This is a genomic window from Cryobacterium sp. TMS1-13-1, from assembly GCF_004403125.1.
In the GTDB taxonomy this organism is placed as follows: Bacteria; Actinomycetota; Actinomycetes; order Actinomycetales; family Microbacteriaceae; genus Cryobacterium; species Cryobacterium levicorallinum.
Genome location: NZ_SOGX01000006.1, coordinates 1 through 57671 on the forward strand (window position 1 = coordinate 1; position 57671 = coordinate 57671).

47 protein-coding genes and 1 pseudogene are annotated in these 57671 nt (G+C 65.4%); 24 read left to right on the forward strand and 24 right to left on the reverse strand.

Annotation, left to right across the window (positions count from 1 at the left end; translation table 11 throughout):
• Nucleotides 1-2297, reverse strand: a 2297-nt coding sequence (locus E3T31_RS04685; RefSeq protein ID WP_134467707.1) for a transglycosylase domain-containing protein, incomplete at its 3' end; no start/stop codon positions are given.
• Nucleotides 2298-2472: 175 nt separating this feature from the next.
• Between E3T31_RS04685 and E3T31_RS04690 the strand changes: the two genes are divergently transcribed.
• From E3T31_RS04690 to E3T31_RS04700, 3 genes are all read left to right on the forward strand, one after another.
• Nucleotides 2473-3567, forward strand: coding sequence for a YbdK family carboxylate-amine ligase (locus tag E3T31_RS04690; RefSeq protein ID WP_134467708.1), 1095 nt, complete (start codon nt 2473-2475; stop codon nt 3565-3567).
• An 85-nt stretch (nt 3568-3652) separates the two neighbouring features.
• Nucleotides 3653-4249, forward strand: coding sequence for a hypothetical protein (locus E3T31_RS04695; RefSeq protein ID WP_134467709.1), 597 nt, complete (start codon nt 3653-3655; stop codon nt 4247-4249).
• A 251-nt stretch (nt 4250-4500) separates the two neighbouring features.
• Nucleotides 4501-5127 carry a PKD domain-containing protein gene (locus tag E3T31_RS04700; protein ID WP_134467710.1) on the forward strand — a complete coding sequence of 209 codons (627 nt, stop codon included), beginning with the start codon at nt 4501-4503 and terminating at the stop codon, nt 5125-5127.
• 126 nt (nt 5128-5253) lie between these two features.
• Here E3T31_RS04700 and E3T31_RS04705 read toward each other — a convergent pair whose 3' ends face one another.
• Both E3T31_RS04705 and E3T31_RS04710 read right to left on the reverse strand, forming a co-directional pair.
• Nucleotides 5254-6930: a flotillin family protein gene (locus E3T31_RS04705; protein ID WP_166788384.1), complete on the reverse strand. Its 1677-nt coding sequence runs from the start codon at nt 6928-6930 to the stop codon at nt 5254-5256.
• A gap of 184 nt (nt 6931-7114) precedes the next feature.
• Nucleotides 7115-9298, reverse strand: coding sequence for a caspase family protein (locus tag E3T31_RS04710; RefSeq protein ID WP_206750306.1), 2184 nt, complete (start codon nt 9296-9298; stop codon nt 7115-7117).
• Between the two features lie 182 nt (nt 9299-9480).
• Here E3T31_RS04710 and E3T31_RS04715 point away from each other — a divergent pair, with 182 nt between their 5' ends.
• Entirely contained in the window at nt 9481-11241 is a 1761-nt protein-coding gene (locus E3T31_RS04715; protein WP_134467713.1) for a hypothetical protein, read from the forward strand.
• Nucleotides 11242-11268: 27 nt separating this feature from the next.
• Here E3T31_RS04715 and E3T31_RS04720 read toward each other — a convergent pair whose 3' ends face one another.
• Nucleotides 11269-12126 carry a caspase family protein gene (locus tag E3T31_RS04720; protein WP_134467714.1) on the reverse strand — a complete coding sequence of 286 codons (858 nt, stop codon included), beginning with the start codon at nt 12124-12126 and terminating at the stop codon, nt 11269-11271.
• Between the two features lie 273 nt (nt 12127-12399).
• Here E3T31_RS04720 and E3T31_RS04725 point away from each other — a divergent pair, with 273 nt between their 5' ends.
• Entirely contained in the window at nt 12400-13131 is a 732-nt protein-coding gene (locus E3T31_RS04725; RefSeq protein ID WP_166788385.1) for a BTAD domain-containing putative transcriptional regulator, read from the forward strand.
• Between the two features lie 153 nt (nt 13132-13284).
• Nucleotides 13285-14139 carry a TIGR00645 family protein gene (locus E3T31_RS04730; protein WP_166788386.1) on the forward strand — a complete coding sequence of 285 codons (855 nt, stop codon included), beginning with the start codon at nt 13285-13287 and terminating at the stop codon, nt 14137-14139.
• On the opposite strand, the gene E3T31_RS18625 is transcribed toward E3T31_RS04730, so the two are convergent.
• On the reverse strand, nt 14136-14561 hold the full coding sequence (locus E3T31_RS18625) for a pyruvate formate lyase family protein (RefSeq protein ID WP_370304291.1): 426 nt from the start codon (nt 14559-14561) through the stop codon (nt 14136-14138). The two genes, E3T31_RS04730 and E3T31_RS18625, sit on opposite strands and share 4 nt — an antisense overlap.
• 168 nt (nt 14562-14729) lie before the next feature.
• Nucleotides 14730-16454: an AMP-binding protein gene (locus tag E3T31_RS04740; protein WP_134467716.1), complete on the reverse strand. Its 1725-nt coding sequence runs from the start codon at nt 16452-16454 to the stop codon at nt 14730-14732.
• A 105-nt stretch (nt 16455-16559) separates the two neighbouring features.
• Here E3T31_RS04740 and E3T31_RS04745 point away from each other — a divergent pair, with 105 nt between their 5' ends.
• The 3 genes from E3T31_RS04745 (at nt 16560) to E3T31_RS17655 (ending at nt 18361) form a co-directional block, all read left to right on the forward strand.
• Nucleotides 16560-17498, forward strand: a complete 939-nt coding sequence (locus E3T31_RS04745) for an ornithine cyclodeaminase family protein (RefSeq protein WP_134467717.1) — start codon at nt 16560-16562, stop codon at nt 17496-17498.
• Between the two features lie 45 nt (nt 17499-17543).
• Complete coding sequence (locus E3T31_RS04750) at nt 17544-18047, forward strand: GNAT family N-acetyltransferase (RefSeq protein ID WP_241977654.1); 504 nt, start codon at nt 17544-17546, stop codon at nt 18045-18047.
• A 173-nt stretch (nt 18048-18220) separates the two neighbouring features.
• Entirely contained in the window at nt 18221-18361 is a 141-nt protein-coding gene (locus E3T31_RS17655) for a hypothetical protein (RefSeq protein WP_166788387.1), read from the forward strand.
• A gap of 87 nt (nt 18362-18448) precedes the next feature.
• On the opposite strand, the gene E3T31_RS04755 is transcribed toward E3T31_RS17655, so the two are convergent.
• Nucleotides 18449-19126 (reverse strand): GntR family transcriptional regulator, encoded by a 678-nt coding sequence (locus tag E3T31_RS04755; protein ID WP_134467718.1) that lies wholly within the window; start codon nt 19124-19126, stop codon nt 18449-18451.
• 213 nt (nt 19127-19339) lie between these two features.
• Here E3T31_RS04755 and E3T31_RS04760 point away from each other — a divergent pair, with 213 nt between their 5' ends.
• The gene (locus E3T31_RS04760; RefSeq protein WP_134467719.1) at nt 19340-20908 is read left to right on the forward strand and encodes a phosphotransferase; all 1569 of its coding nucleotides are present in this window, start codon (nt 19340-19342) and stop codon (nt 20906-20908) included.
• A gap of 147 nt (nt 20909-21055) precedes the next feature.
• On the forward strand, nt 21056-22966 hold the full coding sequence (locus tag E3T31_RS04765) for a M12 family metallopeptidase (RefSeq protein WP_134467720.1): 1911 nt from the start codon (nt 21056-21058) through the stop codon (nt 22964-22966).
• Here the strand turns inward: E3T31_RS04765 and E3T31_RS04770 are convergent.
• Nucleotides 22937-23392 carry a hypothetical protein gene (locus E3T31_RS04770; RefSeq protein WP_134467721.1) on the reverse strand — a complete coding sequence of 152 codons (456 nt, stop codon included), beginning with the start codon at nt 23390-23392 and terminating at the stop codon, nt 22937-22939. The two genes, E3T31_RS04765 and E3T31_RS04770, sit on opposite strands and share 30 nt — an antisense overlap.
• Nucleotides 23393-23458: 66 nt before the next feature.
• A complete protein-coding gene (locus tag E3T31_RS04775) occupies nt 23459-24235 on the reverse strand; it encodes a FadR/GntR family transcriptional regulator (protein ID WP_241977673.1) in 777 nt (258 codons plus the stop codon).
• Nucleotides 24236-24362: 127 nt separating this feature from the next.
• On the opposite strand from E3T31_RS04775, the gene E3T31_RS04780 reads away from it, so the two are divergent.
• The 3 genes from E3T31_RS04780 (at nt 24363) to E3T31_RS04790 (ending at nt 27539) form a co-directional block, all read left to right on the forward strand.
• Complete coding sequence (locus tag E3T31_RS04780; protein ID WP_174844847.1) at nt 24363-25262, forward strand: carbon-nitrogen hydrolase family protein; 900 nt, start codon at nt 24363-24365, stop codon at nt 25260-25262.
• A gap of 1 nt (nt 25263) precedes the next feature.
• Nucleotides 25264-26628, forward strand: coding sequence for an APC family permease (locus E3T31_RS04785; RefSeq protein ID WP_134467722.1), 1365 nt, complete (start codon nt 25264-25266; stop codon nt 26626-26628).
• Nucleotides 26629-26726: 98 nt separating this feature from the next.
• Nucleotides 26727-27539: a carbon-nitrogen hydrolase family protein gene (locus E3T31_RS04790; RefSeq protein WP_134467723.1), complete on the forward strand. Its 813-nt coding sequence runs from the start codon at nt 26727-26729 to the stop codon at nt 27537-27539.
• 113 nt (nt 27540-27652) lie between these two features.
• On the opposite strand, the gene E3T31_RS04795 is transcribed toward E3T31_RS04790, so the two are convergent.
• Nucleotides 27653-28480, reverse strand: coding sequence for a Ku protein (locus E3T31_RS04795; protein WP_134467724.1), 828 nt, complete (start codon nt 28478-28480; stop codon nt 27653-27655).
• 128 nt (nt 28481-28608) lie between these two features.
• Here E3T31_RS04795 and E3T31_RS04800 point away from each other — a divergent pair, with 128 nt between their 5' ends.
• The 3 genes and pseudogenes from E3T31_RS04800 to E3T31_RS18490 all read left to right on the forward strand — a co-directional run.
• Nucleotides 28609-31071, forward strand: a complete 2463-nt coding sequence (locus tag E3T31_RS04800) for an ATP-dependent DNA ligase (protein ID WP_134467725.1) — start codon at nt 28609-28611, stop codon at nt 31069-31071.
• 25 nt (nt 31072-31096) lie between these two features.
• Nucleotides 31097-31804, forward strand: a complete 708-nt coding sequence (locus E3T31_RS18185) for a phosphatase PAP2 family protein (protein WP_241977655.1) — start codon at nt 31097-31099, stop codon at nt 31802-31804.
• 272 nt (nt 31805-32076) lie between these two features.
• Nucleotides 32077-32523: pseudogene (locus E3T31_RS18490) on the forward strand (phosphatase PAP2 family protein); the annotation flags it as partial.
• 27 nt (nt 32524-32550) lie between these two features.
• Here the strand turns inward: E3T31_RS18490 and E3T31_RS04815 are convergent.
• A complete protein-coding gene (locus E3T31_RS04815) occupies nt 32551-33354 on the reverse strand; it encodes a DUF1206 domain-containing protein (protein WP_134467873.1) in 804 nt (267 codons plus the stop codon).
• Nucleotides 33355-33423: 69 nt separating this feature from the next.
• Entirely contained in the window at nt 33424-33897 is a 474-nt protein-coding gene (locus E3T31_RS04820) for a VOC family protein (RefSeq protein WP_134467726.1), read from the reverse strand.
• 94 nt (nt 33898-33991) lie between these two features.
• On the opposite strand from E3T31_RS04820, the gene E3T31_RS04825 reads away from it, so the two are divergent.
• Together E3T31_RS04825 and E3T31_RS04830 are read left to right on the forward strand one after the other, a co-directional pair.
• Nucleotides 33992-34306: a hypothetical protein gene (locus tag E3T31_RS04825; RefSeq protein WP_134467727.1), complete on the forward strand. Its 315-nt coding sequence runs from the start codon at nt 33992-33994 to the stop codon at nt 34304-34306.
• Between the two features lie 29 nt (nt 34307-34335).
• Nucleotides 34336-35337, forward strand: a complete 1002-nt coding sequence (locus tag E3T31_RS04830; RefSeq protein WP_134467728.1) for a glutathione S-transferase family protein — start codon at nt 34336-34338, stop codon at nt 35335-35337.
• A 10-nt stretch (nt 35338-35347) separates the two neighbouring features.
• Here the strand turns inward: E3T31_RS04830 and ligD are convergent, their stop codons facing one another.
• Together ligD and E3T31_RS04840 are read right to left on the reverse strand one after the other, a co-directional pair.
• Nucleotides 35348-36373, reverse strand: coding sequence for a non-homologous end-joining DNA ligase (ligD, locus tag E3T31_RS04835; protein WP_370304294.1), 1026 nt, complete (start codon nt 36371-36373; stop codon nt 35348-35350).
• A gap of 59 nt (nt 36374-36432) precedes the next feature.
• Nucleotides 36433-37266: an aldo/keto reductase gene (locus tag E3T31_RS04840; protein WP_134467729.1), complete on the reverse strand. Its 834-nt coding sequence runs from the start codon at nt 37264-37266 to the stop codon at nt 36433-36435.
• A gap of 272 nt (nt 37267-37538) precedes the next feature.
• Here E3T31_RS04840 and E3T31_RS04845 point away from each other — a divergent pair, with 272 nt between their 5' ends.
• Nucleotides 37539-38027: a DUF427 domain-containing protein gene (locus E3T31_RS04845; RefSeq protein WP_134467730.1), complete on the forward strand. Its 489-nt coding sequence runs from the start codon at nt 37539-37541 to the stop codon at nt 38025-38027.
• Between the two features lie 99 nt (nt 38028-38126).
• Nucleotides 38127-38444 carry a DUF6457 domain-containing protein gene (locus E3T31_RS04850; protein ID WP_134467731.1) on the forward strand — a complete coding sequence of 106 codons (318 nt, stop codon included), beginning with the start codon at nt 38127-38129 and terminating at the stop codon, nt 38442-38444.
• A gap of 49 nt (nt 38445-38493) precedes the next feature.
• Here E3T31_RS04850 and E3T31_RS04855 read toward each other — a convergent pair whose 3' ends face one another.
• Nucleotides 38494-40788, reverse strand: a complete 2295-nt coding sequence (locus E3T31_RS04855; protein WP_134467732.1) for an FdhF/YdeP family oxidoreductase — start codon at nt 40786-40788, stop codon at nt 38494-38496.
• Between the two features lie 71 nt (nt 40789-40859).
• Between E3T31_RS04855 and E3T31_RS17660 the strand changes: the two genes are divergently transcribed.
• From E3T31_RS17660 to E3T31_RS04865, 3 genes are all read left to right on the forward strand, one after another.
• Entirely contained in the window at nt 40860-41027 is a 168-nt protein-coding gene (locus E3T31_RS17660; RefSeq protein ID WP_166788388.1) for a hypothetical protein, read from the forward strand.
• Nucleotides 41028-41060: 33 nt separating this feature from the next.
• Entirely contained in the window at nt 41061-41594 is a 534-nt protein-coding gene (locus E3T31_RS04860) for a GNAT family N-acetyltransferase (protein WP_134467733.1), read from the forward strand.
• A gap of 132 nt (nt 41595-41726) precedes the next feature.
• Nucleotides 41727-42248 carry a UPF0158 family protein gene (locus E3T31_RS04865; RefSeq protein WP_134467734.1) on the forward strand — a complete coding sequence of 174 codons (522 nt, stop codon included), beginning with the start codon at nt 41727-41729 and terminating at the stop codon, nt 42246-42248.
• A gap of 15 nt (nt 42249-42263) precedes the next feature.
• On the opposite strand, the gene E3T31_RS04870 is transcribed toward E3T31_RS04865, so the two are convergent.
• From E3T31_RS04870 to E3T31_RS04910, 9 genes are all read right to left on the reverse strand, one after another.
• Nucleotides 42264-43601, reverse strand: a complete 1338-nt coding sequence (locus E3T31_RS04870) for a DUF3100 domain-containing protein (RefSeq protein WP_134467735.1) — start codon at nt 43599-43601, stop codon at nt 42264-42266.
• A complete protein-coding gene (locus E3T31_RS04875; protein WP_241977657.1) occupies nt 43591-44826 on the reverse strand; it encodes an amidohydrolase in 1236 nt (411 codons plus the stop codon). The genes E3T31_RS04870 and E3T31_RS04875 overlap by 11 nt, the downstream gene beginning before the upstream one ends.
• A 133-nt stretch (nt 44827-44959) precedes the next feature.
• The gene (locus E3T31_RS04880; protein ID WP_134467736.1) at nt 44960-45613 is read right to left on the reverse strand and encodes a hypothetical protein; all 654 of its coding nucleotides are present in this window, start codon (nt 45611-45613) and stop codon (nt 44960-44962) included.
• 87 nt (nt 45614-45700) lie between these two features.
• Nucleotides 45701-49069, reverse strand: coding sequence for an ATP-binding protein (locus E3T31_RS04885; RefSeq protein WP_134467737.1), 3369 nt, complete (start codon nt 49067-49069; stop codon nt 45701-45703).
• Nucleotides 49066-49725, reverse strand: coding sequence for a DUF4194 domain-containing protein (locus E3T31_RS04890; protein ID WP_134467738.1), 660 nt, complete (start codon nt 49723-49725; stop codon nt 49066-49068). The genes E3T31_RS04885 and E3T31_RS04890 overlap by 4 nt, the downstream gene beginning before the upstream one ends.
• Nucleotides 49718-51214 carry a DUF3375 domain-containing protein gene (locus E3T31_RS04895; protein WP_166788389.1) on the reverse strand — a complete coding sequence of 499 codons (1497 nt, stop codon included), beginning with the start codon at nt 51212-51214 and terminating at the stop codon, nt 49718-49720. Before E3T31_RS04895 ends, E3T31_RS04890 begins: the two co-directional genes overlap by 8 nt.
• A gap of 58 nt (nt 51215-51272) precedes the next feature.
• Nucleotides 51273-53384, reverse strand: coding sequence for an alpha/beta fold hydrolase (locus tag E3T31_RS04900; protein WP_134467876.1), 2112 nt, complete (start codon nt 53382-53384; stop codon nt 51273-51275).
• A gap of 62 nt (nt 53385-53446) precedes the next feature.
• Nucleotides 53447-55036, reverse strand: a complete 1590-nt coding sequence (locus tag E3T31_RS04905; RefSeq protein ID WP_134467740.1) for an HNH endonuclease signature motif containing protein — start codon at nt 55034-55036, stop codon at nt 53447-53449.
• 221 nt (nt 55037-55257) lie between these two features.
• Entirely contained in the window at nt 55258-57489 is a 2232-nt protein-coding gene (locus tag E3T31_RS04910) for a UvrD-helicase domain-containing protein (RefSeq protein WP_134467741.1), read from the reverse strand.
• Nucleotides 57490-57671: the final 182 nt, after the last annotated feature.

A 57671-nucleotide genomic window follows, 5' to 3' on the forward strand; every position in this document is an offset into this window, starting at 1 on the left:
GGCGGGGCCGGCTCCACGGGCGGGGCCGGCTCCACGGGCGGGGCCGGCGGAGCAGGCTCCACGGGCGGGGTCTGCGGGGCGGGGCGGGCGGGCGCGCCCCGCGGAGCCACGACCACGGGCGGCGGAATGTACTTGGGCGCGAGCTCCTCGAAGGCGTCACCACCATACTTGGCGTTGACGACCGACATTACGACCGGCCACATGCGGTGCCGTGCCGTTGCAATCTGGTCTCTCCCGAAGAATTGCCGCCGCTGACTGAGCGTCCCGGTGAGGCTGACCACCGCGACCACGGTCGCTACCTTGGTACTCGCACCGCTCATCCAGGTATCTTTAGCGCCATCCGTCGTTCCGGTCTTGCCGATCATCGGCACATTCGGTTTCGTATTCGAGTTGGATTGTTGTCCGGTACCCCCGGTCATGACCCGCCGCATGGCGTAGGCCATGCCGGCGGCGACCGTTGAATCCACCGATTGCGTGCAGACCGACGGCGGCACCGGAATCTCGACCCCGCCAGGCCCGACGATGCGGTCAATGGCGATCGGCGAGCAGGTCACTCCCTTGTTGGCGATGCCGGCGAAGGCCACGGCCATGGTTAGCGGCGCGATCTCATTGGTTCCGATAACGGATGCCGCAGACTGAGACAGCGGGTTGCCGTCGGCTCGGTGTACCCCGAATGCCTCAGCCGTCTGACGAATGCCGCAGAGGTCGAGCCGCTTGGCCATTCCGATGAAGCCGGTGTTGATCGAGCCGACGGTGGCCTGCAGCGCACTGTAGTTGGCGCCGGATTCGTTGGCATCATTGCGCGGGTTCCAGGGTGGTTTCTCCTTGTCGTAATTCTGCGGGCCGAAGCAGCTGTCCTGGAAGGTGCCCCAGTTGGATTTGCGCCGGGAGTCGACCCGTTCGTTGAGGGAGTGGCCTTCCTTGAGCCACTCGGCCAGGGTGAAGACCTTGTAGGTCGATCCGGGTTGGAACCCGCTCGAGCCGCCTTCGGCATAGTCGGTGGCGTAGTTGATGCCGGTGTAGTTGGCCCCGGTCGCCTGCACGGCCGGGTCCTGGCTGTAGTCCTTGTTCTGCGTCATGGCGAGCACCCGCCCGGTGCCGACCTGCACGCTCGTGATGATCGCGCCGACATCGCCACCGGCATAGACCTTGGGAACCTGCTGGTTCATGGTGGTCACGGCCGCGTTCTGCACGTCGAGGTCTAGGGTCGTGTAGACGTCGTAGCCGCCCCGGCGAAAGTTGAGCATGCGCGTGGCCGCATCGGCGCCGAAGGTGGGGTCGGTCTGAAGAATCTTGGTCACATAATCGCAGAAGAAGGCATTGCCCACTGCGGTCTGGCAGCCGGTACTTGGTTCGGTGATGATCGGTTCGACCGGCGCGGCGATCGCGGTGTCGAAATCGGCCCGACTGAGCTTCTTGTAGCGCAGCATTTCACGCAAGATGTAGTCGCGACGTTGTTTGTTCGCGGCATATCCGTTGGCAGCACCGTTGGTCTCGCTCGCGGGCTGGTCGAGCTGAAACTTGACCGGGTTGTTCACGATTGCCACCAGGCTGGCCGCCTGCGGCAGGGTGAGTAAGGCAGCCGTCGTGTTGAAATAGTAGTTGGCGGCGGCCTCGATTCCATAAACGGTGCCGCCGAATCCGGTGATGTTGAAATACTGGCGCAGAATGTCGTGCTTGCTGTACTTCTTCTCCACCCCGATGGCCAGCCGCATCTCCTTGAGTTTGCGGTCGGGGGTGGTCTCGGTCGCTGCGGTGTAGCAGGCGTCGTGCGCGCGCTGGTCGGTGAGAAGCTCACACTTCTGCACCAGCACGTTCTTCACGTATTGCTGCGTAATGGATGACCCGCCCTGCGTGTCTCCGCCGGCCACCGTCGTCGCTGTGGCCCGCAACGTGCCCTGCAGGTCGACCCCGCCATGCTCATAGAACCGGGGATCCTCCCCCGACACCGCAGCGTCCTTGGCGAATTGGCTGATCGCATCCCAACTCACCTCGATGCGATTTTGGTCATAGAAGGAGGCGAGGAGTTCGACGGTTCCGTCGCTGCGCGTCGCCAGGATGTCGCTCTTCTGGGACAGCGGCTCGATATTCACGTAGTCGGGCAGGTTCTCGAACACCGAGATCGTGTTCGTCGCGGCCAGGCCCGAGAGCGCAACCACCGGGGTCACCGATGCGGTGACGAGCACACCGGCCGCGACGCTCATGGCCACGAAACCGAACAGGCCACCGAGCGCGCCGTGCAGTGTGCGCCGACGGGACAGAGCTGAATTGCTTGGAACCTGAGTGACCTGCACCACGTTTACTCCCAGCTGATGCCATCCAGTGCGAGAGCCAACGCCTGCGCATTGGATCGCGAGTCAAGGTCATGCTAGTCAAATGCGGGTGATCAGATGGTCAACAGTCCGTTACGAAAATGTATCGGCTTGATTCCGGTTTGCCGGTACTATCCGGTAAAGGTGCTGGAGGTGATGCATGCGAACGTTCGGCATTGAAGAGGAATTCATCTTTCTCAAACCGGCGACGCTTCAGCCAGCAAACGTGGGCGACGCGGTGCACGCGGAACTTCTCGGCCGCGCTCCGATTTCCCGGTTCGTCAGCCACGAGTTTTTGGCCTCGCAGATCGAGCGGTCGACGCCGGTCTTTGAACGCTTCGAAGAGGCATCCGCTGATCTGCTGGCATTTCGGTCGCGGCTGGCGCGGGCCGCCCTCAGCCGTGGGGTCCTGGCCGCCGGTGTCGGAGCGCCGTTCCAGACCGAGGGCTGGCCGGAAGTGACCGATGTCGAGCGGTACCACACGGTCGAGAGCGAATTTCGGGGGCTCGTACCCGATCACCTCATCAACGGGCTGCACGTGCACGTCGGCATTCCGAACCGCGAGGCCGGTGTACAGGCACTCAATCGGGTGCGCGTCTGGCTGCCCACGCTGCTCGCCCTTGCGGTGAATTCGCCGTTCTGGCGCGGCGCGGACACCGGGTTTTCGAGCTGGCGCAGCGTGCACATGCGCCGCTGGTCCACCATCGGCTGCCCGCCGCTCTTCACGGATGCCGCCGATTACGACCGCCGGATTCGCCAGCTCGTCGGCGTCGGCGGTACCTACGACCTGCGCACGATCTGGTGGAATGCGCGGCTGCCCCTGGAACATCCGACCATGGAGATTCGCGTCTGCGACGCCCAGCTCGATGCGCCGTCGACCCTGCTGCTCGCCGCCCTGACCCGTGCGCTCGTCACGACCGCCCTGCGCGACAGCGAAACGGATGTCGCCCCCATCGACATCGCGCCGGAACTGCTCGATGCCGGGCTCTGGCACGCTGCCCGCGAAGGCGTGGAGTCGAACCTGTTGAATCCCGTGTCTGGCACCCTGGAGGGTTCGACCGCCGTGACGGATGCCCTGCTGCACTACTGCGGCGACGCCATCGATGAGGTCGGCAATCGCGACCGCATCCAGACCCTGCTGGCCCGCACGCGGCGACTGGGAACCGGGGCAGAGCGTCAGCGCGCCGCCATGCGCGCCGGAGGCCAGCCGGCCCTCGCCGCTTTGCTCGAGCACGCGCTGACCGCGCACGACTGACCAAAGCTCTACCGTTATTTGAGGCCTGAAACCAGCCTGTGGAGAACTTAAACGGGATTGTAGCAATCCGGTCTACTGTGACCCCATGCGAAACCCGTTACGTCGCCGTCCCCTGCACGCCGTCGTGCCGAGCGCTGTCCTGCTGGTCTCCATCGGTCTGCTGAGCGGATGCATGGCCACTCCCGCCCCGACCGACAGCTCCGCGCCGTCTGCGGCAGCCGAACCCACCGCGACACCCCCGGTCTTCGCCTCGGACGAGGAAGCTCTCGCTGCCGCCGAGGCAACGTACTCGGCTTACCTGTCGGCGGGCGATGTCGCTGGCGAAATTGGGTCCGACTCCTGGAACAAGTACCTGGCCATGACAACAGGGACCGAGCGAGACGGAGAGGTTTCTTCACAGACAAGACTGGAGGAAAGGGGCCGTTCAATTACAGGCAGTACGACTTTCGACTCCATGACTGTCCAGACATCGTCGGCCCTCGACGACGGGACTTGGGAGGTTCGCACTTACGTCTGCTTCGACATCACGAACAGTTCGATGATCGAAGCGGATGGACAGCAAGTGGCTGATACCGGCCCCCAGCGATGGCCGATGGTGGTCCGGTTTGTCACACCACAGAAAGATTCCCAACAACTACAGATTTCGGAGTCGACAGTATGGTCCGGTTCAAATTTCTGCTAGCTTTCGGAATTTTATCCATTCTGGCTCTCAGTACTATTCCAATTTCTCCCTCGTTTGCGGATGTCGTGACTTGCTCCAGGCGCGAGATTCAAACGAGAAAATGTCCCCCCGAGCTGGTCTCGGGCGGACTCAACAATGGCCACGGCGTCGATGTATTCGCCGAAGGGTCTGCAACTTCGGACGGCACGGGGAAGGCCACTGGGTCCGGCGGCGGCGGCTCGGCGGGCAGCCTGGTACGACCGGCCATGTGCGTGAGCCACAAATCGACGACGGAACCCAGCCAATGGGTTCCCTGCAACACCGGCGGCCTCAGCGACATGGTGGAACGACACCCCCAGTTCCTACCCACCATCGCCGCACCCACTGCAGCCTGCCCACTCTGCTCCACCGCGACCATCGTCCGCATCTCCGACCTGCGGAACTTCCCCGCGCCGATCGCTCCAACAGGCATGGAACCCAACGGCTGGGCCATCGTCGGACTCGCCGCCAACTTCTGGACCGGCGCATCCACTCAAATCAGCGAAGGTCTCCTCCTCGGCCAACCCGCGCAGGTCAAGTTCACCCCGATCGGCTACCACTGGGACTTCGGCGACGGAAACACCGCCACCTCCCCGATCGGCGGCGCCAGCTGGGAAGCCCTCGGACTTCCTGAATTCACCACCACCGACACCAGCCATAAGTACACGGCCAAGGGCACCTACTCCGTCGTCCTCACCATCGAATACCACGCCGACTACAGCTTCGGCGACCAAGGCTGGCGCCCCGTCGACGGCACCATCACCATACCCTCAGCCCCATTCACCGTCATGGCCGCAAACGAAACCACCGTACTCGTCGCCGAAGACTGCCTCGCCAACCCCCACGGCCCCGGCTGCTGACGAGGTCGGGGGTCGCACTTCGGTGCCGGAGAATACGGGGCAGGTGACCCCGCGCCCCCGGGCGCTGTCCAGACACTGTTACAGTCTTCGGGAGCCAGCTGCACCGGGGTTGCGGCGATCGGTGCACTAGGGCAGCAGACGATCCCCAGCTTTCTTGGGCAACCGGGCCGCCGCCGCACGGGCAATTGCGGCAGCAGCTTCGTCGGCGACAGCATCGAAATCAACGCCGTCGATCGACTGCGAAACGGATGTTTGGGCTGCGGATCGCGCCGCTGCGGCAGCCGTCGCTGCGGACGAGGCCACCGACGTTGACGAAGGCGCAGCGGCGGCCGACGCCGACGTTGGCGCCGCCCCGGACTGCTGTGACGCAGCGCCGGTTGCGCTCGAGTGAGTCGGCGCAGCACCAGCGGTCGACGCGGATGCGCCGCTGTGGCTGGGCGTCGCCTTCCGCAAAGCGGCTCCCGCAGTGCCGCCAAGGAGCCCACCGAGCAGGTCCTTGATGCCGATTCCCATGGTGGAGCCGAGCACGGCGTCGACCTCGCTGAAGCCGGACGCGACGTTCTTGGAGAGTTGGCTGGCGCCATCCGTTGAGATGACAGTGAGCTGGTCGATGTTACCCATCGGTGCGGCCAGTTCGTGCGCGATCTGCGGGAGCATTTCGATCAGGCGCAGCTGAATAAGCGCCTCGGACTGCTGGGCGACGGCCTCGGCGGAGAGGCGCGTGGCCGTCGCTTCTGCGGTTCCTCGGGCGAGAATGGCGTCGGCCTCGGCCTGGCCCTCCGCGCGGGTAGCGTCGGCGTTGGCGACACGGCTGTCGCGATCGGCGGTGGCCTTGGCAACGGATGCCTCGGCGGCCGCGATCGCGGTGACCCGGATGCGGTAGGCGTCGGCGTCGGCGATCGCGTTGACCTCGGACTCGAGCTCGGCCTTGCGCAGGCTGGCCCGGCGCTGGGCGGTCAGTTCCTGCTCCTGCACGATGGCCTGCTGCGCCTTCGCCTCGGCGAGCGGCTTCGACGCGGCGGCCTCGGCGGACGCCTTGTCGGTGTCAAGCTGCAGCGCGGCCTTACGCAGCGCGAGCGTATTCTGCGCTTCCGCGATGGCCTGCTCGGCGGTAATCAGGGCTTCCTGCGACTCGCGGTTCGCAACGTGCTCGGCCACCTCGGCCTGGCGACGCACCTTCGCCTGCTCGGCACGACCGATGTCGCGAATGTAGTCGTTCTCATCGGTGATGCCCTTGATCTCGAAGGAGTCAACGTCGAGGCCCTGGTTGGCGAGTGATTCGCGAGCCGTGGCGAGCACCGAGGAACCGAGCTCATCGCGCTTCTGAATAACGGTCATGACGTCGGTCGCACCGATCGACGAACGCAGCGAACCGCTCAGCACCTCCTGCGCGAAGCCGTCGATGTTCTTGTCCTGCCCAAGAAATCGCTGGGCGGCGGCGCGAATCGCAGCGGGGTCGTCGCCGACCTTGACGATGGCGACGGCCTCGACGGAGAGCGTGATGCCGTTGCGGTCCTGCGCGACGGCCGTGATCTCAATCGCCCGGCTGCGCAGGCTGATCTTGAACGCCTTCTGGAAGAACGGTGTAATGAACACACCCTGGCCATGCACGACCCGCTGGCCGGATTCCTCGAGCGTGGCGCCATCGACGATGGTCTTTCGGCTCTTCTTGCCGGTGATGATCAGGGCTTCGTCGGGCCCCGCGTTCTTATAGATCGTCTTGGCGTAAATCAGGCCGATAAGCAGAACCACGACAATCGTGAAAATGATCCCGGGGATCGGGCTGAACAGAAAATCGAGCATGGGGTCCTTCCGAGGAGCCGGCGCGTACATCGTTTCCGCGATTCGGTCCGACGACCTCGGCGCAGAGCTGTTCCTCCAGTGTCGCAGGCCACAGCGATGGATGCGAAAGATGTCGACAATAAGCGGATGCCGTCGGTCACGTCGTCAACGGCACCCACCGTCTTTCGGAGTCACCGACAGGCCGCTACCCGTCGATGAAGTCGGCGGCAGCGCGCAGGAACGCGGCGGCCGCGCGGGCGCGATCCAAAGCATCCGCTTCGCGACTGGCAGCGACGCTAGCCGAGCCGGCGGTACCAGCGGATGCCGCGAGCGCGTCGGTCCCGCCCCCGGGGCTTGCGGCCGGGTCGAGCAGCGCCGTTATCGCGGCGGGGATCGTGCCAGATGCGGTGCCGGGCGGCCGATCAGTCGGTTCCGCTGCGGCAGCCACCAGCGGCGCCAGGAAGACCCGTGATTTCGCGGCCCGCGGCCCGTTGAAGTCGGGGTTCTGTCGCGGCTGACTCGAAAATGCCTCCCGGATCTTCGCCAGGAACTCGCCGTTGGTCAGCCGATTTGCACTCGGCACCACGAGCAGGCTGGCTGCCACGGTGAAATCGCCGTGACCGCCCGTCTCGTACGCCACCTCGGTCGGTTTACAGGCGCTGAACAGCACTTCCCGCGCCAAGGCCCGCTTGCCGGCCCGGGCGGGAGCCCCGCGCTTGGCCCGGTATTTCTCGCTGGTCTCCTTGTCAGGAATGACGTACCGCGCCCGACGCCCATGGGGAGCGGATGCCGTACTCAGGTCCTCCACATCGACCGGCAGCAGTTGCAACCGGCGTTGGCCGTCCCCCGAGTGACAGGAATCGAAGAAGGCGGTGAGGCTCACGCCGTCGGGCAGCTGGTCGAAGATCTCTCCGAGGTCGTCGTCGATGATCAAATTGCCCTCGCGAAAGTCAATCGGGCAGAGCGCTTCGTCGTACTTCTTCTCCTCGTTGCCGGACTCCGCCTCGTCACCGTCAAGGTCGTCCACGTAGGTGCCGTGCCCGGCGTACTGAAAGACCAGCACATCGCCCGCGACGCTGCTCGCCACCAGGTCGAGCAGTTCCAGCAGGATATTCTGCCGGGTCGCCTCCGCGTCGAGCAGTGTGCGTACCGCGAAACCAGCCGCGGTGAGCTGCGCTGCCCAGGCCTCGGCATCCGCTACGCAGCCGTAGAGGGCATCGCCGCCGGGATACGCGTTGATACCGACACAGAGTGCGTGGTGGGTTCCGGCCCGCCGGGGCGTGGCCGGGCCCGGTACCGGCCAGAGCTCGTCGCCACGGGAGCGGGTGATCGGGAATGACTGGATGCGCGAGCTGCCGGTGACCCGGCGCGCGACGCTGTCCATGGTCGGGATGTCGGTGTCGAACCCGCCATGGCTGGTCGAGGTGCTGCGGTTGGTCAAGGGGCCGCCCGTTGCTTTCGACCAGATGATGTCAGCGATGCCTCCGCTCGCGCCGGACAGCCCGAACAGTCGGCTGAGCACCGGGTCGGCGCGGAGGCACTCCTCGAGGCCCAGAACGGGCGAAAATTCTTCGGGCTCAAACGACGCCCGCACCAGGTAGAGCAGGGACTTTCCGTAGGCGCCGAGGCAAGTGTCAGCGCGCTCGAGCTTTTCGGTCATGGTGAACAGCGCGAGCAACTTCACCTCCTGGCCGCACAGAGGCACGAGTTGCTTCTCGAACACATCGGTGCGCACGGCCGGAGCCAGCAGGCTGAGCGTGTCGAAGGCCGGCACCCCGGCCTTCAAAGCGGCGGGAATAAAGAAGGAATGAAAGATTGATCCGGCACTGTGCCCAACGGCGTGCACGCTGATCGTGTCGGGGTGGGCGGTGCAGTACGCGCCGAGTGCTTCAGCGACGTAGCGGGCGCCGCCGTCCCCGGCCGATGCAGCCTCGGCCGCGCGCTTCATCTGCCCCCAGATCGCCTGCCCCTGGCCGAATCGGGCCGCGAGTTCAAGCACGCGGTCCTTGGCTTCGTCGAGCCAGCCGCGACGACCCTGCGCCCAGTCCCCCACCGCACCAGCGATGGCCCCGGCCAGGCCGGTCTCCCAGACGAAGTGAATGGGATACACGCCGTTGGACTTCCACCACTCCACCTGGGTGGCAGCGATCCGCAGCCCGGACTGCTCGCCGACCAGCCCGCCGTGGGCGTAGAACACAACGGGTACGACGCCGCCATGCTCGGCCACAAAGGCCGGCAGATGCGTCGCAAAGACGGCGTTGACATCCTTTTTACTGGTCTGGAACACTCCACTCGATGAGAATTTGCCGCCGCTGAGGTTGACCACGTGCGGGCGAAGGCGGTCGAGCTCACTTGGAGACAGCGGCGGCTGCCGTGTGGTGGGGGGCATCGGTTCGGGCATGGCACCGTTCCTCTCATTCAGTTCATGTCATCTAATTCATGCTGGAACAGGGGTGGGGCGTTGCGATTATGTCGCTCCAGCGTTACTGCTGCGTTACTTCGCCCGAAGCCTTGACAAACCACGCCGGCGGTTGCATATTGCACTCAGAAACGGATGCTGTGGGGGCCGCCATGACAACTGGTACCGACCCCGAGTCTGCTGACGCGTCGCTCGCGCAACCGAGCGATCCAGGGCTGAGCGATCCCGGGCTGAGCGACGCCGGGCAGGGTGGTCTGCAGGTCAGCCTGACCGTTCTGGCCGAGGGGCCGTTCACCACGGTCCCACCGAATCCGCCCCCGGGCGAACCCGCGCCGCTGCTCACGACCACGCTGCGGGTTCCGGTCGAACGCATCGGCCCGGGGCCGCGCAGCGCCCGGTTCGACGTGATCGTGCGAAAGCCTCGTCAGAAGCCGTTCAGTCTCGACATCGGCTCCCCGACCCCGCCGTGGATGATCGTCGACGAGAAACCGCCCGATGATCTGGCGGCCCTGCTGGAGGACAGCCGATTCCTGGCGCAGCAGGTGTACGCGGTGGCGGCATCCACTCTCGCTCTGTTTGAGTCAACACTCGGCCGGAGGATGGGCTGGGTCGGTGGCGGACGGTTGACCATCAGCGCTTACGATCCGGTGTCGTACCGACAATCCGGCTACTACCGCGACCTGGGTCTAATTCGATTCGGGCATAAACGTGACAGTCGTACGAGCAAAGCCGTGCCGCTGGCCCTCTTTCGCGATCTGGTGGCCCACGAGGTGACCCACGCCATCGTCGATGGCTACCGGCCGAAATGGGCGGATGCCAAGGCCGAGCCCGACCAACTCGCCCTGCATGAAACGTTCGCCGACCTCGTGGCGCTGCTGTCCGTGTTTTCCACCCGCACCCTGGTCGAACAAATGTTGACGTCGTCCGGCGGTGACACCCTCAACCTCGATACCCTCAGCGAGGATGTGCTTCGGAGCGACCTGTTCAGTTTGGGCGATGAGCTCTTCAAACGCGGAACCGTTCGATCGTCCCTGAGCGAGGACAGTCCGCCCGACTGGCGCACCCTGCGCGACCCGCACGCTCGCGGCGGCGCGATCGTGCAGGTACTGCTGCGCGTGGTGGTGCGACTCTGGCTGAAGCGGCTCGACTTGCCCGGAGGCCGCTCGAGCCTGTACCAGATCGCCCGCGCCGGCGCAGACGTTGGCCGTCAGGTCTTGGGCATGCTCATCCGCAGCCTGGGCTACATGGCACCGGTGGATGTGACCTGGGAAGACCTGCTGGGCGGAATCCTCGCCGCCGACATGGCGGTCGTGCCCGACGACGACCTGGAGTATCGTCCCGTCGTCACCGAAGCATTCGCCGAGCTCGGCATCAAATTGCCCCCGAACCACGACCTTTCGGGCGTTGCGACCTTCACCGGACTGCGTTACCCGATTCGGCTGGCCGCCCTCAGCTCCGACCCGGAAGAGATCGTACGTTTTCTCTGGGAGAACCCGAAATTGCTGGAGGCGGCGAAGATCGACCCCACTCGCCCCATTTCAGTGGAACGGGTGCGGCCGACACTTCGGGTTGGGCCCGACGGCTTCGTGGTGTCGGAGATCGGTGCCACCTTCACCCAGGAATTCACGTTCACCGTCGCTGAAGCGCGCAGATTCGGGCTGACCACCCAGGCGAATGTTTTCATTCGCGGTGGCGGGCAACTGCGCTTCGACGAGGGTGGTCGTCTGAGCTTCGCCGCACTCAAGCCGATTCTCGACCTGGATCGGCAGCGGGCTAAACTCGCCGCGCACGCCCTCGCTCGCCCGGCGCTGAAAGCGGCTGCCGCGCCGCCGCCCGCACCGCCACCCGCCGCCGCGCCCGCTACCCCGGCACCAGGCGTAGCCGAACTGCGTCGGCCGACCTTTCACCCCTGACCGGTCTTCTGCGCACGAGCGCGGCGTTCAGAACGCGCTGCCCCACGCCGTTGTTTTGCCGAGGTCGGGTGCCTCGAGCTGCGCGATCTGTTCGAACTTACGGGCGCGCAACTTCTTGTTGACGCGCTTGACGACGTCGGCGCGACTGGCGCCGGCCTCGCTGCGCAGCTCCTCGAGCAGAAAATGCGTGAACGCGCCGTTGTACCGACCGTCAAAGTTCGCGTCGGTCGCTTCCTGGTCGGCCTGGCATGCGGCCAGCAACACGGGCTTCGCAACGGCCGACGAGGTACGCACCAGATCGCGCAGCGTGCGGGTGTTCGCGCCCGCGACCGCTGTGCCGTCCCGGCCTAGCGGTGTCGGTGGGGGCACGAAGCGTGGACGACGGTCATCCGATAGGAGGAGTTGGTCCATCGCCCGCAGGCCGCTGCCGCTATGGCAGCTGTCGAAAATCACGTCGAGCAGCACCCCCTCGGGCAACCGGGAAAACAAGGTGTGCAGTTCGTCGTCGACGATGAGCGATTCGAGGTCCCATTGGGTGCCGACCTGACGCAGGTCACAGGTGGCGAAGGCCTCGTCGACGCCGTCAGGCTCTTCGTTATCGGTGTCGGCCACCTGCGTGCCGTGGCTCGACATGGTGAACAGAATGCGCTCCAGGTGCTCCCCCGGGGTATTCGCCCGGTCGAGCGCCTCGACCAGCGTTCCGTAAACCGCATCCCGGGTCGCGGCCTGGTCGGTCAGCAGGGTGATACTTGAGTCGGCAAATCCGAAGGCGCTCCCGAGCAATGCACTGACGTCTTCGGCATCGTTGACGCAGCCGTTCAGCCAACTGCTCATCGGCAGGTTCTCGAACCGATTGATGCCCACGCAGAGTGCCAATTGCTTCATGACGATCCGATCAAAAGGGCCGATTGCCAACGGATACCGCAGGCCAACTGTACAAATCCCAGCGTTACTGGCTGGTTACTGCCAGCTGTCGGGGGTACGCGTTGGCGGTGGCGGAGCATCCACTTTTTGGCGCGCACACGGCATTGACAACCGCCCCGGGGCTGGCCATTCTGGGCGGTAGCGGATCTCGCCTGAGGTTGCGGGTCGGCTTTGTACTTTTTCGCGGATCGAGCACTCATGGGATTTTCAGTGACACCGGGCTGGGATCTTCGCGTGCTGGGCTACTGGCAGTTGCGCTACAGCGGCGTGCCAGTCGAGGTCGGTGCCCGCCAGCAGCGGCTGCTCGCGGCCCTCGCCGTGTTGCACACCCAACCGCGGCACGTGCTGGCCGCGCTGCTCTGGCCGGATAGCTCCGAGCGTCAGTCGGCCGGCAACCTGCGAGCGAGCGTATTTCGTATTTCGCACGAACTCCCCCGATTGCTCCGCGCAACCGATCCGCTGCAGCTCGACGCGGCGGTGCGTGTGGATCTGCGCGAGGTACGCGATTTGATCACCGAGATCACCCTGACCGGCGGGTTGCCGGTGCCGCCGGAATCCGTCGATGTATTGCAGGAGGCCTACCTGTTGCCGGGCTGGTACGAGGAATGGGTGCTGGAACAGCAGGACCATCTGCTCAATCAGAGGGTGGACGCCTTGGAGTCCCTGGCCCGCTCCCATCTGCTGGCCGGCAGTTTCAGTCGCGCCCTGGGCGCGGCCCGTGCCGCTGCGGTTGTCGATCCGTTGCGGGAGAGCACCCAGCATCTGCTCGTGCGCTGCCATCTCGCCGAAGACAACTATGCCTCTGCGGTGCAGGTTTACCGCAGTTTTCGCGCCAATCTGGGCCGTGAGCTCGGCGTCGAGCCATCCGCCCATTTCGCCGCGCTGCTCGGACTGGAGCCGACCGATCTGTCCGGAGGCCTGCCCACCGGCCGCAGAGTTTTTGAGCGTTCGCTGCGACCTTCCTGATCGTTCCGTCGATGCCCGCACACTGGCCGGGGAGCGGACGGCACAGTGCTGGCGCACGACCATCGTGGCCGGATTCATCAACTCGTCAGCGTACCTCCACAGGATCTGCGGCACACAGGTGGTTCTCACCCGGGCCTCGTTTATGATCGTCCGGTGACTGAAACCGAGTTCCCCCGCCCGTTCCGCCCGCAGTCTCGCTGGGTGCGCAGCGTCGGCCTGATGATCTTCTTCAGCCGCTGGCTGCAGGCGCCCCTTTATATCGGGCTCATCATCGCGCAGATCATCTACGTGATCGTGTTCATGGTCGAGCTCATCAACCTCGGCGGCGACGTCTGGACCTCGCTGACCGTGCCAGGGGACGACGGCGGCATCCACGTCGAAGAAGCCGCGATCATGCTCTCGGTGCTCGGCCTGATCGACGTCGTCATGATCGCGAACCTGCTGATCATGGTCATTATCGGCGGCTACGAGACGTTTGTGTCCCGCATCCGTTTGGAAGGGCACCCCGACCAGCCGGAATGGCTCTCCCACGTCAATGCCAACGTGCTCAAGGTCAAGCTCGCCATGGCCATCGTCGGCATCTCGTCGATCCACCTGCTCAAGACCTTCATTGAGGTCGGCGACCTGGCCGCGCGCGGCACCCCCGTCGATAACAACCCGACCGAAACCATCACCGGCAATATCTACACCTGGGACGGCGTGCTGTGGCAGGTCATCATTCACATGGTGTTCATTCTCTCGGCGATCGCACTGGCCTGGATCGACCGGATGTCCCAGTCCGGTCACGCACCGGGCGCCGCGGTGGCCGCGGTGCACCCGATCAGCCCGGCACCGGAACCGGTCGCGGCCCTCGCCCCCGCGCCCGCGCGCCGCGAACTCGAAGGCCACCCTGCGGGAGGGACCGGAATCGCCCTTCACCTCTCCCAGCTCGGTCAGCTGCGCGAGGCCGGCGTGGTGACGGATGCCGAATTCCACGCCAAAAAGACGGAGTTGCTCGCCCGCTTCTAGCTAGAACGTCGTGAGGCCGCGGGCACGGAACTGGGCCCGCACCCGCTCCTGCAGCGCGGAATCGGGCGGCAGCACGCCGTGCAGCGGATACGGAATGGCCAGGCGATTCCACTTGTCCTCGCCCATCTGATGAACGGGCAGTACCTCGACCCGGGTGTGCGCCAGCCGCCGAAGGGCATAATGGCGCGCTTGAGCGGGGCATCCGTTTGCAGACCGACAATGATCTCGCTCGACTGGTCGATGTAGCCGGGGGCGGGCGCGGTAATCGATGCCGGGGTGGTCGGGTCGACGTCGTAGATGCCGAGCGCGCGCTCCCGGGGGAACATCTCCGTCAGCCGGGCCCAGAGCGCCAGTGTGCGATCGGTGGCGCCGGTCAGAAAGCTCGCGTCGCCGGTGAACGGCGTGTAGTTGCGCTGGATCAAATCTCGAACATCATTGCCCTGCTGCCACGGCCCGGCGGTGAAGCCAGCCCAGCCTGTGTCGTCGGTTGTCGTGGTACGCGGGTTGTGGAGGAGGGTCTAGCGAGGGGGCCAGGCCCTGTCTCGGGCCGTAAGCCCCGACTTTCTCACAGATTTTTCGAGCGGATGCCCCTAGCGCGTGAGCCCCGGAAACTGGTCGTCGCGCCATTCATTCGGCAGCCGGGTGCCGGCTTCGGCCGCGTCGGCTTCGCGCTCGCGCAGTTCGACCCGGCGGATCTTGCCGGAGATGGTCTTGGGCAGCTCGAAGAATTCCACCCGGCGCACCCGCATGTAGGCGGGCAGGCCGGTACGGGCATGCAGAAGCACGGCTTCGGCCGTTTCGGCCGTCGGCTCCCAGCCCGGGGCGAGGTGGATGTACGCCTTGGGAATGTTCAGCCGGGTGGCATCGGGCGCGGGAACCACGGCGGCTTCGGCGACCGCGGGGTGTTCGAGCAGCACGCTCTCCACCTCGAACGGCGACACCTTGTAATCGCTCGATTTGAACACGTCGTCGGTGCGGCCGATAAAGGTGAGGTAGCCGTCGGCATCGACTGTGGCGACGTCGCCGGTGTGAAAGAAACCGCCGCGAATGGCGTGCGCGGTAAGGTCGGGTTCGCCGTGGTAGCCGGTCATCAAGTTGACCGGGCTCGTCGACAGGTCGAGGCAGATCTCACCTTCCTCGGCGGGCAGTTCGGTGATCGGGTCGAGCAGCTTGATCGAGACGCCGGGCAGGGGCAGGCCCATCGACCCGGCCTTCAGCACCGATCCGGGACCGTTTCCGACGATGGCGGTGGTCTCGGTCTGGCCGAAGCCATCGCGGATGGTCAGTTTCCAGCCGTTGTCGATCTGCCGAATGACCTCGGGGTTAAGCGGTTCCCCGGCGGAGAGTAACTCGCGCAGGGCGGCCGGCCGCGGGCCGACATCCGCTTGAATGAGCATGCGCCAGACCGTCGGCGGCGCGCAAAACGTGCTGACCTTCGCTCGATGCAGCTGGGCTATGAGGGCGCTGGGAGCGAACTTGGAGTAGTTGTAGACGAATACGGTCGCCTCGGCGATCCACGGGGCAAAGAAGCAGCTCCAGGCGTGCTTGCCCCAGCCGGGCGAGCTGATGGCGAGGTGCACATCGCCGGGGCGAAGGCCCAGCCAGTACATGGTCGACAGGTGGCCGACCGGGTAGGAGGTCTGCGAGTGCAGCACCATTTTGGGCTTGCTCGTCGTACCGGAGGTGAAGTAGATCAGCGATGGGTCACCGGATGCCACGACCGTCGCGATGGGTTCCGCGGTGAGCGCGTAGGCGTCCGCGAAGTCGGCCCACCCGGGGCGCGGCGCGCCGACGCTGATGCGGGTGTAGTCGCCGGGAACATCGTCGAACTTGGCTGCATCGGACGAGTTCGCGATCACCTGGGTGACACCGCCGCGAAGCACCCGGTCGGTCAAGTCATGAGCGGCGAGCACGGCACTGGTCGGCATAATGACCGCGCCGACCTTCATAATGGCGAGCATCGCCTCCCAGATTTCGAGCTGGTTGCCGAGCATGAGCATGACGTGGTCGCCTTGCCGCACGCCCTGCCGGGCCAGCCAGGTGGCCACCTGGTCGGAGCGTTGCGCCATCTCGGCGAAACTGAACTTCTGCTCGCTGCCGTCTTCTTCGACGATCCACAAAGCGATTTTGTCGTTGCCGCGTGCGAGCACGTCGAACCAGTCGGTGGCCCAGTTGAAGTGCTCCCCCACGTCGGGCCATTCAAACTCCTGCGCGGCACGGGCATGATCGTTGCGCAGCGCCAGCAACTGGTCGCGGGCTGCCTTGTAGTTGGACGTGCTCGTGTTGAATGTGCTCGTGCTCACCTGATGGGTCATGCGACGTTGTCTCCTCCTGGCGGATGCTATTGCCCGAGCGAAACGGCAATAGTCCATTCTGACAGGACCGCGGGGTCGGGCCAGCCGCGCGATAGTCTGCGAGGGATGACATCTGCAACTCCCCTCATTTCCGCCACCGAGATTTTCGACCGGGTCGATTACCTCACGGCCGTGCGGGCCGTGCAGAGCGCGCTTGCGACCGGGCTCGACCCGGCGCAGGATTTCGCCCGGCAGGTGCTGCCCGTCGTGAACGGCCAGCTGCTGCTCATGCCCACCGAGGCCGCGGAGTTCGTCGGCATCAAAGTCGCGTCGGTCGCGCCGGGCAACCCTGCTCTCGGCCGGGAGCGCATTCAGGGCGTCTATCTCTTGCTGGATGCGGCGACGCTGACGCCGATCGCGCTGTTCGACGGGGCCGCGATCACAACCCTGCGCACCCCGGCCGTGTCGGCCGCGGCCGCCGACTACCTGGCTCCGGCCGCGGTGGAACACCTGGTGGTGTTCGGTTCGGGGCCGCAGGCCTGGGGGCATATCGAGGCGATGCGGGCCATCCGCTCGATCGACCGGGTCACGATCGTGGCCCGAGACCAGCCCCGCGCCGAGCTGTTCGCCGCCCGGGTGACCGCCAGCGGCCTGCCGGCCCGGGTCGGCAGGGCCGCTGACGTGGCAACGGCCCAGTTGATCGTCTGCGCCACCACCGCGCGTACTCCGCTGTTCGACGGCAGCCTGGTGCCCGCCGATTGCTGCGTCGTCGCCGTCGGTTCGCACGAAACGGATGCCCGTGAGCTCGACTCAGCGCTCCTCGCCCGCGCGCAGGTCGTCGTCGAGGACCTGGCCACGGCGCAGCGGGAGGCCGGCGACGTTATCATCGCGCTGGCCGAGGGTGTCATCGCCCTGAACGAGATCGTGCCGCTGCGTGACATCGTGATGGGAACCGTCGCCGTCACGGCGGAAAGTCCGCGCGTCTTCAAGAGCACCGGGATGTCCTGGGAAGACCTCGTCATTGCGACCGCCGTTTACCGGGCAGGAGCGCGCTCGGAGGCGTAGCGGGCCCGTGGTTCGCGGGTCAGGGCGTTGGCCTATCGTTAATGGGTGACCTACTCGATTCGTTCCCTCGTTGCCGCCGACCTGCCGCGCCTGCTCGCGCTCAACAATGCCGCCGTTCCCGCGGTCAATGAGCTGGATGCGCCGGCACTGGCCGCGCTGGTCGACCACAGCCACCTCGCGGTCGCTGTCGTCGCCGACGACGATGCGGCCGCCGAGGTGCTCGGCTTTGCCATCCTCTTTGTCGCCGGCGCCGAGTACGCGAGCGAGAACTATCGCTGGTTCTCCCAGCGATCCAGCGATTTTCTCTACGTCGACCGCATCGTCGTGGCCGACGGTTTTCGCGGGCAGGGGCTCGGCCAGGTGCTCTACGACGCCATCTTCGGTGCGGCCCGCCGCGAACTGCTTGTCGAGGTGCTGTGCGAGGTCAACCTTGAACCGCCGAATCCGGGGTCCCTCGCGTTCCACGGCCGCCTCGGGTTCGCCGAGGTCGGCCAGCTGTCGACGAAGGATGACACTGTCGTCGTGAGCCTGCTCGCGGCATCCGTTTAGCGGTGCGGGCAGACTGTTCTTGATACACAGTTTGGCGGCGAATTCAAGGGGCAGCAGAGAAACACGGAACACCCTATGGTCAATCTGACGCGAGCTACCGCTTGCGCAGAACTGAGCCAAGGGAAACCCCCGCGATGCGACTCACCTGCCCGTTTTGCAAGTCACCCGCTGATTTGAAACCCAACCCCGCGCAGGCCCTGCGCATCACCCTTCCCCTCTACGTCCTCAAGTGCACCGGCTGCGAGCGCACCAGCATCCGCGTCGAACCGGCCAGTCTGCCCCACGTCATCCTCGCGGCGCGCGCCTCGGCCTAAATCGTTCGCCTCCGGGAACAAGACGGCGAAGGTGCCGGCTTGGAACGACTGTGCCCGACCTCAAAGGTCCGGGCATTCATATGCCGGTCACACCGAAATGGATGCCGTCGAGTCGGTCAGTCGCGCCAACGCGGCCTCGGCGTGGTCGCTGAGCCGACTCTCGGCCAGCGGCCCGTCGCCGTTGAACACAGCCTCGGCGATACCGCGATGCTCCGCGATCCACTCCCCGTCGACCCGATCGGAGTCCTGCAGCACGGTCAGGCACATCCGGGTCTCAGTCATTAGGGTGCTGTGGATGCGCGCGAGGCGGCGGCTGCCACTCAGGGCGACGAGACGTTCATGAAAGGCCATGTCGGCGTCGCTCATGGCGGCGCGATCGCCGGTGGCGGCCGCATTCTCCATCTCGGATACCTGGGTCAGCAGTTCCTTGCCGGCCGCGACGTGGTCGGCGCGCACCAGGAGCTTGCAGGCGGCCGATTCAATGGCGGTGCGCAGCACGTACATGTCGCGAATCTCGGCATCCGTCATTTCAATGACGAACAGACCGCGATTGCGGATACTCACCAGCAGGCCTTCCTGCGTCAGCCGTTGCATGGCCTCCCGCAGTGGACCCCGGCTCACGCCGAGTTCACGGGCGAGCTCGGCCTCGCCGAGCTGCGACCCCGGGGCCACCTCGCCGCGTGCGATCGCAAACCTCAGCTTGCGGGCGATGATCGAGGGAGTGGACTCCTGCACGACCGGTTCCAATGAATATCGCTGGGGCATACCCTGCACGGTTCTTTCTCGAATGGATGTCTAGAATCATCTGAAGGCGCCCCACCACACTGTCCATTGTTTACAATTGTAGCTTGGGGCGCCGAAATTGTCGCCCGATCGACGCAATCCCGATTAGGGGGCTTGACAGAGGCTACCGCAAGCCCCGAGTTCGGGTCCTCGGGCGCGCCGGCAGAATCCCGGTTGGGACGCTACGCTGGCGGCATGATCGATGGAGACAGCGCTCACCGTCCAGACCGAGATTCGCAGCCCCACAACACCGCCGACGCCGACCTCGCCCCCAACCATCGCGGCACCCCACTGCCGGGCTACGTCAATGCCTGGGTGTCGACGCAGCGTTGGTTCGGCAACAAGGGGCGAGTTCCCGCGCTGCGCAGCATCGGGCATTTCGCCCTCGACTGTGCCGAGCCGGGAGTCACCATCCGCGTGGATTTCGTGCTCGACACAGCGAGCCTCACTCTCACGCTGTACCAGTTGCCGACCACTGAACGCTTCGAGGAATTGCCCGGCGCCGACAACGCCCTGATCACCGTGCGCCAACCCGGCTCGCTCAACGCCCGCTACATTTACGATGCCGCCTACGATCCCGCCTTCGCTGCCGCGTTGCTGGCATTCATGGAGCGGCAGGACGTGTCCGCGTCCACCAAACCAGCGGCGACCGACCGCTCCGCCACCAGCGCGCGGGGCGAGGACCTGCGCCCGCGTTCCACCGCCCCTTCCAGCACGACGGCCGCAACCGTCATATCGAGTCGGGTGCTCAGCGGAGAGCAATCCAATACCTCGATCATCGTGGAGCGCTTGGACGCGTCCGGATCGCCAGCGGTGCCGATTATTTGCAAGGTCTTCCGAATTATTCATGCGGGAGAGAATCCGGATGTGACGGTGCAGGCTGCGCTGGCCGGTGCCGGCTCAACTCGCATCCCGCTGCCGTTCGGTGCCGTGCTCGGCCAGTGGGACGATCCGGCCGAGCCCGACCAGAGAGCGGTCGGCCACCTGGCATTTGCCCAGGAGTTTCTGCCCAATGCACCGGATGCCTGGCGCACGGCGCTGATCGCCGCCGCCGCTGGCAGTGATTTCACCGGCCCGGCCTTCCGGCTGGGGCAGGCCACCGCCGACGTGCACCACGATCTCGCCCGCACCCTGCCGACCCTGGAGGCGAGCTCCGAAGTCATTGCCGAGGAAATGGCCAAGATGAGACTGCGCTGCAGTCAGACCCTGCGTGAAGTCCCGCTGTTGGCCAAATACCAGAGCGCCATCGAAGCGGTGTTTGCCCGGGCGGAATCCGCGGCGTGGCCCAGACTCCAGCGCATCCACGGTGACTTTCACCTCGGGCAGGTTCTCGACGTGCAGGGCCGCGGCTGGGTGCTGCTGGATTTCGAGGGTGAACCGCTGCGCACTCTGCGGGAACGTACCCGGCCCGATGTCCCGCTGCGCGACGTCGCCGGCATGCTGCGATCCTTCTCCTACGTGTCCGGCGCGATGACGGCGACCACGGCAGAAGCCGCGGTCACCCTCGCCTCAGCCGGTTCGTCGTCCTGTGCGATGACGAAGAATCTGCCGATGATTTCCGATTGGGCAATGGCCTGCCGTGGCGCTTTCCTCGACGGTTACGCGGAACGCTCCGGCCTCAAACTGGCCGAGCAGCTTGCCCTGCTCGAGGCCTTCGAGCTCGACAAAGCTCTCTACGAGGCCGTCTATGAGAGTCGCAATCGACCCGCCTGGCTGCCGATCCCGCTCGCTGCGGTCGAACGGCTGGTCGGCATGCCAGACTGATCCTGGTCCGCAATGCCTAACTGTGGGCCGCCGGGCGCGACCCCGTCCACCGGCCCCGAGTAACGCTCCGATAACGCCCGGCGGCGTAACCTGACGCGCGTTCCGGCACAGTGCCAGCAAGGGACAAAGCACACAGGGAGTAGTTCCATGGCAGAAAATATTTCCGGCCCCGGGGGCGACCAGAAATTCGTTAGTGAGGGTGAATTTCAAGCGGGCGAATCGGCATCCGGTTTCATCTCCGGCGTCACCTTCGGACCAACCAAAGTGGTCTACTACAAGGTCAACAATCTGGCCGTCTTCGAAGGTGACATTGTGCTGGGCACGGTCGCCGAGTTGGAGCAGACCAAGGATGCCGAAAGCCACGACGACGGTCGTGCCCGCGGCGTGGCCATCACCGGCGCGCGCTTTCGATGGCCGAACGCCCACGTTCCGTTTCGGATCAACGCCGCCCTGCCGAACCAGCAGCGGGTGCGCGACGCGATCTCCCACTGGGAGGCCAGCACTCCCATCCGCTTTACCGAGCGCACGGCGGCCAATGCGGGGCAATTCCCCAACTTCATCGAGTTCAGCGATTCTGGCGGATGCTGGTCGATGCTCGGGATGCAGGGTAACGGCATGCAGACCATCAGTTTGGGGACCGGCTGCAGCACCGGTAACGCGATCCACGAGATCGGCCACGCGGTCGGGCTCTGGCACGAACAGAGTCGGGAGGATCGCAACGCCTTCGTGATGATCAACGTGGCCAACATTGAGTCGGGTATGGAGAGTCAGTTCGACCAGCACATCGTCGACGGTGACGATGTCGGTGGGTATGACTACGGCTCGATCATGCACTATCCGCGCACCGCGTTCTCGAAGAATGGGCTTGAGACGATCACCCCGGTGCAGGCCGGAGCGCAGATCGGTCAGCGCACCGCGCTATCGGCCGGTGATATCGCCGCGGTCAACCTCATGTATCCGCAAGCCGCACGGGCCAGTTCGAGCCCGGTGGTGTCGTGGGGTCCGAACCGGTTGGATGCGTTCGTGCTCGGTACCAACCGGGCCGTGTTTCACAAGTGGTTCAGCGGAGCCTGGGGTCCCTCGATCACCGGCTACGAGAACATGGGTGGCATCGCCGAGAGCGTTCCGCAGGCGGTCGCGTGGTCGCCGAACCGGCTCGACCTGTTCGTGACCGGTACCGACAGCGCGCTCTATCACAAGTGGTGGACCGGCAGTTCCTGGGGGCCATCGGTCACCGGCTACGAGTACTTGGGCGGCGTGATTCTCGGCGACCCGCGCGTGGTGTCGTGGGGACCGAACCGGCTCGATGTCTTCGTCGTCGGCAGTGACCACGGGCTGTACCATAAGTGGTTCGGTGGAGCGTGGGGCCCATCGGTCACCGGCTACGAGAACATGGGCGGCATCATTGTGGGCCAGCCCGAAGTCGTCTCCTGGGGCCCGAACCGACTCGACGTGTTCGTGATCGGCACCGACCGGGCGCTTTACCACAAGTGGTGGAACGGCTCAGTCTGGGGTCCGTCGCTCACCGGGTATGAGCGTCTCGGCGGGGTCTGCACCTCGGCGCCGCGGGTCGTCACCTGGGGCCCGAACCGACTCGACATCTTCGTGACCGGCACCGACGGTGCGCTGTACCACAAGTGGTGGAACGGCTCGGCCTGGGGTCCGTCGGTCAACGACTTCGAGCGGCTCGGCGGCATTGTCGTCGGCGAACCCGAGGCCATCTCGTGGGGACCGAACCGGCTCGATCTGTTTGTGATTGGCACCGACAGTGCGCTGTATCACAAGTGGTTCGACGGCAACGCGTGGGGGCCCTCGGTGCTCGGCTACGAAAACATGGGCGGCATCGCCACCTCGCAGCCGCGCGTCGTTTCCTGGGCACCCGGCAGGCTGGACGTGTTCCTGACCGGCACCAACAGCGCGCTGTTTCACAAGTGGTTCAACGGCGCTGCGTGGGGTCCATCGCTCACCGGCTATGAGAGCCTCGGCGGCGTGATCACGTCGTTCGACGAGGCCGAAGTGCGTGCCGGTTCAGACACGCTGAACCGGGACACGGACTGACCCCTTCGGCAGCACCGGGTGGGACTGCGTCGAGACGAAATCCCCCTCGGTGATGTCGGGCCGGTCCGCGGTGGGTTCCCCCGGAGCAGCATCCCCCAGGGGCTGAGTGCGGGGCGCACCGTGGGCCAGGGGTTCGCGCGAATCGAACTCCTGGCGCACGTGCGCCCGCAGATTTAGACGACGGATGCCGTTCTGCGCGTCGGCGGGCACGATCACGGAAAACGGCACCTCGACGGCTTCAGCCGCGGTGAACGCGGGGTGGTCAAAACGTACGCCGCCCACAATGGTGCTGGGAGCATCCGCTCGGGACACGTCTTCGACGAGCACGGTCACGGTGAACGGCCCAACCGGCCGCTCTCCCAATGCGAACGCGATGACGCCGGTCACCATGAAATCTGACTCGGAGTCTCCTCTCATGGCACCCATGGTGCCACCACCAGCGCGATCGTGCTCACCCGGAGATTCGGTCGTGCGCCCCGATGACATCCACCGTCAGGAACGCGGGTCGCCAGCGGCCAGGCCCACGAACATGGAGTCGTGCAAGACCGCAACGTGCTGTCGGATGATGGCGACGGCGGCAATGGGATCGTGTTCGCGCAGGGCTGCCACCAGTCGGGCATGCTCTCGGTTGACGCCGTGCAGGTAGGTCACCGGGTAGGGCAGAAAGTATCGGTACAGCCCGTGCAGCACCGCACCGTACTGCGGTAGCGCCCAGTCCAAGCCGCTGGCCGCGGCCACCCCCAGGTGAAACCGCTCATCGGCCACGTGATAGTCGCTCCAGCTTTGCGCGGCCGCCGCCTGCGCCACCGTCGCCTCGAGCTCGTCGAGTTGCGCGGAGGAAATGCCCAACGCCGCGTGGTGCACGAGCGCGCACTCCAGCAGCACCCGCTCATCGATCAGACGGTGTACGTCGGCCGCATCGGCCAGATAAGCGGTGATCGAGGCGACCGAAACGGATGCCCCCGGCTCGGCCACAAAGGTTCCCCCGCTGCGCCCGCGCTTGCGCTGCAACACGCCCTCATCCGCGAGGCTCTTGAGGGCCCGTCGAGCAGTGATTTCGCTCACGCCGAGCGCTGCGGCCACTTCGCGGTCGGACGGCAATTGCTCGCCCACGACCATCAACCCCAGCTCGATGGCGAGGGCGATGCGGGCGCGCACCGTATCCGTGGCACTCAACCTGGTAATGCCCGATACGGCCGGGTTGGCGAGCGCAGTCACACTGCGGCCGGGTTCGATGGCACCCGCTTCTGGGTGTCGCGCGTCAACCATCACGCTGCCCACAGTAACGGCTCAACACTGGTTAATGGCACGAGACTGGACAAAAGCGATCATTATGATCTATTTTATGTCTTGAGACACGGTTGCCACCGGTACAACTGGTCTCACAGGAGTGAACATGTCTCGTACACTGCGCATTGCAGCCGTCCAGGTAGCCCCGCTGCCCCTCGGCGGGCCGATCGACGACTTCGCTGCTCAGGTGTACCGAGTCCTCGACGATGATCCGCGGGTTCAGTTCGTCGTGTTTCCTGAACTGCACTTGTTCGGCACCGAGCCGGCCGGTCTGGAGATACGGAACGACCGGCTGCGGGCATCCGCGGTGCCGCTGGACGGCGATCTTATCGCTGCGCTCGGAGCAATTGCCCGCCGGGCGGGCGTCTGGCTTCTGCCGGGCAGCATCTGCGAGCGCGGGTCTGCCGGCGAACTCTTCAACACGGCCGTGGTGTTCTCTCCGCAGGGCGATCTGGTGGCCAGCTACCGCAAAATCTTCCCCTGGCGGCCTTACGAGCCGCACGAACCAGGAGACCGGTTCGTCGTATTCGATGCCCCGGGTATCGGCAGGTTCGGGCTGTCGATCTGTTACGACGCTTGGTTTCCCGAGGTCACCAGACACCTGGCCTGGCTGGGCGCCGAGGTCGTACTCAACATCGTCAAGACAACTACACCCGACCGCGTCCAGGAAGTGGTGCTCGCTCAGGCCAATTCCATCGTCAACCAGACGTTCACGGTGAGTGTGAACTGCGCCGGCCCCGTGGGAGAGGGCCGCAGCCTGCTCGTTGACCCGGAGGGTACCATTCTCGCCACATCGACCGACGCCGCGCCCACCGTGCTCGTACGCACCCTCGAACTGGATCACGTCACTCGGGTGCGCCAGCACGGCACGGCCGGCACCAATCGCATGTGGGAACAGTTTCTGCCGACCGACGCTCCGCTCGACCTGCCCCTGTATTCCGGGCGCATCGATCCCAACCGCTGGACCCCTAGCCCCGTCCCGACCCCCCTTGAAACGGAATCCTGACATGACCGGTACACCCACCCTCGCGCGCACGCTCGGCCTGCGCTCTCTCGTTCTGTTTGGCCTGGCCTATATGACGCCGCTAATCGTTCTCGGAATTTTCGGTGTCGTCGCCGAGACCACCGGCGGCGCGAGCGGCTCGGCCTACCTCGTGGCGCTCGTCGCCATGTTGTTCACCGCCTCCAGTTATGGCCGGATGGCTGCGGCATACCCGGTGTCCGGGTCGGCGTACAGCTACGTGCGGCGCACCATCGACTCGCGGGTGGGCTTTCTGGTCGGCTGGGCGGTGCTGCTCGACTACCTCTTCCTCCCCATGGTGATCTGGCTGATCGGTGGCGCCTACCTCGGCGCCCAGTTCCCGGCCGTGCCGGCCTGGGTTTGGATCGTCGGTTTCGTTGTGATCACCACTCTGCTCAATATTCTCGGCATCAAGGTCGCTGACAAGGCCAACTTTCTGCTCATGGCCTTTCAGGTGCTCGTGATCGGAACTTTCGTCGCCCTGTCCATCGCATCGGTCGTCGCCAATCAGGGTGCCGGCGGCCTAATCGACGCATCGCCGTTTGCGAACCCCACGTCCACGTTTGCGGGGATCACGGCCGGTGCGGCCATCGCCGCGTACTCCTTCCTCGGCTTTGACGCGGTCACGACGTTCACCGAGGAGACCATCAACCCGCGCAAGACCGTGCCCCGCGCCATCCTGCTCGTCGCCCTCATCGGTGGCGCCATCTTCGTGCTGGTCTCCTATACGACTCAGCTTGTGCGCCCAGGCGGAACCTTCATCGACTCGTCCTCGGCGGCGTTCGACATTGCCATGCACATCGGTGGCAACCTGTTCGGTGCCGTCTTCCTCGCCGGCCTCGTGATCGCCCAGTTCGCGTCCGGTCTCGCCGCCCAGGCCGCAGCCTCCCGACTACTGTTCGCCATGGGCCGCGACGGCGTGCTACCGCGCCGCATCTTCGGCGAGGTCAGCAAGCGCTTTCGCTCCCCCGTCTTCAACCTCGTCATCATCGGTCTAGTCGGTTTCGTCGCGATCTTCCTCGACGTCGCCACCTCCACCTCCTTCATAAACTTCGGCGCTTTCGTGGCATTCACCATGGTCAATGTCTCGGTCATCTTCTACTTCGTTCGCCAACGCCGCGAAGGCCGCCATCTCAGCCCCCTGTTCTATGTCGCCATTCCCCTGGTCGGCGGCCTGATCACCCTCTACCTGCTCACGCGCCTCGATTCGAACGCAATTGTGCTGGGCCTGGTCTGGCTCACCATCGGAGTCATCGTGCTCGGTATCGTCACGCGCGGATTCCGCCGCCAGCCACCCGAGATGGAATACGTCGAAGCGGACGACGCGGCTCTCCTTGCCGAGACCCACTGACGGCGGGCCAGCACCCCACGGTGCAAGTACCGGGGTGCACGCGCAGCGGTTTAAGCTAACGATGCAAGAGTGACCGGTGTGCGGAAGGTGGGGTGGAGGTGAGAGTCAGCCTCGCACAGATCGAATCTGGCACCAACAAGCTTCACAACCTCGCGCTGATGCAGCAGACCGCGCAACGCGCAGCTGCGGAGGGTGCCAACCTCGTCGTGTTTCCCGAGTACGCCATGTACGAGAAGAAGTCCGTCGACGCGAGCTTCGCGGTCGCCGCGGAACCGGTGACCGGGCCGTTCGTCCGCGCTCTCGCGGCAATTGCGGTTGCTCTGCACATCACGCTCGTAGCGGGAATCGTCGAGACCAACGAGAACGATCCTCGCCCCTTCAACACGATTGTCGTGCTCAGCCCGGACGGCGTCTTGCAAGCCCAGTACCGCAAGATGCACCTCTTCGATTCTTTCGGATTTCGAGAATCGGAGTGGATCTCTCCCGCGGCGGACCTCGCGCCCGTCGTCGCGGAGGTCACAGGGTGCTCCGGCGAGCGGCTGCGGATCGGCCTGATGACCTGCTACGACCTGCGCTTTCCCGAACTCGGCCGCGAATTGGCCGACGCCGGTGCCGACCTCGTGTTGGTCTGTTCCTCGTGGGTTCCCGGGCCGCAGAAAGACGACCAGTGGCGCGTCCTCGCCCAAGCGCGCGCCATTGAAAACTCTTATTTCGTCGGAGCGGTCTCGCAGTGCCCGCCGATCTCGATCGGGCGCAGCCTGCTCGTCGATCCCGCCGGCCGGGTGCTCGGCGAGCTGGGCCTGCAGCCGGGCATGCTCACCGTCGACGTCGACCCAGATCAGGTGCGGCAGGCGCGCCAGCGAAATCCCGCTCTCCACCACCGCCGCCACACCATCCAGCCGCGAACCTAGACCTGCCGCATCCGGTGGACCGGGACGTCGCCGCGCGGGAGTTACGCCAGTGCGCGGGAGTTCGACCTCCCGCGCAGCGGCGCAGCTCCCGCGAATCGCGGAGTTACGGGGAGTCAGGAGGCCGAGCGGGTGCGCTTGGGTTTGGGCTTGGCCCGGTCACGGCTGGCCGCGACGCTGCGGCGCAGGGCTTCCATCAGGTCGAGCACCTCGCCGCCCTCGCCGTCGTTCGAGGTCTGGCCGAACGTCTCCCCGGTCCATACGGCATCGCCGCTCTTCAGTTTCGCCTCGATCACCGCCCTCAACTCGTCTTGATAGTCGTCGCTGAAGGCATCCGGTGCGAAATCGGCCGCGAACGACTCGACCAGCGCCGCCGACAGGTCCAGCTCCTTGGCGCTTATGTTAACCCGCTCGTCGAGGGACCCGAATTTCGCCTCGCGCACCTCGTCATCCCAGAGCAGGGACTGCAGCATCAGCACGTCGCCGTGCACCCGCAGCGCGCCCAGCCGGGTTTTCTGCCGAAGCGCGAAGTGCACGATCGCCGTACGATTAGTGGCCTCGAGCGTGCGGCGAAGCAGCACGTACGCCTTCGACGACTTGCCGTCTGGCTCGAGAAAATAGCTCTTGTCGAGCATGATCGGATCGATCTGGTCGCTCGGCACGAACTCGACCACGTCGATCTCCTTGCTGTGCGCTGAGGGCAGCGAGGCGAAGTCCTCGGCGCTGAGCACCACGGTCTGCTCGCCGTTGTCGAAGGCCTTGTCGATGTGGTCATACGGAACGACCTTGGAACACTCTTCACACCGACGTTGATAGCGGATGCGTCCCCCATCGGCATCGTGCACCTGGTGCAGCGAGACGTCGTGATCTTCGGTGGCGCTGTACACCTTGACGGGCACGTTGACGAGTCCGAAGGTGATCGCACCGGTCCAGATGCTTCTCATGCGACCAGTACACACCCGATCGAAGAATCCGTCGACCGCACGATTTTCTGGCGCGCGCGGCACAGTTGACGCACGTTCAGGCCAGTCGTCTCCTAGTCGACCGCACGATTTGGGGGCACAGTTGACGCATGAACGCCAGCAGCCAGGTGGCATCCGTCGAGGGACACCGCATCACGCTCACTCACCTGGACAAGGTGCTGTATCCCGAGACGGGCACTACCAAGGCCGACGTGCTCAGCTACTACGCGGCCATAGCGGACGTGCTCATTCCACACGCGGCCAATCGCCCGGCCACCCGCAAACGCTGGGTGCACGGTGTCGGAACGCCGGGCGACCCCGGCCCGATGTTCTTTCAGAAAAACCTCGAGGCGGCGACGCCGAGCTGGGTGAAGCGGCACGAGATCCAGCACAAGGACCATGTCAACGGCTACCCGTTGGTCAACGACCTGGCCACGTTGACCTGGCTCGGCCAGATGAGCTCCCTCGAGATTCACGTGCCGCAGTGGCAGTTCGGCCGCACCGGCACCCCGCGCAATCCGGACCGGCTCGTGCTCGATCTTGACCCGGGGCCGGGCGTCGGGCTGCTCGAGTGCGCCGAGGTAGCGCGCTGGGCCCAGGCGATTCTGCAGGACATGGGGCTGGAAGCGATGCCGGTCACCAGCGGGAGCAAGGGCATCCACTTATATGCGGCGCTCGACCTGTCCTACACCTCCGACCAGGTGTCGGCGGTCGCGCACGAGCTGGCCAGGGCGCTCGAGGCCGACCACCGCGACCTGGTCGTCAGCGACATGAGAAAGATGCTGCGACCGGGAAAGGTGTTCGTCGACTGGAGCCAGAACAACGCCGCGAAGACCACGATCACGCCCTACTCGCTGCGCGGACGCAGCCACCCGATGGTCGCGACCCCGCGCACCTGGAAGGAGCTCGCCTCGTCCGACCTGCAGCAGCTCGACTACAAGCAGGTGCTGGCCCGCCTGAAGCGGCGGGACGATCCGCTCGCGCAGCTCAGTGCCGGGTCATTCGAGCATGCGGCACGCGTGGCCACTATCGACCCCGTCACACCGGACCGGCTCACGGTGTACCGCGACAAGCGGGACGCGAGCAAGACACCGGAGCCGGTGCCGGCATCCGTTCCGGAATTGCATCCGGGCGAGACCGCCGGGCAGAGTTTCGTCATTCAGGAGCACCACGCCCGCAACCTGCACTGGGATTTCCGCCTCGAACACGACGGGGTGCTGGTGTCGTGGGCTCTGCCGCGCGGCGTGCCGGTGTCGCCGACCCAGAACCGGCTTGCGGTTCACGTGGAGGACCATCCGCGCGAATACGGCAGCTTTGAAGGAAACATTCCGGTTGGAGAATATGGTGCCGGCGACGTCTCGATCTGGGATCGCGGCGACTACGACCTCGAAAAATGGCGCGACGACGAAGTGATCGTGACTCTGCACGGCGAACCCCACGCCGGACTCGGCGGCACCGCCCGGTTCGCCCTGATTCGCACGAGCGCGAGGCGCGGGGCGGCGAACAACTGGCTGATTCACCGGATGAAGCCACGCGACGGGGCTGCCGGTTCACACACCAACGCTCGCCCGACCGCCGGGCAGATCGGTCACCCGCCGCCCAAGAACGCCTACTCCCCCATGCTCGCCGCCGCCGGCTCCGAAGCCGACCTCGGCGACGACGACTGGGCGTTCGAGGTGAAGTGGGACGGCATGCGGGCGCTCGCCTACGTCTCCCCGGCCGAGCAGGGCGTGCGTCTGGTCACCCGCAACGGGCACGATGTGACCGTGTCCTATCCCGATCTCACGACCGATTTGCTCGCCGCGCTGGCCACCACCGAAACGGATGCCGCGGTGCTCGACGGCGAGATCGTGGCCGTCGACCCGCGCGGACGCCCCGATTTCGGGCTGCTGCAAACCCGTATGAGGCTGACCGACCCGCGGGAGGTGGCTGCTGCGGCGAAGAAGACTCCGGTGCAGTTCATGCTGTTCGACCTGCTCGAACTGAACGGCCATCCGCTCACCGGGTTGCCCTATGCCGAGCGACGCAGCCGACTGGAGGCCGCCGTCACCGCGACCGGTATCACCCGGCTGCCGCCACGGTTTGACGGTGACTTCACCGAGGCCTTCCAGACCAGCCGCCAGCTCGGGCTCGAAGGCATCATGGCTAAACGACAGGATGGCCGTTACAGCGCGGGGCGCCGGTCGCGAGACTGGGTGAAAATCAAACACTTTCGCACCCAGGAGGTCGTAGTCGGCGGCTGGCGGCCCGGCAAAGGAAACCGGTCGGGCACGATCGGATCCCTGCTGCTCGGGGTTCCCACCGACGGGGCCTTGCGCTACGTCGGCCGGGTCGGCACCGGGTTCGCCGACCGCGACCTGGCCAGCATCCACACAATTCTGAAGCGACTGGTGCGCAAGACGACACCGTTCAGCGACATTCCCCAAGCGGATGCCGCCAGCGCGGTCTGGGTGCGCCCGTCCCAGGTCGCCGAGGTTGAGTTCGCCGAATGGACCGCGACCGGCCGGCTGCGTCAGCCGTCCTGGCGAGGCTGGCGTCCCGACAAGACCCCGGGCGAAATTGTCACCGAATGATGTACGCGCGATCTAGCATTACCCCATGGTGAGTGATCGGCATCCGGAAGGATCAGCGACACCACGCGCGAAACGCATCACGCGTCGGTGGCCGCTGATCAGCGGTCTCGGTGCGCTCGCTCTCACAATCGCCCTCGGCTATCTGGTGCTGCTCCGTGGCACCGCTGACACCATCGATGCCGGGTCACTCGCCATCGACCGGTCCTGGCTTGCCTGGATCGATCGGTTTCGCGGGCCGACCCTGGACGTGCCAGCGCTGGTATTGGATTACCTCGGCTTCGGGCTCATGGCGTCGCTGCTGATTCCCGCGCTGATCGTGGGCGTTCTGCTGCTGGCCCGGCGGTATTGGGCGGTCGGGTTCTACCTCGCAGCGACGATACTCACCGGCGGCGCCGTGCAGGTGCTCAAGAATTTGTTCGGGAGAACCCGGCCCCAGGACATTCTGGTGAGTGTCGATTTTGGGTCGTTTCCCTCGGGGCACGTAGCAAACGCGGCCGTCATGGCCACCATTTTCGCACTCCTTTTTTCACGATGGTGGGTCTGGATACTCGGAGCTGCCTACACTCTGGCCATGATGATCAGCCGCACCTACCTGGGAGCGCATTGGCTGACCGACACGATCGGCGCCGTACTGCTCGGCGTGGGCATCGCCGTTGTAGTCTGGGCGCCGTTGGCGGCAAAACTCGACGGCGAACGCCGGTTGCGCGCCGCCGAACATTTGAAACGGCACTGACACTCTTCTACCGAAAGGACGAACAGATGGGCGGTATCCGGTCCGCAACGGTGTGGCGCACCCGCTACGGAAAGTTTGTCGTCGACGCCCGGCCGCTGTCCACGGCCACGCGTCGGCAATTGCGCCTGACCGCCATCGCCCTGGCCGGTGTCGGCATCCTGCTCTTCATCGGCGTGCTCATTGACGTGCTGCAACCGGACCGGTCGTCGTTCTACGATTCGCCGGTTCGCGAGTGGCTCGTCGACAACCGCTCGCCGACCCTGACGCTGATCATGATCGGTCTGGCCATCATCTTCGGGCCGGTCGCGTTGCCGATCATCGTGCTGGTTTTGACCGTCGCCTGGGGGGTCTGGGGCAAGCACGCGTGGCGACCGCTCCTACTCGCCATAGCCATGCTCACCGGGGTCATTCTGGCGCAGATTCTGGCGCCGCTCATCGCCCGCAGCCGCCCACCGATCGAGCTGATGCTGTTCGGCGCCGACCACTCGTACTCGTTTCCGTCGGGGCACGTTCTCGGTGCTGCCGATTTCGTACTGGTGCTGACCTACCTGGTCGTGTCCCGGCGCCCCGGTCGGCGTGCTGCCATCATCGGGTTCAGCATCGCGGCGCTCTGCATCGGGGTCGCCGCGATCAGCCGTCTCTATCTCGGCTATCACTGGGCAACGGATGCCCTCGCCTCACTGTCGATCTCGCTCGTCGTGCTCAGCGGGGTGATCGCCTGGGACACCCGTCATGCGTCCCGCGGACTACAATCGGGCGCGGCGGGCGCGAACGAAGCAGTACAGGCCGTAAGCGATCAGGCCGACACCGATCAGGATCAGGGCAATGGTTCCGAACGGCAGGGCGGCGAGCGCCTTGAGCGCCCCGTCGAGCCCGGTGGATTTGCTGGCATCATTGGTGACCGCGGCGACGCCGACGAGGATCGCGGCCACGGCGAGCGCAATGCCCTTGGCGACGTAGCCGACAACTCCGAGGGCGATGACCGCGCGGCCGGCCGATCCGGCCGGCACGGCGAGGTCTGACCGGAACTTCCGCGCTGCACCCTTGTAGATGAAATAGCCGCCGACACCGAGCACGGCCACACCGGCCAGGAACAGCACGATGACGCCGCCCGGCGAGGACAGCAACGACGAACTGGCGCTCTGCGTACTGCCGGCCGAACTCGACGCACCGCCCCGGGCGAAGGTCAACGCCGTGACGCCGAGGGCGATGTAAACGATGGCTTTGGCAATGTTGGCCAGACGACGCGCCCATTTTCGTTTGGGCTCGCCCTGCATCACGAATGCGGAGACGACCAGCCACAGCCCGAGGGCGAACATGCCGACCACGACGGTCCACAGCAAAAACACCCCGCCCGGGCTCGAGGCCAGCTGGGCGAGTGCCCCGCTTTGGTCGGCGGAGCCGCTGCCCGCACCGATCGCCACGGTAATCGCGATCGACCCGATCAGGACGTGCAGCAGCCCGTTGACAGCGAACCCCAGCCGGGCCAGCAGTTGCAGTGCCGAACTGTTGCTCGCGTCGCGAGCGATGCGTGTCGCCGATGAATTCATCACGGGCTCAGCCTAGGTCGACACACGCCGTCGCGCGCAGAAATTTTCCTTGGCCGACGTACCAACAAGTCACCGGGTGACGTCGTCCCGAAATTCCGCGTCACCGGGCTCGGAGCCAACCCCGGACTCGGCAGCGACACCGGCGATATTGACCATCCAACTGGTGCCGAATTTGTCGACCAGCATGCCGAAGCTGTCGCCCCAGGGCGCCTTGTTGAGCGGCATCGTGACGGAGCCGCCCTGCACCAGCTTCTCCCAGTACCCGGTCAGTTCGGCCTCGTCCTCACCACTGAGGGAGACGGTGACGCTGCTGCTCGTGGGAAGGTCCATGCTTTTGGGGGTGTCTGAGGCCATCAGCGAGAATCCGCTCGGGGTGGTCAGCTCGGAGTGCATGATCTTGTCCTGCTCGGCCGGGTCTTCACTGGCCTGGTATTCACCGAAGGTGCTGCGGGTGATTTCACCCCCGAAGACGCTCTGGTAGAAGTCCATCGCTACGCGGGCGTTGTCGCGAAAGCCGAGGTACGGGTTGAGACGACTGCTCATGGTTCGTTCTCCTTTATTGTCGGGTGGCCCTGTGATTATCGCCCCGATCGGCGTCTGTGACGAGGCGCCGGGGCCGGGCGGGTACAGTGTCGGCATGAAGCTGATTACCATCGACCCGCCCACCCGCAGCTTTTCGCGCTGGCTGACCAACGAAGAAATAGCTCGCGTCGTCGCCCACAAGCGCGGCTGGCGTCAGGCGCCCGACGGCAGCGTACTGGCCGGCAAGATTCGTAAAACCCGCATCGCCGACTCCCTCGAATACCTCGGTGCCGCCGTCATTGCGCACGGCTGGGCCAGCCGGCCACGCACCGAACCGAGCGACAGCAGCGGCCCCACCCACATAATGTGGGGCATCATCGACGCCCGCACCGACGCCGAAATCGCCGAGCAGCTCGGCGAAGCGGTCTAAGGACCGCTCGAGGCGCGTAGCGTGGAACTATGAGCCTGAATCCCAGTTACATCACGCCCGGCCTGGACTTCAACCGCGACACCAATTACATCGAGGACCGCATTACACGGGACGGCCGGGACGGCTGGCCGGTGGAGGCGGGTCGCTACCGCTTGGTCGCAGCGCGGGCCTGCCCCTGGGCGAACCGCACCACGATCGTGCGCCGCCTGCTCGGCCTCGAGGGCGTCATCTCACTCGGCCTGCCCGGCCCGACCCACGACAAGAACAGCTGGACGTTCGACCTCGACCCCGACGGGCTCGACCCGGTGCTCGGCATCGAACGCCTGCAGCAGGCCTTCTTCGCCCGTTTTCCCGACTACCCGCGCGGCATCACCGTGCCGGCGATCGTCGATGTCGCCTCTGGCAAGGTCGTCACCAACAACTACCCGCAAATCACCGTCGATTTTGAGACCGAGTGGACAGAACACCACCGGGCCGGCGCCCCCGACCTCTACCCCGAAGCCCTCCGGACCCAGATCGACGAGGTCGCCAACCTGATCTTTCACGACGTCAACAACGGCGTCTACAAGTGCGGCTTCGCGGGCAGTCAAAAATCGTACGAGCGGGCCTACGACGCCCTCTTCGCCCGACTGGATTGGCTCGAAGAACGCCTGGCCGGGCAGCGGTATCTCGTGGGCGACACGATAACCGAGGCGGACATCCGCTTGTTCACGACTCTGGCACGCTTTGACGCGGTGTATCACGGTCATTTCAAGTGCAATCGAAACAAGCTCAGCGAGATGCCGGTGCTGTGGGCCTATGCCCGCGACCTCTTCCAAACGCCCGGTTTCGGCGACACGATCGACTTCGATCAGATCAAGAAGCACTACTACGTGACCCACGTCGATATCAATCCCAGCGGCATAGTGCCGAAGGGGCCGGATGCTGCCGCCTGGCTGGCACCGCATTCTCGCGCCGATCTCGGCGGCCGTCCCTTCGGCACCGGCACCCCGCCGGAGCCGCCCGTGCCCGGCGAGCGCATCGTGAACTGAACGCGTAGGGCTAGTCGGGGCGACGGGCCCGGCTCGGCTGCACGCGCGGCGGCTCCCCCGGCATCTTGGGAAAGTCCGGCGGAAACGGCAACTCACCCAGGCCATCGGCCAGATCGCGCTCCCACCACGAATACAGGACGTCGATCGAGCCGGGCTGCTCATGCATGGTCGCCCACGGGTCGCCCTGGTCGCGCAGTCGGTTCGGCACGGTGAGAATCGTGAAGGCATGCGGGTCGGCCTGGGCGAGTTCACTCCACTCCAGCGGACAGGACACCGGCGCGTGCGGCAGCGGCCGGGGACTGTAGGCACCGGCCATGGTGCGGTCGCGGTTGGCCTGGTTGTAGTCAATGAAGATGCGCTCGCCGCGCTCTTCCTTCCACCAGTTTGTGGTGACCCGGGTGGGCATCCGTCGTTCCAGCTCACGCGCCGCGCCGATGACCGCGTGCCGCACGTCAAGAAATTCGCGGGTCGGGATGATCGGCGCGAACACGTGCAGTCCGCGATTTCCGGATGTCTTCACAAACGCGGTCAGACCGGCCTCGGCCAGCAGGCTCTTCAGTTCGACAGCGACCGGAATGGTGTCGGAGAAGTCCGTGCCCGGCTGTGGATCCAGATCGACGCGCAGTTCATCGGGATTGTCCGATAGCTCGGCCCGGGACGGCCAAGGGTGGAACACGATCGTGTTCATCTGCACCGCCCACACGGCGGCGGCCGGTTCGTCGATCACGAGCTGCGGATGCGTGCGCCCGCTCGGGTAGACCACGGGAACGGCCCGCACATAGTCGGGCGCCCCCTTCGGCGGGTTCTTCGAGAAGAATTGCTCTCCGTCGATGCCGCCACTGAACCGTTGCAGCGTCACCGGACGGTCGCCGTTAGCCCGCACGAACGCCTCCCCCACCTCGATGAAGTACTGGGCGAGGTCGAGTTTAGTGATTCCCGGATCGGGCCAGAGCACCCGGCTCGGGCTCGACACGCGCACCTCGCGCGCGCCGTGCGGGCCGTCGACCATCAAAACCTGCGCATCCGAGCTCACCATGCGCACACTGTAGCCAGATTTATTGGCAGCGGCAGCCTCCGGCCGCCGCTGCCGGCAAGCTACGGGATGTAGTTGAACTCGTCGGGGTTCGGGCCCGTGCGCTCGTCGCGGTTTAGCGCAGTGATGGCGGCGATATCCGCTTCGGTGAGGGAGAAATCGAACAGGGCAAAGTTTTCCTCGACCCGGCTGCGGGTGACCGACTTCGGGAAGACGATGTCGCCCCGTTGCAGGTGCCAGCGCAGGGTAACCTGCGCGGCGGTCTTACCGACGCGGTCGGCGATCCCGGTAATCACCGGGTCAGAGAGAACTGCCCCTTGCGCGAGCGGCGACCAGGCCTCGGTTGCAATGCCGTGCTCGGTATTGAATGCACGCAGTGAATCCTGCGTGAGGTACGGGTGTACCTCGATCTGGTTGACGGCCGGCACCGTGTCGGTTTCGTCGAACAGGCGCTGCAAGTGCGCCTGCTGGAAGTTGCTCACGCCAATCGTCCGGACGCGCCCGGAGCTCTGCATCTCCTCCATCGCCTTCCAGGTTGCGACGTAGTCGCCGACGGCCGGGAGCGGCCAGTGAATGAGGAACAGGTCCAGGTAGTCGAAGCCGAGTGCTTCGAGGGTGCGGTCAAACGCGGCGAGGGCGTCGGCGCGGTCGTGGAACCCATTGTTGAGCTTGCTCGTGACGTAGATATCGGCACGGGCGAGACCGGACGCTGCAATCGCCTCACCGACCTCTTTCTCATTGCCATACATCTCCGCCGTGTCGATATGTCGGTAGCCGGCCTCAAGGGCGGCGAGGGTCGCCACTTTGGTCGTTTCTGGGGTGATCTGAAATGTGCCGAAGCCAAGCTGCGGTATGGACGTGCCGTTGTTGAGAGTGAGTGTGGGGACTGTGGTCATGGGTAGATCTCCTCGTTCAAATGTGCTTTGGTCGTGGCATCGCTAACATTTGCCCCGCGTTGCTCGGTCAATTCGAGAACGTCCCGGCTTGCATACGGGTGGTGGTAGTTGCTGGCACGTGTAACCGAACCACGCAATCATCGGGCCTATTCCATGGCTGCCCCAACGCAGGGCGCACTAGCAGCCCCCGTCGAGCGCTGAACGAGTGTGGCGCGGCAACGCACAAACTGAATGCCAACGTAGTTCGCAACTTGCCGCCCTATCATCGGGGCATGATTGAGCCAGTGAAACGCGACCCGGTACGTCTCGGCCAGGAATCAGTGTGGGATTACCCGCGCCCACCTCTGATTGAACAAACCACGGAACACGTCACGATCGAGCTGAACGGCGCGACGATCGTCGACACCAGCGACGTCGTACGGGTGCTGGAAACCAGTCACCCGCCCGTCTACTACCTGCCGCGAAGTGCTTTTGCCGCCGGTCTGCTGAAGTCGGCAGCGGGTCACAGCTACTGCGAATACAAGGGCGTGGCCGGCTACCTCTCGATCGGCTCCAGCCCCCGTGCGGGCTGGTTTTATTCCACACCGTCACCGGGGTACGAAATTCTGGCTGAACGTATCGCCGTCTACCCGGGCGCGATGGACCGCTGCACCGTCGACGGTGAGACGGTGCGCGCGCAGGACGGCGACTATTACGGCGGCTGGATCACTAGGAAAATCGTGGGGCCGTTCAAGGGCTCTACTGGTACCGTGGGCTGGTAGTTCGCCCTTCGATACCGTTGCTTCGCACACAGTTTTCTGGTTCCGGGTATCCTCTCATCAGCCATGCATCCGAGGTACCAGACAACTGAAGGAGCTGCTGTGACCCACAACGCCGTAGACGAAGACATTCTCAACCAGTGGACCCGCCGTCTCAGCCAGGCCCTCCAGATTTTAGACCTTGACGTAGACAACCACCTCGTGCTCAATGTCGCGGACGAAGCCGCCCACGCGGTCAGTCCGATGGCCGCCCCGATCACAACTTTCGTCGTCGGCTATGCCGCCGGTCTGGCCGCAGCCAACTCGGCGATGGCGTCGCACGCGGCCATCGCCCGGGCAGCGGATATCGTGATCGCTGTCTGCCGGCAGCCCGCGAATGAGGCACCCGACGAAACCGGCTGGGTCAATACTGCTCAGTAGCTCAAACTGCGCAGGAGCTCAAACTGCGCAGGAGCTCCCACCATCCGCATCACACCTCCGACCGCTCCAATCGGATAATGACCGCCTTCGACACCGGCGTATTACTGCCGTCGGCGACGCTGTCGAGTGGCACGAGCACGTTCGCCTCTGGATAGTAGGCGGCCGCGCAGCCGCGCGGCGTCGGATAGGCGACCAGCCGGTACCCGCGTAGCACCCGATCGACGTTGTCACTGAACTCGCTGTGCACGTCGACCAGGTCACCGTCGGCGAACCCGAGGGCGATCAGGTCCTTCTTGTTAATGAACACCACGTGACGGCCCTTCTTGATCCCGCGGTAGCGGTCGTCGAGGCCATAGATAGTGGTGTTGAATTGGTCGTGGCTGCGCAGTGTCTGCAGCACCAGGCGCCCGGGTGGCACCTCGAGGTGTTCGAGGGTGTTCGTGGTCAGCATCGCTTTGCCGGTAGGGGTGGTGAACGTGCGCGAATCGCGCGGCCCGTTCGGAAGCACGAACCCGCCGTCTTGCCGGATGCGCTCGTTGTAGTTCTCGCACCCACCGACCACGTGGGCGATGTGGTCGCGGATGCGATCATAGTTGGCCTCAAATCCGGCCCAGTCGACGGTAACCCGCTCGCCCAGGACGGCGCTCGCCAGCCGGGAGACGATGGCAACTTCGGAGAGTAGGTTCGGTGCGACCGGCGTGAGCTTGCCCCAGGACGGATGCACCGCGCAAACCGAGTCCTCCACCGAGACGAACTGCTCGCCGCTGGTCTGCTCGTCGATTTCCGTGCGCCCCAGGGTCGGCAGAATCAGGGCTTCCTCGCCGGTCACGGCGTGGGACCGGTTGAGCTTGGTCGAGATCTGCACGCTCATTTCGGTGCGGGCCATGGCAGCCTCGGCAATGCCGGTGTCGGACATGGCGGCGACGAAGTTACCGCCGAGCCCCATCCACACCTTCATTTTTCCGTCACGCATGGCACGCACGCCGTCGACGGAGTCAACGCCATGCGCACGTGGTGGATCGAAGCCGAACTCGGCCTGAAGGGCGTCGAGGAAGGCGGGCGGCATCTGCTCCCAGATGCCCATGGTGCGGTCGCCCTGCACGTTGCTGTGTCCGCGAATCGGGGAGGCTCCGGCACCGGGCTTGCCGATGTTTCCGCGCAACAACAGCAGGTTGATGATTTCTTTGATGGTCTCGACGCCCTTTTTCTGTTGCGTCAGCCCCATCGCCCAGGTGATAATCACCCGATCGGCATTGAGGTAGCGCTGCGCCAGTTCGTCAATTTGGGCCGCACGCAGGCCTGTCGCGGCCAGGACCATCCGCTCGTCAAGTTGCGACAAATGTTGCCTCAACTCGGCCAGCCCGTGGCAATGTTCGTCGAGAAAGGCCTGGTCGAGCACTGTGCCGGGGGCGGCCGCATCGGCGTCCAGTACCCGCTTGGAAACCGCCTGCAGCAGCGCCATGTCGCCACCAATGCGAATTTGCAGAAACTGGTCGGCCATGTCGGTGCCGTGACCGATGATTCCGCGCACCCGTTGCGGGTTCTTGTAGCGGCGCAGGCCCGCCTCGGGCAGCGGGTTGACGGCGACGATCTGGGCACCGGCATCCTTGGCTTCTTCGAGCGCCGTGAGCATACGCGGATGGTTGGTGCCTGGGTTTTGGCCCATGATGATGATCAGGTCTGATTTCGCGAAGTCGTCGTAACTGATCGTGCTTTTGCCGATTCCGACGGTCTGGCCCATGCCCCAGCCCGTGGACTCGTGGCACATGTTGGAGCAGTCCGGCAGGTTGTTGGTGCCGTAGGCGCGGGCGAACAGTTGATAGGCGAAAGCGGCCTCGTTGGACGCGCGGCCGCTGGTGTAGAAGGCGGCCTGATTGGGTGAGTCGAGCCCGTTGAGCTTGGCCGCAATTACCCGAAACGCCTCGGCCCAACTGACCGGGCGGTAGTGGTCGCTGCCAGCCGGCTTGTACACGGGTTCGATCAGCCGACCCTGCATGCCGAGCCAGTATTCGCTCTTCTCGCGCAGGTCGGCCAGCGAGTGCTCGGCCCAAAAGGTGGTGGGAATTGTGATCGGTGTGGCCTCCCAGGTGACGGCCTTGGCACCGTTTTCGCAGAATTCGAAGGCCTTGCGCTGGCCCGGGTCGGGCCAGGCGCAGCTCATACAGTCGAAGCCGTCCTTCTGGTTCATCGAGAGCAGAGCCCGCATCCCCCGCCGGGCGCCCATCTGAGTGATTGCCGGTTCCATCGAGTGCAGTACGCCCGGAACGCCAGCCGCCCAGGCCTTGGAATGGGTGACTTCGATGTCGTCGTCGGTGACATCGTCGATTGGTGGGTCGCTGCTCATGGGGGGCGCCTCTCTCTCCTCGGGGTTCACGAGCGCCGTGGCCGTGTTGTCGGCCAGCCACGCGCTCGTCGATGGAACGATACACCGGCCAGGCCGGGTGCGGCCAGCACGTCGACCAGGTGATGAAGAATGCGCCGCGCAGCCAGCGCTGCGAAGGCCACGTCAAGGAGAAGGCCACCGGCGGCTTCTTCGCGCGAATGTTCGCCTGGCCACTGGATCAGCGCGCGCCGACGGGGTGAGGGAGGCTCGGGTGCGGGCGATATCGTGGGGCAATGAACACCCTGACGTTTCGCCGCGCGACCAACGACGACATTCCGGCCCTGCTGGAGCTGGTGACGAACGCCTACCGCGGCGAGGCCAGCCGGGCCGGCTGGACTACAGAGGCCGACCTCATCGATGGGCAGCGCATCGACGCTGACCTGCTGCACGCAGACCTCGATCGCCCCGACAGCCTCGTCATTCTCGCTGAACGCGGCGTCGATCTGGTCGGCTGCGCCCACGTCGCCAAAGACCTGGGCGACACCGCCTATTTCGGCATGTTCGCCGTGCGCCCGACGGGCCAGAGTCAGGGTGACGGCACGCGGATACTGGCCGAGGCCGAACGCCTGGCCGTGGCCGAATGGGGTTCGACCGTGATGATCATGACCGTCATTGGCCTGCGCGACGCCCTCATCGCGTTCTATGAACGACGCGGCTATCGTCGCACGGGCGTGCGGAAACCCTTCCACGTCGACACGCGATTCGGCGTGCCCAGGCGCGATGACCTGCACCTCGAGGTACTCGAAAAGGGACTGCAGCGCGGCTAAATACGTCGCCCGTATACTCGGCGCGCCAGCTATGGCGCGCGCGCCGACCCGGAGTTAGCGCGGTCACGGCGGGGGCAGTCGGAATCGCACTATTTGTGCCCCTGCCCGCCGAATTGCGGCCACTATGGGGGCATGACTATCGAACAGCCGCGGCACCGCACCCTGGCCACCATTAACCTGGACCTGCTGGTGATGACCTTGGGCAACGGTGAGGGTGGCTACTACAACGCCGCGACCGGGGACATGCTGACCATCATGGACGGCGATGTCATCACGGGCGACGCCGAAGACATCGATCTTGACGACCCCGCCTGGATCGGAATTGGAACTGAGGACTCCCGTGACAAATACCGGGACATGTCCGATTTCGCGGACGCCGTCACCGATCCCGTCATCGCCGACCGCTTGGCCCGAGCGTTAAACGGTGCCGGAGCATTTCGCCGCTTCACGAACACGGTGCAGGAGGTAGAGCCCAGGCTCGACCTGATTTGGCACCGTTTCGCCGAGGCACGCGCCGATTCACGGGCGATCGATTGGCTGGTCGACAACGATCTGTGCGATGAAATCGAAGCTGCCCTCGCCGTGCAGGAACGAGCCGACCAGGCGGAACGGGCCTTGGGCGAGGCTGCGCGCTGGGTCTGGGACCGTTCCTGACGGCATCCGTTACTGCTACCAGAATCCCAGGGAGAACTCGGCGAAGACGGTGGAGAGCACGAACGAGGCCGTGATCGCCACGAGTCCGACGGGAATGATCTTCCAGCCGATCCGCTTCAGCAGGGGCATATCCTTGCCGAGGCTCAGCCCCGCACTGACGAGCACGACGGTCGCCAGGGACAGAAAGTCGACGCTGGTCACCAGAGCCGTGAGCAGCTCGCCGACCGGAGACCAAGGGCTGGAGATCAGCGCTCCGATGGTCGTTGCCCAGACAATCGCCGAAATCTTTCGCGAGACCTTCGCCAGAAACATGCTCACCAGAATCAGCGCGACCATGATGGCGTAGCCGCCGACGATGCTCCAGGAAAAGGACTTTGCGGCCACCGACGCCGTCGCGATGCCGACGATGGAGAGCACGCTCATTGCCAGCCAGATCGGGAGTTTCACCGGCGCGGCAGCCTCCGCAGCGGCTTCCCGGAACCGACGGTTCTCATCGACGGTGATGGCATCCACTGCCTGCTGCTGGTCGACCTGTTTCCGAGTCAACAGCCGGTAGAACCGGTCGGCGAGCGGCAGGGCGATGTAGATGCCGACGTAAACGCCGAGGACCGTGGTGATGAGGTTGGACACCGCGGCCATGGCGAGAATCTGCTCGGCCTGCGCCGGAAACTGGGCCACGATGCTCGCTGCGGCCGCGGCCATCATCGACCCCGACCCCACCCCGGCACCCATGGCGAGGGCAAGGGGGTCGAAGATATCGGCTGAGGTCAGAAGCGACGCGAGCAGGCTGATGTACACGGCACCAAACAGCGTTCCGAACACATACATCGCGAGCACTCCGCGATATTGGTCGGAATCGGGGCCGTACTTCTCACTGACCATAGCGAAGGCCGGTTCGCGGTCGAGCGAAAATGTGGCACCCACGGTGGATTTGCCCATGCGCAGCAAGACCGCGAGCGGCAAAGCGAGGGCGACCGTGCCCAGCAGATGACCGATTTCCTGCACCAGCAGTGCTGGCCCGGCGTCGAGCAACAGGGGAAGGCTCGGACCGATCGAGAATGCCAAACGAGCAACGAGAAGCATCACGGCGATGCCCACGAACGCGTTGGCGATCTTTTGCAGGTTCAGCCCGAGCGGTTTGATTGTCTGCACCGACACCACGGCACCGATCAGAATGGCCCAGACCATCGGAAAAATGATGATGGTTCCAACGCCGAGGTCGATCGTCAGGGACCCGATGGCCTGACATCCCACCGCGATGACAAATGCCAATGCAAGGATCGGCCAGGCATTTTTCAGTCGAACGGATGCCGACCGCTCGGCGGGCTTGGTCGGCGTGACGCTAGTGTTCATCGGATTCCCCAGTGTTCTGCGCGGTCGAGCGCGATTGTGCTGCGGCGATGAAAGTCTCGCGCTGCACGGTGTCGGTGCTGACGCCGAGCACCGTCCACGCCATCGCGATGGCGGATTCGAACATGATCTCGTAGGCCTCCGGAGTATCAGCGACGGCCGCGAATCCGTGAGAGTGAATGGGAACCTGAGCCCCGGGGATGCCCACCCACGGGTGAATGCTGGGGATGACTTGGGAAATGTTACCCATGTCCGTTGACCCACCGCTCAACCCCGCCGATCGCTCAACGCTGCGCCCGAAGAACGCCATGCCCTCGTTCCAATGGGCGCACAACACCGCGTCCTGCAGCAGGGGCTCGTAGAGGGGTTCTGTCTGCTCGAGCTCCAGCGTCGCCCCCGTCGCCAGCGCGCCAGCCTCAAAGCACCGACGAACGCGCACGAGGAGCGCCTCGTACTGAGTCAGGGTGAAAGCACGGCATTCAAATTCCACCACCGCCGTGTCGGGAATGATGTTCGTCGCAAATCCGGCCTCAGAAACATAGAGAGCGATTCGGTGATCGCTGGGAATCTGCTGACGCAGCAGCCCCACCGCCACCTGCGACAACACTGCGGCATCCGCAGCGTTAACTCCCAGATGTGGTGCCGCCGCAGCGTGAGCGGCTGTGCCGCGGAACGTCGCCCGGTATCGGCCGACGGCCTGGCTCGTCGTCCCTTCCGGGTTGTAGGACATTCCGTCCTGAACGGGGTGGGTCATCATGGCGACTCCCACACCATCGAACACGCCGCGTTCCAGAAGCACAACCTTGCCACCGCCGTGCTCTTCGGCTGGAGTTCCGATCACCCGCAGGGTGATGTCGAGGTCATCCACGAGTGGGAGCAGGGCGAGTGCGGCCGCGACGCTCGCGCCGGCGATTATGTTGTGGCCACAGGCATGGCCGATGTTCGGCAGCGAGTCGTATTCGGCGCAGACGGCCACCGTCAGCGGTCCGCTTCCTGCGGTCGCCACAAAAGCTGTCCCAAGGTCTGCCACGCCGCGTTCTACCGCGAATCCCGCTTCTTCAAGTCGGGCGGCGACCAGAACGGATGCCCGGTGCTCCTGAAAGGACAGCTCCGGGTCGGCATGAATGGTGCGGCTCAGCTGGAGCACGTCGGCGGCCACGGACGCTACCTGTTTGACGACGTCCGACCTCAGCCCGGTCGTCTCGGCGAGCATGGCGGAGAATTCCACGGGTAATTCCGATCTGGCAGCCCCGGGCCGCCCGTTCTGGTCGTGCCGATGCCGACACTGATTCGGGGCATCCGCTCTGCAGAGCCTATTACGTCGGGACGTTCTCGCTTTTACTGGACGAAAACAATCCCCCTCATTGGGGTCCAAGCGTCGAGGTCGTGACCCGTCGGGATGGTAGCCACACGCCCGAAGCGGGGTGATACGGTAGCAAAAAATGAAGCAGCAGCCCCGACAATGCGGTAAAAGCTGCCGCACCGATGGCGCCGAAATTAGTGTGCTGGGCGTCGACGTTGACCCCGACGAGGGTGGTCAAAGTCCAGCCGAGAGCCCAAAGAGCGGCAACACCCAGTGCCCACAGCCAGCGGCGTCTGGCCCGCCGCGGCAGGGCGACGGCCTGCGCGGTGCCGAGAACGAGCCCGGTGACGGCGCCCATCAGGGCTAGTTCGGCCAGGGTGGTCCGATAGTCAACAACGGTTGAGCCGAGTAGCAGCCCCAGGCCCATTCCGATGGCCGACAGCGGTACCCAGATCAGCGGATCGAGTCGACGCCGGCTGACCAGCACCTGTCCAACGCCGATCACGACTCCGCAGACTGCGCCACCGATCAGGGCCGATACGGGGTTGCTGACCCGCCCACCGACGGCGGTTCCGGCGAGGCTGGCTATGGGAAAAGCGAGGAAACCGACGAGCCAGAGCAGCCAGGTTGAGAGAAAAGTGGGGTTACGAAAGCTGGGGTTGCGATGGAGTTGCCGCGATCCGATCACCTCTGCTCCAATCTCGTTGGCCACTCCACGCGCCGACCCGCCAACATGCTACCCCCAAGCCGCTGGCAGTCCAAAGACTAAAGTTCGCCAGCGTTGATCCGCTTCAGTGAATCAGGCAGCAACCTCCGGTGACGCCAGCGGCGTGATGTAGGAATAACCGGTGGCGGTGTTCTTGGTGATCGAGAGCACCAACTGCATGTGCGGTTCCAGGGCGGTGACTTTGTCGAGCGGAGCACCGACGATGAGTTGAAATCCGAGGCCCTTCCACGCGGCGACCGCACGCCCGGCGAACTCGGCATCGGATTTCACGAAACCCTCGTCGAGAAAGACCGGGGCAAAACGCGGCCGGGTGCGGCTCTCATCGCCGAGCTGAAAGCGCAGGGCGGCGCCGACGACGAAGGCCACGAGTTCCTGCGACTCGCCACCGCTCTTGCCGCCGAGCGAGGAATAGGTGCTCACCTCTACGCCGTCGGGCGTCACGCGCACGGCGGTGATTTCGACATGCTGGCGCACGTCGAGCAGCAGGTCCCGCTGGGAGTTGTTCAGCCCGTCGGGCCGGCGAATCAAAGCCATGAACCGCTGCAGCCGGGTGAAGCGGTCCTCGGTTTGATCATCGGTGAATTGCTCCGTCGCGCCTGAAGAGAGCACCTTGAGCTCCTTGCGGAACGAGGTCGCGTCACCCGGGTGCAGGCGGCGCAGGGCGATCTGCAGGCGGTCCCGGCCCGCGCCGAACGGCAGGGTCGCGAGAATTTCGTTGATCGGTCGCAGCCGGTCTTCGATCTCCTCAATCGCCGAGTTGAACGCGCCGGTGAGCGGCACGAGGTCCTGGCCGCTCCAGGCCGAGAGTCGGCGCTTCCATTCCTGCCTCCGCTCCGACAGGCCAAGGGTGCGGATCGCGTCGAGAATGTCGGTGTAGCTCGTGACCGATTCGAGCGCGACGCCGATGTTCGGGTCGGGCCAACGGCTCTGGAAGGACTCGAAGATGCCGATCATGGCCGCGCGATCGCGTGCCGCGCTGTCGCGGTCCTGCGCCGACTGGGCAATCAACCGCTCGCGCAGGCGTTTCAGGCCGGCGGGAAAACCGGAAAGGTCGTTCTGGTCGGTGACCAGAGCAAACTGCTCACTCAGGTGCGCGGCATGTTCGGCCGCGAGCACGAGCGCGTCGCCCTGGTCGATCTGGTCCAGCCGCCCGCTCACCGTGTCCTGCGCGTCGACGATGCTGCTCTGCTCCTCGGCCAGCGTTGCGCCGGTCTGGTCGGCCGCGTGCTTCTGTTTTCCGGCAACATCGAGTTGGAGGGCCAGCCGGCTCTCTTCATCGTTCAGGGCGCGCAGGATATCGCTGCCGGCGAGCATGCGTTCTTGCTCGGATTTCTTGCCCGCAATGCGCTCGGCGGCCGCCGCAACGTCGATGGTCGACCAGTCGGTGTCGAGAATGTGCTGGTGAGCGGCCTGGTTATCGCGCAGTCCGACCAAGCTGTCAGCGACAGCGGATGCCCGTCCAGCGACAGCATCGGCCACCCGCCCCTGCGCCGCGAGTTCCGACGCAATGTCGTAGAGCCGGGCGCGGCTGGAGAATCCGATGATCGATTTCTGACCCGCGTTTGCGCCGTGGGCGCCCCGGGACCCATTGCGAGTCTGCCCGCTCGAAGTCACCCGTGCGCCTGGGCCACCCAGCTCGGATGGGCTGGCCACGCACAGTGCGTCGAGGTTTGCGCTCCGCAGGCGCGCCTGCACCCAGCTGCTGAACGGCGAGTCTTTCACGTCGAGCTTGCCCGAGACGTAACGGGCGTCGCCGACGGCCACGACGTGCGGTTTCAGCGCGACACCTTCAAAGTGGATGCGCAGCGGCAGCTGCAGCGGGTCGATCGCCGCGCTGAGCTGAGCGAGCCGGGTCTCATCGACGAGCAAAACCTTCACGACCGAGGCGAGGGTCACCTCGGCGGCCTGCCGCCACTGCTCTTCACCGGCGGCGAGGTCGATCAGTTCGGCCACGAACGGCAGCTCATCGACCGGAATGTTCGCCGCTTCGGAGATCAGCAGCCGGGCCTGATGCAGCTGCTGGGGCACGAGGCTCTCGCGTCCGGTCAGAAAGGCACGTTCCTGCTTGAGCAAGCGGATGCCCTCCTCCACCGGGTACGACTCGCGTTGCAGCGCAGAGCGGGTCGCCTCCAGTGCGGCCTCGGCGGCGGCGAACCCGGCGGCGAATTCTTCGGCGGCGCGCTGAGCAGCCGCGAAGGATGCGGGCGAATCGAGCTGCAGGGCGAGATTCTGCACCCGATCGTCGAAGCTCGCGCGCTCGCGAGCCACGTCGTCGTGCCGGTGGCGCAGCTGGGTGAGTTCGTTCTGCAGGCGTTCGAGCAGGTCGCCGCCGTTGTTGCGCTGCTGGTGTTGCAAGTCGGCCACCCGGGTTTTCAGAGCGGTCTCCCCGTCACGCGCCTGGCTCAGGGCGACCTGGTTATCCCGGCGGGCGACCCGGTTGGTGTCGGCGGCGGTCTCGAGGAGGGCCTGCTCGGTCTGCAACTGCCACAGCACGAACGGGGTGTCGCCGGCCCGGTGCACGCCGAAGGTGTCGACCAGATCGGCCTTGGCCGTCGCGGCCTCATAGCCGGCGTTGAGCTCGGGCAGGCGTTCGAGCACCTGCGCCTTCTGCGCCTCGGTGACCATGGCGCCGTAGGAGCGCTCGAGGTCTTCGAAGTGGTCGACGGCCTTGTCGGCGGCGGCGAAGGTGGCCGGCTCTTCGAGCACCATCGACTTATACAGTCCATCGACCGTTTTCACCTGCTGGCCCGCCTGAATGCGGGCGAGCAGGCGCAACGCTTTGCTGCCCTCACCGTTGGCGCCGATGCCGAGCCGCGTGTACAGCGTCTGGGCGAACGCCGCGTAGGTGTCGAAGACGTCGAGGCCGTCGAAGTGGGCTTTCAGGGCGCGCTTGTCGAACCGATTTTCGGCGATGGCGGCGAGGTCGCGCAGGTCGAGGCATCCGTCTGTCGTAGCCATTTTCATGGTGACGTCGGCGAATTTGTGGGCGCCGCGCGGCACGAAGTAGGCCCGCAGCACGGTGAAGCGGCGCTGGTTGTCATCGACGAAGGTCATGGCGATGGCGCCCCAGGTGGCTGCGTTTGCGCCGCGCAGCACCTGGTCGGTCAGCTCGTCGGTGCCGGCTTCGCGGTTGGCGTCGGTCTTGCCGCGAAGGTAGGTCATCAGGTTGCGCTGGTCGACGCTGCGGGCCCGGCCGGAACCGGCGTCGTTCGACGCGCCGTTGAACGGGGTGTCCGAGGGCATCATGAGGGCGAGGTAGGCGTCGAGCAGGCTGCTCTTGCCGGTGCCGGAGGCTCCGGAGACGAGCGTGGCCGAGGCACTGAAGTCGACCTCGTGGTGGCCATGAAAGCCGCCCCAATTGACCAGTTGCATCGATTCGGCACGCCACTGCGTGGTGCCCTCGGTGGCGCCGTTGATATAGAACAGCGGGGAATCGTTCATACCAGGGGCTCCATCAGCGGTTCGTTATTTTCGGCGCGCAGCCACTCGAGCAGCTCACGCAGGCGCTCCACCGGCAGCAGCACTTCGATCACGGCGGAAATGCGAAAGCGGTCGGGGTCGCTGGTTTTCAGCAGCACCCGCGCCTTGGCGAGGCTGTCGACGGCGGCCGTCGCCTTGCGCGCGTCGCCGGACAGGTCGGTCGCGCGCTCCGGCCGAAAATGGGCAACGTTGTCGACCAGGTTGTCGCGGTCGACCAGAACAATTTCCAGGCCGTTGGCGCGTTCGCTGCGAAAACGCTGGCGGAGCAGCACGAGCAGAATGGTCTCTTCCCGGCTGTAGGCGACGTCGTGCAGCAGGGTGGGGAAGCGTTCGCCGCCCTCGGCAAGGGCCTGCCGTTTGAAGGCGATCTCGTAGTGCAGGTCAACGTGCAGGTCGAGAAAGACGTCGTTGAGCCGGGATTTGAGCAGGCTCTGCGACTTCAGCAGGGTCTGCCACTCGGCCGGCTGCAGTGCCGACGAAATATAGCGGTGCTTGAGCAGCAGCACGAGCGTCCGGCGCTGCTCCACGCTCAGGCCGCCCTCATCCCCCTCGAACAGCGAGAGGCTGGCCGGGTCGCTGTCTATGCCGGTGTCGTCGTCAGCCAGGTCGTCAGTCATTCTCGGAACCCAAATTCTGGGCGGCCAGTGCCGCCGTGTCGTCGTCGGTCAAAATGAGGCGCGGCACCTCGAAGAAACGCACCGAGCCATCCGGTCGCACCGTTTCAAAGCTCTCCAGCCCCGCCGTGCCCGGGCTGAGCTGGGCGGCGAGCTGCAGCAGGCCGAGGATCTCGACCGGCCGACGCAGGCTCGCGTCGAGCCCGTTGAAGGCGCTGCCAATGGATGCCGCCTCCCCCGTCCCGAATGCGGCCACGAGGGCGTCGCGCAGTTCTTGGAGCAGTGGCCCACCCTGCTGGCGCAGGGCGTCGAGGCTCGGCGCCGCGGGCGCGGCGCCCGACACATCGGCCAGCGCGGGCGGAGCGCGGTGGGCAACCGGATCGTAGAACCGTTCGTGCAGGTGCTCAACGTCGAGGGTGCCCGGTATCAGTTCGGCGGTGACAGTGGAGCGGGGCCCGGCGGTCTGCATCCAAGTCGCGAGCTCGCGATTGACGTCGCGCAGCACACGTTCAAGCTCGCGATCTTTCACGACGTCATGGTTGACAATGTGCTCGCGTAGCGTGGTCGTGAGCCCCTTGCGCTGGGTCAGCACGTCGTCGATGCCCTTGCGAATGAGGGTGACCGTGCTCATGAAGCTGCGGCGTTCCGTGCGACTGAGTTCGAGGGCGAACGGATGCAGCAGAATCGTCTCGAGATCCGCTTTCAGCCCCTGCAGCAGAGCGTCGTTGCGCAGCAGGGTGAACGCGCCCTCGAAGGCGCGACCCTCCGCGGTCGACGACATGAGGGCATCCGTTTTGGCGAGGTAGTCGTCGAGAACCTCGCTGATCGGCCGTTCCTCGCCGCGGAAGTCGTTGACGATCTGGCGATGCATGGCCGCGACGGACTCTTCGACCCGTTTGAAGTCGCTCGGCAGCTGCTGAATAAGGTTGATGAGGTTGGCGTAGCCCTCGTGCATCTGCTCGTTGGAGGCCGGCTCAATGTCGCCGCCGTCGGAGAGCCGGTCACGCTCGCTGCTGAGCTCGCGGATCTGCTGGTCGAGACGCCGCACCCGCTCCTCGCGGTCTGGGTTAGCTTCGGTGGCGCGATGACGCACGGTGTCGACGATCGTGGTGAGGCGGGATTCGCTGATCAGCGCCCGATCTCGGGCGAGACCGTCGACGAGCAGCAGGGCTTCGAGGGCATGGCTGGTGAGCGAGTAGTGTTCCTCCCCCGCGTCGTTGATCTCCCGGTAGAGCCAGAGGTCATTCATCCACTGCACGCAGAGGGCGCGGCCCGTTTTCTCGGGCGCATCCAGGCCGATGCTGCGGAGGTCGGCGAGGTAGGCATCCACTTGGGTGTGCAGTGCCTCGCAGGAAACGCTGCGATGCTCACGGCTGAATGAGCTCTTGAACACAGCGAGCACGAACGGCGCCCATTTGCGGTCGAGCAGTCGCAGGGTGGGTTTGTCGAAGGCTTCGCGCACCCGCGCCAATTCGCCTGCAATGTCACTCAAGAGCTGGTTCCTTTCCAGCTCTCCACTTTAACCGACTTGCGGGGTGCCCCTGACCTGATCAGCCAAGCAGGCGCGGCCGCTTCCAGTCGGCGCCGTGCACGTGCTGGTCCAGAAAAGCGAACACGGTCTGGTACCAGACCACCGCGTGTTGAGGCTTGAGTACCCAATGGTTCTCGTCGGGAAAGAACAGGAATTTGTGCTGGGTACTGCCGTCGACCCCTGCGTGGTGTTCGGCGAGCTCAGACCACAGCCGCAGGCTTTCGCCAATCGGCACCCGGTAGTCGTGGTCACCGTGAATGACGAGCATCGGCGTGACGATCTCGCGCACCGCCTGGTGCGGCGAATTGTCGATCATGCCTTGCGCCGAGAATATGCTCTGCCAGTATTGCGAGTCGTCGGTCGTTCCGTTGAACTGGTCGAGCGACCACAGGCTCGCGTGGCTGACGATGGCGCGGAACCGATCGGTGTGGCCGGCGATCCAGTTGGCCATATAGCCTCCGAATGATCCGCCCATCGCTGCGGTGCGGGTCGCGTCGATCTCGGGCAGCTCTTCGACTGCATCAACGATCGCGAGCAGGTCGGTGTAGGGCTTGCAACCCCAGGCATTCCAGCCGCGAGCGATGAAATCGAGCCCGTAGCCGGTCGAGAGCGCGGGGTCGGGCAAGAGCACCGCGTAACCTCGGGCTAGGGCGAGCAGCGGGCTCCACCGCCAGCTCCAGGCGTTCCAACTGTTCAGCGGGCCGCCGTGAATCCATAGCAGAAGCGGGGCCGGATGCTCCTGCCCGGCTCCCGCAGGCAGCAGTAGCCAGGCGCGTACTCGCGCTCCGTCTTCGGCCACGGTCTCAACCTCGGTGATCGTGCCGGGAACCTCGGGGAGCGCGGCCGGTGTGGCGAGCATGCTGACGGTACCGGAGCGGCCGATGCGCACCGGATGCGCCGGCGCGATCCAGGAGGAGCGCAAGGCCACGAGGTCGCCGGTCTGGGCATCGACGCAGACGTTGGTGTAGCTGAAGTCGTCGGTGGTGAGCTGCTCGGGCGCTCCGCCGTCTAGCGGTACGCGAAAGATCGGACCGCGGCCGTCGTGGTCGGCCGTGACGATAAGGGCCTGGTTGGATTCGGTGTCCGCGTCGAAGACCAGGCTGGTCGGCCAGCGGTCCCATTCGGCGGCGAGGCGACGCGGGCGGCGGCCGTCCAGGTCGGCAGCCCAGAGTTCTTGGTCGGCCGGACCCTCCGGGGTACTGACGGCTGTTCGCACGAAGGCGATCTGTCTACCGTCGAGGCTCACAGCCGGGAATTCGAAGTCAACCTTCGATTCGTCGAACAGGGTGGTCTGGGTGCCGGTCGCGACGTCGATGGAGGCCAGCACATAGCGACCGGAGCGTTGCTCAGCAACCCGCAGGGCGACGATTAGCGTGGATCCGTCCGGGGTTAGGGCCTGGCCGGCGGTATCCATGGTGCGACCGGGGGCGGCCGTGAGGTCTCGGGGACGCGGGAGGTCGGCTGGATAAGGAGCGGGGGCATCCGCTTCGCTGACCGTGTCGCTGGCGCTGGCGGGAGGTGCGATCGTGTCCTGCAGGTCGGCGAGGTCGAGCGCCAGCAGGTGGGGTTCGGCCGGACCGAGATCGTGGTCCCAGAACCGCACCGGGTAGCTCTCGTGCAGAATAGCCGCGACCTTCTTCTCGGTGCGTTCCTTGCGGGCGGCGCCTTCAGCTTCGAGGTCGGCGGCGCTCGGCAGGAGCTCGGCGGCGATCACGAGGTTGGAGGAGGAGGACGCCACCGCGGCGATGCCGGATACTCCCCCCGCCAGGCGGGTGATCGCGCGAGCCTCGCCGCCGGCAACAGGCAGCAGCCAGAGCTGGGCGGCCACGGCGTCCGTGTCAGCACCCTTGTCAGCAGCCGCGTCGAGGCGGGTGGAAACGAACAAAACGTCTCCGTCGGCCGTAAACGCGGCCCCGGATTCGCCCTTCGCCGACCGGGTCAGGCGGGTCGGAACGCCGGTGCCGTCGGCGGCCACTGACCACAGTGCCCGCTCATAGCTCGTCTGGTCGCGGGTGAGGGTCGCAACAGTGAGGACGACCCGCTGCCCGTCGGGCGAGAGCGCGAGGCCCTCCACCCGCGGCAGCGCCACGTAGTCATCGAGACTGGAAAAGGGCGTGGGGTGAGACTCCATTGTCATGCTTCAACGCTACCCGACCGGAATGACTAGCAGCTGGCGCACGCGTCGCCGGAGACTCAGGTGCGCCATGGTCGTTCGGGCCGGTAAGGTTCGGGGCTGGGGGTGTTGGCTCGGTGATTGTGGGCGGGTCGCCAGGTTTGGGTTGGGTCAAAGAGCAGTGGTCCGAGTATGTGGGGTCGGCCCTTGATCATGCGGATTCTCCATCCGCTGGTGTCGATGGTGTGGTGGTGGAACCAGCAGAGGAGGACGCCGTTGTCGATGTTGGTGAGGCCGTGTTTTTGCCAGGGGATGACGTGGTGGACTTCGCTCCACCGGGCGGGAATGGTGCAGCCGGGGATGATGCAGCCTCCGTCGCGGGCGGCGATGGCGGTGCGTTGCTTGGCGGTGAAGCAGCGAACTGTGTCGCCGAGGTAGAGCACGTCGCCGTTGTCGCCGAACAGTACCTTTCGGGCGCCGCCGGTGCAGATGGCTTCTTTCACCCGGCGGAACGAGACCGGGGCTTCGATACCGTCGATCCAGCCAACGCCACGGCCCTGGTCGAGGTCGCTGGCGTTGATGTGGATCATGACGGTCGGGGCCGCACCGCCCATCGTCGGGGTCTGCGGGTCGCGCGCGGCCGCTTCAAACACGGAGCGAAGGATGTCAGCACGCTTCTCACCGCCGGTGCGGCGGTCCCCGTCGAAGCGGGTATCGCCGCTGAACGGGTCGGCACTGAACGGGTCGGCGCCGAACGGGTCGGCGCCGAAGCGCTCACCCTTCGTGCTCGGGCCGTCGATGTCAACGCCGTCCAGCTCGCTGGGGTCATTGCCGGGTTCGGTGGGTTCAAATCGCGGTGTGCGGGACCGCGCCGATAGGAACGTGTCGAACAACGTGTCCATGATGCCGCGCAGTTCCGGGGTGACGTTGGCGTGCACCGGGTAGAGCCCGTTGCGCAGCAGGCCGAAGGTCAACGTGCTTTTCGCCTCGACGGCGTCATCGTTGGGCGCGGTGCCGTCGGGGTCGAGCCGGCCCTGCCACTCCAGGGCTTGTGCCCGCAGCATGTCGGGCGCGAAGCGGATTCCCGCGCCCGGCAGCCCCACCGTCTCCGGCGTGATCTCCCCGGTCGCCGACGCCACCAGTGCACGTTCGACGCGGTCGAGGTCGTCCGGCAAGACCCGGCCCTGCAACGCGGTCAGGGTGCCGGCGATGATCTCCGCCGACTCCACCCCAAGCTCCCCACTCACGAGCCCCTCGGCAATGACCGGATACCGGGCCGCGACCGGCAAACCAAGCGGGGTGCGTTCGACCGCCGTCTCGCCCAGTTTCAGGCGACGCTTGGCTTCACGGCCGGAGATGCCGGCAAGTTGGGTGATGAACTCAACCCGGTTACGGCATCCGTTCTTATACGCCAAAGATCCGTTGCCGAGGTCGGTCTCCCCGCGAACTCCAATGTCGGTGGTCGCCCGCAGTCTGGCCGCATCGACCTTGCGCCCGAGGCCCTCCAGCGCGGCCATCACCGCGACCGCTTCGGCGTCATCAAGATGACTAAACCGCACCCCGTCAACAACGGAAGCCAACAATGCACCGGCCTGAGCAATCACCGCAACCCGGGAACCCTCAAACTCCGGCATCGAACCGGCTGCTGCGGGCGGGACGGTGAGGGTCATGGCGACGAGGCCTCCTTCACCCACAATTATACTTCGAAACGCCCGTGAAAGCGAGACAATCTCAGTATAATGGTGCGATTTTCTAAGATTTGTCTACGATCAGCGAACGGGGCTCAAAGCTCGTTTGAGCAGCCAAGGTCAATTCGCTGCGCACCTTGGGAAGACACTTTCTCGATCAGGGCAGCTCGGCATCCGCATTGACGACGGCGTCAACAGCGACGTCAGCCGAGCGCATCACCGAGCGGCGCGTCGCCCACCAGGTACAGCCGCTGCGTGGCCCGGGTCATCGCAACGTAGAGTGCCCCGGCACCGCGCTCCGAGGCCGCGAGAATCGCAGCTGGGTCAACAACGATAACCGCATCGAACTCCAGCCCCTTGGCGTCCTGTGGGGTGAGCAGCGCAATGTCCCGGCTCAAGCCGAGCGCGCCAACGCCGAGCAGGTCGCCGAATTCGGCGCGCAGGGTGGCTTCCAGGTCGTTGAGACCGGCGTCGACGACGATCACGGCCAGGGTGCCGCCAGCGCCGAGCGCCCGGTCCCGGCGAACCGCCGCCGCGGCATCCGCTACCGTCTCGACCGGCCATTCGCTGGACCGCACCGTGCGGGAGGGCGTGATCGACAAGCCGTGCGAGATCGCGACGGTTTCGGCCGCTGTAGCGATCTGGCTCGGCGTGCGATAGTTCACGGTGAGCTCTTCGAGCCGCCAGCGGTCGGCCTCCGGCGAGCCCTCGAGTACCGGCTGCAGCGCCTCCTTCCAGCTAGCGGATGCCGCAGCGCTCGCCGCCTGCGCGATGTCGCCGACGATCGTGAACGACCTGCGCGGACCACGCCGCAACACGAGCCGCCACTGCATCGGGGAGAGTTCCTGCGCTTCGTCGATGACGACGTGGCCGTAGGTCCAGCTGCGGTCCCGCGCGGCACGCTCACTGGTCGTGGCCCGCTCATCGAGTTCGCCGGCACGAGCGGCGAGGTCTTTGGCGTTGACCAGCCCCTTCACCCGCATGTTTTCAATGGCCGTTTCGGCGTTCTCCACGTCACGCTTGCGCTGTTCCTTGAGCGCGCGCTTCTTCGCCTGGTCGACCGCGTTGTACTCGCCGAGTAGTTCGGCCGCCTCATCGAGCAGCGGAATGTCGGCGATCGTGAACTCGGCGTCGCGCGCGCGGGCCAGCAGCTTGCGCTGGGCAAAACGCCAGCGCGGAGTCAGCTCCTCCAGCCACTGCGGCCGCGCATACAGATCTTGCAGCAGTTTCTGCGGGGTCAGCGGCAGCCAGGCGGTGTTCAGCGCTACGCGCACATCGTCGGCCAGGCGCAGATCTTCGCGCAGCATCGGCAGGTCGGTATCGTCCATCGACCGGCCCTGCTGCTGCAGTTGCTCGAGCCACACCCAGGACAGCGCGTTGATGGCCGTCTTCACGAACGTGACCCTGGCCTCGTTGTGGGTCTTGCCGGTGCCGCGAGCGCGCGCGATCGCCTGGGCGACCAGCTCCGGCTGCAGCACAATGCGGTCGCCGTTGACGACGAGCACCTGCGCGGCGGCCGGGGTGCGCTGCCGGGACTGCACGGCCCGGGCAATGAGGTCTGCCATGAACGCCTGGCCTTTGAGCGCGGCAACGGCCGGGGCATCCTCTTCGGTCGCTTCGACGTCGGGAAATAACTGACCGACCGAGGCGAGCACGACCCCGGTCTCGCCGAGCGACGGCAGCACGGCCTCGATGTACTGCAGAAACGAGCGTGACGGGCCGATGATGAGCACACCGCTATCGCGCAGGCGATCCCGGTGCGTGTACAGCAGGTACGCGGCGCGGTGCAGAGCGACGGCGGTTTTGCCGGTGCCAGGGCCGCCCTGCACGACGAGAATTCCGGCCAGCTCCGAGCGGATGATGCGGTCCTGCTCCGCCTGAATGGTCGAGACGATGTCGGACATGTGCCCGGTGCGCTGCGCGGTGAGGGCCGCGAGCAGGGCCCCCTCGCCCTGATGTGTGGTCGCATCCGGGTCGGCAAGCAGGGCGGCATCGAGAATTTCGTCCTCGATGCGAATGATGCTGCGCCCCTTGGACAGCAGGTGACGGCGGGCCCGGGCACCGAGCGGCGTGGCGGCAGTGGCCTGATAGAAGGCGCTGGCCTGCGGCACCCGCCAGTCCAGCAGCAGGGGCTTGTGGTCTTCGTCGCGCAGCCCGACCCGGCCGATGTAGCGGTAGACCGAGTCGCCGGAGTCGTCCGGCATGGTCTCGAGCCGACCGAAGGCAAGCCGGTCGTCGACCTCGCGCAATTGCACGATGCGATCCTCGTACAGGCGGGCGAAGGTATCGCGTTCGCTGCGGGACTGGTGGTTGCCGCCCACGTCGAGGCGGCGCACCTCGATCAGCTGATGTTCGGCCTCTTCCGCTAACGCATCCAACCGCTCATACAGCGACTGGACATAGTTCTGTTCCCGAACAAGCTCCTGGTCGATCACGCACGCACCCCTTTAAACCGAAGTCACTAGTTTAGTCGCGGTCAGTATGGGCCTTGCTGTGTGTATTGGGACGCTCGGGACGGCCTGGCCGGGCACGCTTCGTTCCCTGTGGCCTTGAACGGTGAACGTCATCTCGGGCGTATTGCCGACGGTGACGGGGACCAGGTGTCGGCTTGGTCGAT

Excerpts from the sequence above, each read along its gene's own strand:
- E3T31_RS04690 (WP_134467708.1), top strand. The coding sequence starts at position 2,473 with ATGCGAACGTTCGGCATTGAAGAGGAATTCATCTTTCTCAAACCGGCG.
- E3T31_RS04695 (WP_134467709.1), top strand. The coding sequence starts at position 3,653 with ATGCGAAACCCGTTACGTCGCCGTCCCCTGCACGCCGTCGTGCCGAGC.
- E3T31_RS04705 (WP_166788384.1), bottom strand. The coding sequence starts at position 6,930 with ATGCTCGATTTTCTGTTCAGCCCGATCCCCGGGATCATTTTCACGATT.
- E3T31_RS04710 (WP_206750306.1), bottom strand. The coding sequence starts at position 9,298 with ATGCCCCCCACCACACGGCAGCCGCCGCTGTCTCCAAGTGAGCTCGAC.
- E3T31_RS04715 (WP_134467713.1), top strand. The coding sequence starts at position 9,481 with ATGACAACTGGTACCGACCCCGAGTCTGCTGACGCGTCGCTCGCGCAA.
- E3T31_RS04720 (WP_134467714.1), bottom strand. The coding sequence starts at position 12,126 with ATGAAGCAATTGGCACTCTGCGTGGGCATCAATCGGTTCGAGAACCTG.
- E3T31_RS04740 (WP_134467716.1), bottom strand. The coding sequence starts at position 16,454 with ATGACCCATCAGGTGAGCACGAGCACATTCAACACGAGCACGTCCAAC.
- E3T31_RS04745 (WP_134467717.1), top strand. The coding sequence starts at position 16,560 with ATGACATCTGCAACTCCCCTCATTTCCGCCACCGAGATTTTCGACCGG.
- E3T31_RS04755 (WP_134467718.1), bottom strand. The coding sequence starts at position 19,126 with ATGCCCCAGCGATATTCATTGGAACCGGTCGTGCAGGAGTCCACTCCC.
- E3T31_RS04760 (WP_134467719.1), top strand. The coding sequence starts at position 19,340 with ATGATCGATGGAGACAGCGCTCACCGTCCAGACCGAGATTCGCAGCCC.
- E3T31_RS04765 (WP_134467720.1), top strand. The coding sequence starts at position 21,056 with ATGGCAGAAAATATTTCCGGCCCCGGGGGCGACCAGAAATTCGTTAGT.
- E3T31_RS04770 (WP_134467721.1), bottom strand. The coding sequence starts at position 23,392 with ATGGGTGCCATGAGAGGAGACTCCGAGTCAGATTTCATGGTGACCGGC.
- E3T31_RS04775 (WP_241977673.1), bottom strand. The coding sequence starts at position 24,235 with ATGGTTGACGCGCGACACCCAGAAGCGGGTGCCATCGAACCCGGCCGC.
- E3T31_RS04780 (WP_174844847.1), top strand. The coding sequence starts at position 24,363 with ATGTCTCGTACACTGCGCATTGCAGCCGTCCAGGTAGCCCCGCTGCCC.
- E3T31_RS04785 (WP_134467722.1), top strand. The coding sequence starts at position 25,264 with ATGACCGGTACACCCACCCTCGCGCGCACGCTCGGCCTGCGCTCTCTC.
- E3T31_RS04795 (WP_134467724.1), bottom strand. The coding sequence starts at position 28,480 with ATGAGAAGCATCTGGACCGGTGCGATCACCTTCGGACTCGTCAACGTG.
- E3T31_RS04800 (WP_134467725.1), top strand. The coding sequence starts at position 28,609 with ATGAACGCCAGCAGCCAGGTGGCATCCGTCGAGGGACACCGCATCACG.
- E3T31_RS18185 (WP_241977655.1), top strand. The coding sequence starts at position 31,097 with ATGGTGAGTGATCGGCATCCGGAAGGATCAGCGACACCACGCGCGAAA.
- E3T31_RS04815 (WP_134467873.1), bottom strand. The coding sequence starts at position 33,354 with ATGAATTCATCGGCGACACGCATCGCTCGCGACGCGAGCAACAGTTCG.
- E3T31_RS04820 (WP_134467726.1), bottom strand. The coding sequence starts at position 33,897 with ATGAGCAGTCGTCTCAACCCGTACCTCGGCTTTCGCGACAACGCCCGC.
- E3T31_RS04825 (WP_134467727.1), top strand. The coding sequence starts at position 33,992 with ATGAAGCTGATTACCATCGACCCGCCCACCCGCAGCTTTTCGCGCTGG.
- E3T31_RS04830 (WP_134467728.1), top strand. The coding sequence starts at position 34,336 with ATGAGCCTGAATCCCAGTTACATCACGCCCGGCCTGGACTTCAACCGC.
- ligD (WP_370304294.1), bottom strand. The coding sequence starts at position 36,373 with ATGGTGAGCTCGGATGCGCAGGTTTTGATGGTCGACGGCCCGCACGGC.
- E3T31_RS04840 (WP_134467729.1), bottom strand. The coding sequence starts at position 37,266 with ATGACCACAGTCCCCACACTCACTCTCAACAACGGCACGTCCATACCG.
- E3T31_RS04845 (WP_134467730.1), top strand. The coding sequence starts at position 37,539 with ATGATTGAGCCAGTGAAACGCGACCCGGTACGTCTCGGCCAGGAATCA.
- E3T31_RS04855 (WP_134467732.1), bottom strand. The coding sequence starts at position 40,788 with ATGAGCAGCGACCCACCAATCGACGATGTCACCGACGACGACATCGAA.
- E3T31_RS17660 (WP_166788388.1), top strand. The coding sequence starts at position 40,860 with ATGGAACGATACACCGGCCAGGCCGGGTGCGGCCAGCACGTCGACCAG.
- E3T31_RS04860 (WP_134467733.1), top strand. The coding sequence starts at position 41,061 with ATGAACACCCTGACGTTTCGCCGCGCGACCAACGACGACATTCCGGCC.
- E3T31_RS04865 (WP_134467734.1), top strand. The coding sequence starts at position 41,727 with ATGACTATCGAACAGCCGCGGCACCGCACCCTGGCCACCATTAACCTG.
- E3T31_RS04870 (WP_134467735.1), bottom strand. The coding sequence starts at position 43,601 with ATGAACACTAGCGTCACGCCGACCAAGCCCGCCGAGCGGTCGGCATCC.
- E3T31_RS04885 (WP_134467737.1), bottom strand. The coding sequence starts at position 49,069 with ATGAACGATTCCCCGCTGTTCTATATCAACGGCGCCACCGAGGGCACC.
- E3T31_RS04890 (WP_134467738.1), bottom strand. The coding sequence starts at position 49,725 with ATGACTGACGACCTGGCTGACGACGACACCGGCATAGACAGCGACCCG.
- E3T31_RS04900 (WP_134467876.1), bottom strand. The coding sequence starts at position 53,384 with ATGGAGTCTCACCCCACGCCCTTTTCCAGTCTCGATGACTACGTGGCG.
- E3T31_RS04905 (WP_134467740.1), bottom strand. The coding sequence starts at position 55,036 with ATGACCCTCACCGTCCCGCCCGCAGCAGCCGGTTCGATGCCGGAGTTT.